General features: G+C 66.4%; 51 protein-coding genes and 1 tRNA gene (2 of these 52 only partly in view). 36 read left to right on the top strand and 16 right to left on the bottom strand.

Annotated elements, in window-relative coordinates; all coding sequences use genetic code 11:
* The 6 genes from cckA to Q9235_RS15505 form a co-directional block, all read left to right on the top strand.
* Positions 1–506, top strand: partial view of a cell cycle histidine kinase CckA gene (cckA, locus tag Q9235_RS15530; protein ID WP_306222663.1) — the 3' portion only. It extends 1,999 nt beyond the left edge of the window; only the last 506 of its 2,505 coding nucleotides appear in the window; its start codon lies off the left edge, out of view; its stop codon occupies positions 504–506.
* A 232-nt stretch (positions 507–738) separates the two neighbouring features.
* Positions 739–1,785, top strand: a complete 1,047-nt coding sequence (recA, locus tag Q9235_RS15525) for a recombinase RecA (RefSeq protein WP_257732354.1) — start codon at positions 739–741, stop codon at positions 1,783–1,785.
* A 187-nt stretch (positions 1,786–1,972) separates the two neighbouring features.
* Complete coding sequence (gene alaS / locus Q9235_RS15520; protein ID WP_306222661.1) at positions 1,973–4,615, top strand: alanine--tRNA ligase; 2,643 nt, start codon at positions 1,973–1,975, stop codon at positions 4,613–4,615.
* A gap of 7 nt (positions 4,616–4,622) precedes the next feature.
* Entirely contained in the window at positions 4,623–5,786 is a 1,164-nt protein-coding gene (locus tag Q9235_RS15515; protein WP_306222660.1) for a cyclic nucleotide-gated ion channel, read from the top strand.
* Between the two features lie 2 nt (positions 5,787–5,788).
* Positions 5,789–6,412: a hypothetical protein gene (locus Q9235_RS15510; RefSeq protein ID WP_306222659.1), complete on the top strand. Its 624-nt coding sequence runs from the start codon at positions 5,789–5,791 to the stop codon at positions 6,410–6,412.
* 82 nt (positions 6,413–6,494) lie between these two features.
* Complete coding sequence (locus tag Q9235_RS15505) at positions 6,495–7,130, top strand: class I SAM-dependent methyltransferase (RefSeq protein WP_306222658.1); 636 nt, start codon at positions 6,495–6,497, stop codon at positions 7,128–7,130.
* Positions 7,131–7,210: 80 nt separating this feature from the next.
* Here Q9235_RS15505 and Q9235_RS15500 read toward each other — a convergent pair whose 3' ends face one another.
* The gene (locus tag Q9235_RS15500) at positions 7,211–8,425 is read right to left on the bottom strand and encodes an NADP-dependent isocitrate dehydrogenase (RefSeq protein ID WP_306222657.1); all 1,215 of its coding nucleotides are present in this window, start codon (positions 8,423–8,425) and stop codon (positions 7,211–7,213) included.
* 214 nt (positions 8,426–8,639) lie between these two features.
* On the opposite strand from Q9235_RS15500, the gene Q9235_RS15495 reads away from it, so the two are divergent.
* The 3 genes from Q9235_RS15495 (at position 8,640) to Q9235_RS15485 (ending at position 10,906) form a co-directional block, all read left to right on the top strand.
* Positions 8,640–9,455: a hypothetical protein gene (locus Q9235_RS15495; protein ID WP_306222656.1), complete on the top strand. Its 816-nt coding sequence runs from the start codon at positions 8,640–8,642 to the stop codon at positions 9,453–9,455.
* Between the two features lie 78 nt (positions 9,456–9,533).
* A complete protein-coding gene (locus Q9235_RS15490; RefSeq protein ID WP_306222655.1) occupies positions 9,534–10,271 on the top strand; it encodes an SDR family NAD(P)-dependent oxidoreductase in 738 nt (245 codons plus the stop codon).
* An 89-nt stretch (positions 10,272–10,360) separates the two neighbouring features.
* Positions 10,361–10,906 carry a 2,4'-dihydroxyacetophenone dioxygenase family protein gene (locus tag Q9235_RS15485; RefSeq protein WP_306222654.1) on the top strand — a complete coding sequence of 182 codons (546 nt, stop codon included), beginning with the start codon at positions 10,361–10,363 and terminating at the stop codon, positions 10,904–10,906.
* 9 nt (positions 10,907–10,915) lie between these two features.
* Here Q9235_RS15485 and Q9235_RS15480 read toward each other — a convergent pair whose 3' ends face one another.
* Positions 10,916–11,323 carry a flagellar assembly protein FliX gene (locus Q9235_RS15480; RefSeq protein WP_306222653.1) on the bottom strand — a complete coding sequence of 136 codons (408 nt, stop codon included), beginning with the start codon at positions 11,321–11,323 and terminating at the stop codon, positions 10,916–10,918.
* A gap of 276 nt (positions 11,324–11,599) precedes the next feature.
* On the opposite strand from Q9235_RS15480, the gene Q9235_RS15475 reads away from it, so the two are divergent.
* From Q9235_RS15475 to Q9235_RS26855, 6 genes are all read left to right on the top strand, one after another.
* A complete protein-coding gene (locus tag Q9235_RS15475; protein ID WP_306228293.1) occupies positions 11,600–12,685 on the top strand; it encodes a flagellar basal body P-ring protein FlgI in 1,086 nt (361 codons plus the stop codon).
* Complete coding sequence (locus tag Q9235_RS15470; RefSeq protein WP_306222652.1) at positions 12,685–13,041, top strand: rod-binding protein; 357 nt, start codon at positions 12,685–12,687, stop codon at positions 13,039–13,041. Before Q9235_RS15475 ends, Q9235_RS15470 begins: the two co-directional genes overlap by 1 nt.
* Positions 13,028–13,516, top strand: a complete 489-nt coding sequence (locus tag Q9235_RS15465) for a hypothetical protein (protein WP_306222651.1) — start codon at positions 13,028–13,030, stop codon at positions 13,514–13,516. The genes Q9235_RS15470 and Q9235_RS15465 overlap by 14 nt, the downstream gene beginning before the upstream one ends.
* 234 nt (positions 13,517–13,750) lie before the next feature.
* Positions 13,751–14,203 carry a hypothetical protein gene (locus Q9235_RS15460; RefSeq protein WP_306222650.1) on the top strand — a complete coding sequence of 151 codons (453 nt, stop codon included), beginning with the start codon at positions 13,751–13,753 and terminating at the stop codon, positions 14,201–14,203.
* 268 nt (positions 14,204–14,471) lie between these two features.
* Entirely contained in the window at positions 14,472–15,857 is a 1,386-nt protein-coding gene (locus Q9235_RS15455; protein ID WP_306222649.1) for a flagellin N-terminal helical domain-containing protein, read from the top strand.
* Positions 15,858–16,056: 199 nt separating this feature from the next.
* Positions 16,057–16,401, top strand: coding sequence for a hypothetical protein (locus tag Q9235_RS26855; protein WP_422678198.1), 345 nt, complete (start codon positions 16,057–16,059; stop codon positions 16,399–16,401).
* Positions 16,402–17,697: 1,296 nt separating this feature from the next.
* Here Q9235_RS26855 and Q9235_RS15445 read toward each other — a convergent pair.
* Together Q9235_RS15445 and Q9235_RS15440 are read right to left on the bottom strand one after the other, a co-directional pair.
* A complete protein-coding gene (locus tag Q9235_RS15445; protein ID WP_306222648.1) occupies positions 17,698–18,732 on the bottom strand; it encodes a hypothetical protein in 1,035 nt (344 codons plus the stop codon).
* On the bottom strand, positions 18,729–20,189 hold the full coding sequence (locus Q9235_RS15440) for a hypothetical protein (protein ID WP_306222647.1): 1,461 nt from the start codon (positions 20,187–20,189) through the stop codon (positions 18,729–18,731). Before Q9235_RS15440 ends, Q9235_RS15445 begins: the two co-directional genes overlap by 4 nt.
* A gap of 182 nt (positions 20,190–20,371) precedes the next feature.
* Here Q9235_RS15440 and Q9235_RS15435 point away from each other — a divergent pair, with 182 nt between their 5' ends.
* Together Q9235_RS15435 and Q9235_RS15430 are read left to right on the top strand one after the other, a co-directional pair.
* On the top strand, positions 20,372–20,635 hold the full coding sequence (locus Q9235_RS15435; protein ID WP_306222646.1) for a helix-turn-helix domain-containing protein: 264 nt from the start codon (positions 20,372–20,374) through the stop codon (positions 20,633–20,635).
* Positions 20,632–20,931 (top strand): helix-turn-helix domain-containing protein, encoded by a 300-nt coding sequence (locus Q9235_RS15430; protein WP_306222645.1) that lies wholly within the window; start codon positions 20,632–20,634, stop codon positions 20,929–20,931. The genes Q9235_RS15435 and Q9235_RS15430 overlap by 4 nt, the downstream gene beginning before the upstream one ends.
* 132 nt (positions 20,932–21,063) lie before the next feature.
* Here the strand turns inward: Q9235_RS15430 and Q9235_RS15425 are convergent, their stop codons facing one another.
* Positions 21,064–22,080 carry a LysR family transcriptional regulator gene (locus Q9235_RS15425; protein ID WP_306222644.1) on the bottom strand — a complete coding sequence of 339 codons (1,017 nt, stop codon included), beginning with the start codon at positions 22,078–22,080 and terminating at the stop codon, positions 21,064–21,066.
* Positions 22,081–22,247: 167 nt separating this feature from the next.
* Here Q9235_RS15425 and Q9235_RS15420 point away from each other — a divergent pair, with 167 nt between their 5' ends.
* Positions 22,248–23,201: a hypothetical protein gene (locus Q9235_RS15420; RefSeq protein WP_306222643.1), complete on the top strand. Its 954-nt coding sequence runs from the start codon at positions 22,248–22,250 to the stop codon at positions 23,199–23,201.
* A gap of 83 nt (positions 23,202–23,284) precedes the next feature.
* Here Q9235_RS15420 and Q9235_RS15415 read toward each other — a convergent pair whose 3' ends face one another.
* Positions 23,285–23,749, bottom strand: a complete 465-nt coding sequence (locus Q9235_RS15415; protein WP_306222642.1) for a hypothetical protein — start codon at positions 23,747–23,749, stop codon at positions 23,285–23,287.
* Positions 23,750–23,819: 70 nt separating this feature from the next.
* Here Q9235_RS15415 and Q9235_RS15410 point away from each other — a divergent pair, with 70 nt between their 5' ends.
* Positions 23,820–24,632 carry a hypothetical protein gene (locus Q9235_RS15410; protein WP_306222641.1) on the top strand — a complete coding sequence of 271 codons (813 nt, stop codon included), beginning with the start codon at positions 23,820–23,822 and terminating at the stop codon, positions 24,630–24,632.
* Here Q9235_RS15410 and Q9235_RS15405 read toward each other — a convergent pair.
* Positions 24,614–25,153, bottom strand: coding sequence for a hypothetical protein (locus Q9235_RS15405; protein WP_306222640.1), 540 nt, complete (start codon positions 25,151–25,153; stop codon positions 24,614–24,616). The two genes, Q9235_RS15410 and Q9235_RS15405, sit on opposite strands and share 19 nt — an antisense overlap.
* A 267-nt stretch (positions 25,154–25,420) precedes the next feature.
* On the bottom strand, positions 25,421–25,549 hold the full coding sequence (locus Q9235_RS15400; RefSeq protein ID WP_306222639.1) for a hypothetical protein: 129 nt from the start codon (positions 25,547–25,549) through the stop codon (positions 25,421–25,423).
* 14 nt (positions 25,550–25,563) lie between these two features.
* Between Q9235_RS15400 and mobF the strand changes: the two genes are divergently transcribed.
* The 7 genes from mobF (at position 25,564) to Q9235_RS15365 (ending at position 37,172) form a co-directional block, all read left to right on the top strand.
* Positions 25,564–30,528 carry a MobF family relaxase gene (gene mobF, locus Q9235_RS15395; RefSeq protein ID WP_306222638.1) on the top strand — a complete coding sequence of 1,655 codons (4,965 nt, stop codon included), beginning with the start codon at positions 25,564–25,566 and terminating at the stop codon, positions 30,526–30,528.
* Positions 30,529–30,818: 290 nt separating this feature from the next.
* Complete coding sequence (locus Q9235_RS15390; protein WP_306222637.1) at positions 30,819–31,760, top strand: hypothetical protein; 942 nt, start codon at positions 30,819–30,821, stop codon at positions 31,758–31,760.
* A 185-nt stretch (positions 31,761–31,945) separates the two neighbouring features.
* The gene (locus Q9235_RS15385; RefSeq protein ID WP_306222636.1) at positions 31,946–32,863 is read left to right on the top strand and encodes a hypothetical protein; all 918 of its coding nucleotides are present in this window, start codon (positions 31,946–31,948) and stop codon (positions 32,861–32,863) included.
* A 156-nt stretch (positions 32,864–33,019) separates the two neighbouring features.
* Complete coding sequence (locus Q9235_RS15380; protein WP_306222635.1) at positions 33,020–33,913, top strand: hypothetical protein; 894 nt, start codon at positions 33,020–33,022, stop codon at positions 33,911–33,913.
* 128 nt (positions 33,914–34,041) lie between these two features.
* Complete coding sequence (locus tag Q9235_RS15375) at positions 34,042–34,983, top strand: hypothetical protein (protein ID WP_306222634.1); 942 nt, start codon at positions 34,042–34,044, stop codon at positions 34,981–34,983.
* 8 nt (positions 34,984–34,991) lie between these two features.
* Positions 34,992–36,215, top strand: coding sequence for an AAA family ATPase (locus Q9235_RS15370; protein WP_306222633.1), 1,224 nt, complete (start codon positions 34,992–34,994; stop codon positions 36,213–36,215).
* Positions 36,216–36,269: 54 nt separating this feature from the next.
* Positions 36,270–37,172, top strand: a complete 903-nt coding sequence (locus tag Q9235_RS15365) for a hypothetical protein (RefSeq protein ID WP_306222632.1) — start codon at positions 36,270–36,272, stop codon at positions 37,170–37,172.
* Here Q9235_RS15365 and Q9235_RS15360 read toward each other — a convergent pair.
* Together Q9235_RS15360 and Q9235_RS15355 are read right to left on the bottom strand one after the other, a co-directional pair.
* Complete coding sequence (locus Q9235_RS15360) at positions 37,169–39,082, bottom strand: site-specific integrase (protein ID WP_306222631.1); 1,914 nt, start codon at positions 39,080–39,082, stop codon at positions 37,169–37,171. The two genes, Q9235_RS15365 and Q9235_RS15360, sit on opposite strands and share 4 nt — an antisense overlap.
* 118 nt (positions 39,083–39,200) lie before the next feature.
* Positions 39,201–39,276, bottom strand: a tRNA-Glu gene (locus Q9235_RS15355).
* Between the two features lie 372 nt (positions 39,277–39,648).
* On the opposite strand from Q9235_RS15355, the gene Q9235_RS15350 reads away from it, so the two are divergent.
* From Q9235_RS15350 to Q9235_RS15330, 5 genes are all read left to right on the top strand, one after another.
* Entirely contained in the window at positions 39,649–40,530 is an 882-nt protein-coding gene (locus tag Q9235_RS15350; protein WP_306222630.1) for a ComF family protein, read from the top strand.
* Positions 40,531–40,558: 28 nt separating this feature from the next.
* Positions 40,559–40,816, top strand: a complete 258-nt coding sequence (grxC, locus tag Q9235_RS15345; protein WP_306222629.1) for a glutaredoxin 3 — start codon at positions 40,559–40,561, stop codon at positions 40,814–40,816.
* A gap of 55 nt (positions 40,817–40,871) precedes the next feature.
* Positions 40,872–41,348 carry a DUF1178 family protein gene (locus Q9235_RS15340; protein WP_306222628.1) on the top strand — a complete coding sequence of 159 codons (477 nt, stop codon included), beginning with the start codon at positions 40,872–40,874 and terminating at the stop codon, positions 41,346–41,348.
* Positions 41,349–41,661: 313 nt separating this feature from the next.
* Entirely contained in the window at positions 41,662–42,585 is a 924-nt protein-coding gene (locus tag Q9235_RS15335; RefSeq protein WP_306222627.1) for a cell wall hydrolase, read from the top strand.
* 240 nt (positions 42,586–42,825) lie between these two features.
* Positions 42,826–44,814, top strand: coding sequence for a protein meaA (locus tag Q9235_RS15330; RefSeq protein WP_306222626.1), 1,989 nt, complete (start codon positions 42,826–42,828; stop codon positions 44,812–44,814).
* A gap of 144 nt (positions 44,815–44,958) precedes the next feature.
* Here the strand turns inward: Q9235_RS15330 and Q9235_RS15325 are convergent, their stop codons facing one another.
* Positions 44,959–45,576 (bottom strand): J domain-containing protein, encoded by a 618-nt coding sequence (locus Q9235_RS15325; RefSeq protein WP_306222625.1) that lies wholly within the window; start codon positions 45,574–45,576, stop codon positions 44,959–44,961.
* A 95-nt stretch (positions 45,577–45,671) separates the two neighbouring features.
* On the opposite strand from Q9235_RS15325, the gene Q9235_RS15320 reads away from it, so the two are divergent.
* Positions 45,672–45,944 carry a BolA family protein gene (locus Q9235_RS15320; RefSeq protein WP_306222624.1) on the top strand — a complete coding sequence of 91 codons (273 nt, stop codon included), beginning with the start codon at positions 45,672–45,674 and terminating at the stop codon, positions 45,942–45,944.
* 104 nt (positions 45,945–46,048) lie between these two features.
* Here the strand turns inward: Q9235_RS15320 and Q9235_RS15315 are convergent, their stop codons facing one another.
* The 3 genes from Q9235_RS15315 to Q9235_RS15305 form a co-directional block, all read right to left on the bottom strand.
* Positions 46,049–47,257, bottom strand: a complete 1,209-nt coding sequence (locus Q9235_RS15315; RefSeq protein ID WP_306222623.1) for an MFS transporter — start codon at positions 47,255–47,257, stop codon at positions 46,049–46,051.
* Between the two features lie 91 nt (positions 47,258–47,348).
* Positions 47,349–48,518, bottom strand: a complete 1,170-nt coding sequence (locus Q9235_RS15310) for an acetyl-CoA acetyltransferase (RefSeq protein WP_306222622.1) — start codon at positions 48,516–48,518, stop codon at positions 47,349–47,351.
* A gap of 138 nt (positions 48,519–48,656) precedes the next feature.
* A complete protein-coding gene (locus tag Q9235_RS15305) occupies positions 48,657–49,562 on the bottom strand; it encodes a DMT family transporter (RefSeq protein WP_306222621.1) in 906 nt (301 codons plus the stop codon).
* Between the two features lie 214 nt (positions 49,563–49,776).
* Between Q9235_RS15305 and Q9235_RS15300 the strand changes: the two genes are divergently transcribed.
* The 4 genes from Q9235_RS15300 (at position 49,777) to Q9235_RS15285 (ending at position 54,725) form a co-directional block, all read left to right on the top strand.
* Positions 49,777–51,363, top strand: coding sequence for a serine hydrolase (locus tag Q9235_RS15300; protein WP_306222620.1), 1,587 nt, complete (start codon positions 49,777–49,779; stop codon positions 51,361–51,363).
* A gap of 7 nt (positions 51,364–51,370) precedes the next feature.
* Positions 51,371–52,282 (top strand): DMT family transporter, encoded by a 912-nt coding sequence (locus Q9235_RS15295; protein WP_306222619.1) that lies wholly within the window; start codon positions 51,371–51,373, stop codon positions 52,280–52,282.
* An 89-nt stretch (positions 52,283–52,371) separates the two neighbouring features.
* Positions 52,372–53,463 carry a CobW family GTP-binding protein gene (locus tag Q9235_RS15290; protein WP_306222618.1) on the top strand — a complete coding sequence of 364 codons (1,092 nt, stop codon included), beginning with the start codon at positions 52,372–52,374 and terminating at the stop codon, positions 53,461–53,463.
* A gap of 110 nt (positions 53,464–53,573) precedes the next feature.
* Positions 53,574–54,725: a GNAT family N-acetyltransferase gene (locus Q9235_RS15285; protein WP_306222617.1), complete on the top strand. Its 1,152-nt coding sequence runs from the start codon at positions 53,574–53,576 to the stop codon at positions 54,723–54,725.
* Here Q9235_RS15285 and Q9235_RS15280 read toward each other — a convergent pair.
* Together Q9235_RS15280 and Q9235_RS15275 are read right to left on the bottom strand one after the other, a co-directional pair.
* Positions 54,694–56,310, bottom strand: coding sequence for an AMP-binding protein (locus tag Q9235_RS15280; protein ID WP_306228290.1), 1,617 nt, complete (start codon positions 56,308–56,310; stop codon positions 54,694–54,696). The genes Q9235_RS15285 and Q9235_RS15280 overlap by 32 nt on opposite strands.
* A 96-nt stretch (positions 56,311–56,406) precedes the next feature.
* Positions 56,407–56,859, bottom strand: partial view of an ABC transporter substrate-binding protein gene (locus Q9235_RS15275; protein WP_306222616.1) — the final stretch only. The gene runs 609 nt beyond the window's last position; only the last 453 of its 1,062 coding nucleotides appear in the window; the start codon falls outside the window, past its right edge — the gene reads right to left on this strand; the stop codon is at positions 56,407–56,409.

The following is a 56,859-nucleotide window of genomic DNA, read 5'->3' as shown; positions in this document are numbered from 1 at the left end:
GCTACGTCTTCGTCGACTCGACCATCGGCAAGGGCACGGCCTTCCAGATCTTCCTGCCGCGCCATGTCCCGAGCCAGGAGGAGATCGCTGCCGAAGCCGCCGCCAAGGAGGCGCCGAAGAAACTCGCAGCAGACCATACCGGCGCCGGCGTCATCCTGCTGGTCGAGGACGAGGACGCGGTGCGCGCGCTGAACGCCCGCATGCTGGTCTCTCGCGGCTATACCGTCCACGAGGCGGCATCCGGCGTCGAGGCGCTCGATCTCTTCCTGCAGAACGACGGCAAGATCGACCTCGTCGTCTCCGACGTGGTGATGCCGGAGATGGACGGCCCGACGCTGCTCGGCGAATTGCGCAAGCGCAACCCGAACACCAAGGTCGTCTTCGTCTCCGGCTATGCCGAGGAGGCCTTCCGCAAGAACCTTCCGGAAGGCGAGGAATTCCACTTCCTGCCCAAGCCCTTCACGATGAAGCAGCTCGTTGAGACCGTGAAGGCGGCGATGGGCTGAAGGCCGGCGGCGCCCGCCCCGGGCACCATTTCCCGTCACGTGCCGCCATCTCGTGACAGCTGCTGACACCTCTCCTGACAAAAACTGACACCGAGAACAAAAAAAGAACTTGATAGCAGGAACAAAGCGTGACCATTCTCATGTCAAGACGCATTGAGATGTCCCCCTCGCCCTGCCATAAGGAGCCCGAAACGTGAATCAGGCGAATCTCAAACTCGTGGAAGGCTCCTCGATGGACAAGGCCAAGGCGCTCGATGCGGCGCTCTCCCAGATCGAACGCGCCTTCGGCAAGGGTTCGATCATGCGGCTCGGCAAGAATCCGCAGGCGATCGAGATCGAGACGATTTCGACCGGTTCGCTCGGCCTCGACATCGCGCTCGGCGTCGGCGGCCTGCCCAAGGGCCGCGTCATCGAGATCTACGGGCCGGAATCCTCGGGCAAGACCACGCTCGCGCTGCACACCATCGCCGAAGCCCAGAAGAAGGGCGGCGTCTGCGCCTTCGTCGATGCCGAGCACGCGCTCGACCCGGTCTATGCCCGCAAGCTCGGCGTCAATCTCGACGACCTGCTGATCTCGCAGCCCGATACCGGCGAGCAGGCGCTGGAGATCACCGACACCCTCGTCCGCTCCGGCGCGATCGACGTGCTCGTGGTGGACTCCGTCGCGGCGCTGACGCCCCGTGCCGAGATCGAGGGCGAGATGGGCGATGTCCAGCCGGGCCTCCAGGCCCGCCTGATGAGCCAGGCCCTGCGCAAGCTCACCGCCTCGATCTCGCGCTCGAACTGCATGGTCATCTTCATCAACCAGATCCGCATGAAGATCGGCGTGATGTACGGCTCGCCGGAGACCACCACCGGCGGCAACGCTCTGAAATTCTACGCATCGGTGCGCCTCGACATCCGCCGCGTCTCGACGCTGAAGGAGCGCGACGAGGCGACCGGCAACCAGGTCCGCGTCAAGGTCGTCAAGAACAAGGTCGCGCCACCCTTCAAGCAGGTCGAGTTCGACATCATGTTCGGCGAGGGCATCTCGAAGGTCGGCGAACTGATCGATCTCGGCGTCAAGGCCGGCATGGTCGAGAAGGCCGGCGCCTGGTTCTCCTTCGACAGCCAGCGCCTCGGCCAGGGCCGCGAGAACGCCAAGACCTTCCTCAAGACCAATCCCGACGTCGCAGCCAAGATCGAGGCCACGATCCGCCAGAATTCCGGCCTCGTCGCCGACCGCATCCTCGATCAGGCGGACCCGACCGCGGACGATCTCGACGAAGGCGAAGCCTGAGACGGCCTCCCGATCCGGGACGAATGCGCGGGCGGCCTTCGGGTCGCCCGTTTTCGTTTGCCGATAAGGCCTTGCGGGCTGTGCGCTGCAACGAGCTTTCTGGACAGCGGCGAGCGGCCTGACTAGAACCGGACCTTCCCGCCGGGCGCGCCCGGCCTCCTGCCCCAGATCAGAGCGCAAAAGAGCGATGAGCGGCGTCAACGATATCCGGTCGACCTTCCTCGACTACTTCAAGTCCCAGGGCCACGAGATCGTGCCGTCGAGCCCGCTCGTGCCGCGCAACGACCCGACGCTGATGTTCGCCAATTCGGGCATGGTGCAGTTCAAGAACGTCTTTACCGGCCAGGAGAAGCGCCCCTATTCGCGCGCCACCACCGCCCAGAAATGCGTCCGCGCCGGCGGCAAGCACAACGACCTCGACAATGTCGGCTACACCGCCCGCCACCACACCTTCTTCGAGATGCTGGGGAACTTCTCCTTCGGCGATTATTTCAAGGAACAGGCGATCAACCACGCCTGGACGCTGGTTACCCGCGAGTTCGGCCTGCCCAAGGACAAGCTGACGGTCACCGTCTATTCCGAGGACGACGAGGCGCACGCGCTCTGGAAGAAGATCGCCGGCCTGACCGACGACAAGATCATCCGCATCCCCACCTCGGACAATTTCTGGCGGATGGGCGATACCGGCCCCTGCGGCCCCTGCTCCGAGATCTTCTACGACCATGGCGACCATATCTGGGGCGGCCCGCCCGGCTCGGCCGAGCAGGACGGCGACCGCTTCATCGAGATCTGGAACCTCGTATTCATGCAATACGAGGAAGCTGCCGGCGGCATCCGCACTAGCCTGCCCCGCCCCTCGATCGATACCGGCATGGGGCTGGAGCGCATCGCGGCCGTGCTCCAGGGCACGCATGACAACTACAATATCGACCTCTTCCGCGCCCTGATCACAGCGATCGCCGACCTGACCTCGGTCGATCCGGACGGCCCGATGAAGGCGAGTCACCGCGTCATCGCCGACCATCTGCGCTGCTCCGCCTTCCTGATCGCCGATGGCGTGCTGCCCTCGAACGAAGGCCGCGGCTACGTGCTGCGCCGGATCATGCGCCGCGGCATGCGCCATGCGCAGCTCCTCGGCGCCAAGGAGCCGCTGCTCTACAAGCTCGTGCCGGCGCTGACCCGCGAGATGGGCCGCGCCTATCCCGAACTGCTGCGCGCCGAGGCTCTGATCACCGAGACGCTGAAGCTGGAGGAAACCCGTTTCCGCACCACGCTGGCGCGCGGCCTCACCCTGCTCGACGACGCCTCGAAGAACCTCACCGCCGGCCAGAGCCTCAAGGGCGACGTCGCCTTCACGCTCTACGACACCTATGGCTTCCCGCTCGACCTGACGCAGGACGCCTTGCGCGCCCGCGAGATCACGGTCGATGTCGAGGGCTTCGATGCCGCCATGCAGCAGCAGAAGGCCAAGGCGCGCGCCGCCTGGTCCGGCTCCGGCGAGGCCGCGACCGAGACGCTCTGGTTCCCGCTGCGCGACAAGGTCGGAGCGACCGAATTCCTCGGCTACGACACCAGGACGGCCGAGGGCGTCGTCACCGCGCTGATCCGCGACAATGCGGAGGTCCAGTCCCTGAAGGCCGGCGAGAGCGGCTTCATGCTGGTCAACCAGACGCCGTTCTATGGCGAATCCGGCGGCCAGGTCGGCGATTCCGGTGTGGTCAAGGCGCCGGGCACGCTGGTCGAGGTCTCCGACGTCCAGAAGAAGCTCGGCGATGTCTTCGCCCACAGCGTCACCGTCAAGGAGGGCGAATTGAAGCTTGGCGCCGCCGTCGAGCTCGTCGTCGATCACGAGCGTCGCTCCGCGATCCGCGCCAACCACTCGGCGACGCATCTGCTGCACGAGGCGTTGCGCCTCGTCCTCGGCGACCATGTCGCGCAGAAGGGCTCGCTGGTCTCGGCCGACCGGCTGCGCTTTGACTTCTCGCATCCCAAGCCCATCAGCGCCGAGGAGCTGCGCGAGGTCGAGGAGATCGCCAACGCGATCATCCTCCAGAACGAGCCGGTCACGACCCGCCTCATGAGCGTCGACGAGGCGATCGCCTCCGGCGCACGGGCCCTGTTCGGCGAGAAATACGGCGACGAGGTCCGCGTCGTCGCGATGGGCAAGAACCCGGCCGGCCGCGCCTATTCGGTCGAGCTCTGCGGCGGCACCCATGCCTCGCGCACCGGCGATATCGGCCTCGTCAGCATCGTCGGCGAAGGCGCCGTCGCGGCCGGCGTGCGCCGTCTCGAAGCGATGACCGGCACTGGCGCGCGCCTGCGCCTCAACGAGGAATCGCGCCTGCTCGACGGTCTCGCGAGCCTGCTCAAGGTTCCCGCCGCCGAGGCCGGAAACCGCCTGGCCGCGCTGATCGAGGAGCGCCGCAAGCTCGATCGCGAACTCACCGAAGCCCGAAAGAAGCTCGCCATGGGCGGCGCCGGCGCGGCCGAGGACCCGATCCAGGAGATCGCGGGCGCCAAGCTGCTGGCGCGTGCCGTCACCGGCATCGAGATGAAGGACCTGAAGAGCCTCGCCGACGAGGCCAAGGCCCGCGTCGGCTCTGGCGTCGTCGCCATCGTCGGCGTCGCCGATGACGGCAAGGCAGGCGTCGTCGTCGGCGTCACGCCGGACCTGACCGAACGCTTCGATGCGGTAGCCCTGGTGCGCGTCGCCTCCGAGCAGCTCGGCGGCAAGGGCGGCGGCGGACGCCGCGACATGGCGCAGGCCGGCGGGCCGGACGGCAGCAAGGCGCAAGCCGCGCTCGATGCCGTCGCGGCCGCGATGGGCTGACAGCGACATGGCCGCCGCCACGCCTCGACGGGGCTGGCGGTGGCAGGTTCACCTGTGGTTCGATCACGGTGCCGGCGACGATCTCGTCGCCACCGTGATCCACCGGGCGCTGGTCGCACTGATCTGTGCCAACGTGCTTGCGATCGTGCTGGAATCGGTCCCCACGCTCGCCGCCCGCTTCGGCCCCGGTTTCGACCTGCTGGAGCGCGTCTCGCTCGCGGTCTTCACGGTCGAATACGCCATCCGCATCTGGATCGCGCCCGAGCATGCCCGCTATCGGGGACTCCGCGCGACACGCGCGCGGCTCGCCTATCTCGGCTCTTTCCCGGCCATCATCGACCTGCTCGCGATCCTGCCGCTCGCCGCCGGCCTGTTCGGCTTCGGCGAGGTCCGGGTTCTGCTGCTGCTGCGTCTGCTGCGCTTCTTCAAGCTCGGCCGCTATTCGCCCGGCATGGCTTCGCTTGCTGCCGCGCTGGCTTCGGAGCGCAAGGCGCTGCTCGCCTGCTTCGTCATCCTGATGGGCGTGATGCTGGTGGCGGCTAGCGCCATGCATCTCGTCGAGCACGAGGCCCAGCCCGACAAGTTCGGCACCATCCCCGACGCGATGTGGTGGGCGATCATCACCCTGACCACGGTCGGCTATGGCGATGTCTTTCCGATCACCGCGGCGGGCAAGGCAGTCGCGGCCGTCACCGCCGTGCTTGGGCTCATCATGCTCGCCTTGCCGGTCGGCATCGTCGCGACAGCCTTCGCGCAGGAGATCCATCGGCGCGAATTCGTGGTCACCTGGAGCATGATCGCGCGGGTGCCGCTCTTCGGCGGGCTCGATGCCAGCGAGATCGCCGCCGTGATGCAGTTCCTGCGGGCCCAGACGGTGCGCAACGGCGCCATCATCATGCATCAGGGCGAGCCCGGCCGGGCCCTTTATTTCATCGCCAGCGGCGAGGTCGAGGTGGCGCTCGCCAATAGCCGCGACCGGCTCGACGAAGGCCATTTTTTCGGCGAACTCCAGCTCGATGATATCGCCATCGCAAGCCACTCGCCCTGCCCGCAAGCGGCGGTGGCGACGGCTCCGTCCAAGCTTCTGGTGCTCGACCCCGTCGATTTCCGGGCGCTCACCACACGCCACCCCCAGCTTGCCGAACGCATCCGGACGCTGGCGAGAGGATGAACGTGAAACGCCGTTCCCTGATCGGGCTCGCCGCCCTGCTCCTGCCGGCGCTGACAACCGCACAGACGAAACCCGTCCCGCGCCGCAGCGACGCCCCCACCCTCTCCGCCGCGCGGACCATCGTCGCCGGCGCGCCGCTCAGCGTCTTCCTGAGCAATCCGCCGCAGAGCGCCCGCCTCGCGATAGCCCGTCCGGACGACCCGGCTGACAAGGCGATCGTCGTCGTCGAGCCGAGGAACACGGTGCCGGCCCTGCCGACCCCGGGCGCCGTCGGCGCTTACGAACTACGCATGACCGTGGAGAAGAACGGCGCGCCCGTTATCCTGCTGCGCCAGCCCTTCACGACGACCGAGCCCAGCGCGACTCTGGCCGCGCCGGAGCGCGTCGGCCGCGGCCAGGGCCTGCCGGTGCGCGGCATCGGCCCCAATGGCGAGCAGGACCGCGTGATGCTGGTAAAGCCGGACGCGCCGGCCGACGCTGACGGCCCGCGCTTCTTCCCGGCGGAGAATGTCGAGGCGACGCTGGAGGCACCGGACCAGCCGGGCATCTACGAACTGCGCTACATCCTGCATGCGCCGCTGGCGGAGCATCGGATTCTGGCGCGACGAGCCGTGAAGGTGGAGTGAACTGCCTTCTGCAGGCCGCTCCACGTAAAACTCCCGCAATCTTCCCCGCCTATATCGGCCCTGCTTTGGGGAGTACCGAACGATGAGCAGCGTGAGCGATGCCCGCTTCTGGGATCGGACATCCGGCCGATATGCGCGCAGCGCCATCGCGGACGAGGCCGGCTACGAACGCACGCTGGAGCGGACGCGTGAGCTGCTGAAACCGCAAGACCGGGTGCTGGAACTCGGCTGCGGCACTGGGTCGACAGCGCTCAGGCTAGCCGGCCACGTACAAAGCTATCTCGCGACCGATATCTCGACCGGCATGATCGCGATCGCCGAGCAGAAACAGGCGACCGCTGCGATCCCGGGGTTGAGCTTCCGCGTCGCCACTGCGGAAGCGCTCGCACCCGAGGCGCGTTTCGATGCCGTTCTTGGCTTCAGCTACCTGCACCTGGTTCGTGATCTGCCCGGCACGCTGGAACGCATCCGCTGCCTGCTCGCCGAGGGTGGGCTGCTCATCTCGAAGACCCCCTGCATCGGGGACATGAATCCGCTCGTCGGATACGCCGCCCTGCCCGTCATGCGGGCGCTCCGGCTTGCGCCCTATGCTGCTGTCTTCCGCGCGGCGGAGCTGAAGGAGCTTGTGTCTGTGGCGGGCTTTCAGGTTCTGGACGTCGAGAACCATGCGACCAAGGGCCAGCACTGGCGCCCCTACATCGTAGCCCGGAAACCCTGATCGCCGCAGGAGAGCGCTGCGCACGAAAAAGCCCGGCCTTTCGGCCGGGCTTCTTGTTCCACGCTATGATGCGCCTGAGATCACGCGGCCATCGCCTTGCGCATGTTCTCGCTGACCTTCTCGAGGAAGCCGGTGGTCGAGAGCCACTTCTGCTCGGCGCCGACCAGCAGGGCGAGGTCCTTGGTCATGTCGCCGGCTTCGACGGTGTCGACCGTGACCTTCTCCAGCAGCGCCGCGAACTTGGCGAGCTCGGCATTGTTGTCGAGCTTGGCGCGGTGGCTGAGGCCACGGGTCCAGGCGAAGATCGAGGCGATCGAGTTCGTCGAGGTCTCCTTGCCCTTCTGGTGCTCGCGATAGTGGCGGGTCACCGTGCCGTGCGCGGCCTCGGCCTCGACGGTCTTGCCGTCCGGCGTCATCAGCACCGAGGTCATCAGGCCGAGCGAGCCGAAGCCCTGCGCCACGGTGTCGGACTGCACGTCGCCATCGTAGTTCTTGCAGGCCCAGACATAGCCGCCCGACCACTTCATCGCCGAAGCGACCATGTCGTCGATGAGGCGGTGCTCGTAGGTGATGCCCAGCTTGTCGAACTCGGCCTTGAACTCGGCCTGGTAGATCTCCTCGAAGATATCCTTGAAGCGGCCGTCATAGGTCTTGAGGATGGTGTTCTTGGTCGAGAGATAGACCGGATACTTGCGGATCAGGCCGTAGTTCAGCGACGCGCGGGCGAAGTCGCGGATCGAGTCGTCAAGATTGTACATCGCCATGGCGACGCCGGCCTCGGGAGCCTTGAAGACCTCCTTCTCGATGACCTTGCCGTCCTCGCCGACGAACTTGATCGAGAGCGTGCCCTTGCCCGGGAACTTGAAGTCGGTCGCGCGGTACTGGTCGCCGAAGGCGTGGCGGCCGATGACGATCGGCTGTGTCCAGCCCGGCACGAGGCGCGGCACGTTCTTGCAGATGATCGGCTCGCGGAAGATCACGCCGCCGAGGATGTTGCGGATCGTGCCGTTCGGCGACTTCCACATTTCCTTGAGGTTGAACTCCTTCACGCGGCCCTCGTCCGGCGTGATGGTCGCGCACTTGACCGCGACGCCATGCTTCTTGGTGGCATTGGCGGCGTCGATCGTGACCTGGTCGTTGGTCGCGTCGCGGTTCTCGACCGAGAGGTCGTAATAGTCGAGCTCGAGATCCAGATACGGGAAGATCAGGGTGTCCTTGATCTTCTGCCAGATGATCCGGGTCATCTCGTCGCCGTCCATGTCGACGACCGGGTTGGCGACCTTGATCTTGCTCATGCGATGACCCCTGTTCTCTCCAGATAGAACGATCCGAAACCGCGCCTTTCGGCCACCGTTTCCGGCTGGGTCGCTTCCTAGCGGGTTACGCGCGGCGGGGGAAGCGCGGCTTTCGGGCAATCTTATGCAACAATGATTATGCTGCGCTGCCGCAAAATCGGCACCTTCCGCGCCTAGCCTGTCCTGCCGCTCGTCAAGCGACAGGACGAACGACGTGTTTCGTTTCATTCTCGATTGCCGGCCCGGCCTCGCGCCGGCCATGCTCATTCTCGCCGCGGCATTGAGCCCCGCCCTCGCCTCCGCGCCGATCGCCGCCGAGGAGCAGCCCGCCACGCCGTTGCCGATCCCGCGCGGCGCGCTGATCGATCCCGATGCCGACGAGATGCCGGCGCTTGCCACGAGCGAGCCCGACGCCATCGTCTTCGATCCCGGCCTCGCCGCGCTCGGCCGGGTTGCCGCGACATCCGGTGCCCATCTGCGGGCGCGGGCGCCGATCCCGGTCGACATCATCCGCAAGGGCTTTGCCGCACGCCAGAGCACGATGAGTGCGGACCAGGATCGCTCCGTCGGCTTCAAGCTCGGGCGGGACGCCTTCTCGCTCTCGACCACGCTCTCCGATCCTGCAAGCGTCGGCGCAACCCGGAACGCCGAATTGCGCTGGCGTCTTGCCCAGCCGGCCGGCGCGGGCAACGGCTTCATCTGGGGCCTTGCCACCGGCGGCGGCAGCGCGCTCTACGGCAATCCCGAGCAGATCGGCGAGGCGCTGATCGGCTACCGGCAGGAGCTGTTCCCGCACCTGACCCTGACCTCGCAGCTCACCATGGGTGGGACTTACGTCTTCGCGCCGGGCGACGGTATCCACACCGCGATGACGCCGGAGATGAAGCTCTCGGTCGATCTCGCCAAGCTCGCTGACCTGCCCTGGCAGACCTCCTTCGACCTGACGCTGGCACGCAAGGTGCCGCTCGTCGCCAGCGATTTCGAGACGCGTGGCCGAGCCATGCTCTCCCTGAAGTACAAGTGGAACTGACCGGCACGGCTGCAATCGCATGGCGGCCTGCATCATCCTGACTTCCACGTGGGCGCGGGCCGCTCTAGCCTTCCGCCCATGACACACGCGACCTCGACCAAATTCGCTCTCGTCACCGGCGGCACGCGCGGCATCGGCGCCGGCGCCGCCCTCGCCCTGGCCCAGGCAGGCTACGACGTACTCGCCACCGGCCTGACCGAGGAGGAGGTCGCGGCGGCGCCCGCCCATCCCGCCATCCGCCATGCACGGCTCGACGTCACCCGCGATGCGGAGGTCGCGGCCATCGTCGCCACCTGCCCGCGTCTGGACGCGCTGGTGAACTGCGCCGGCATGATCCAGCGCGGCGGCAAGGAATTCGAGATCGACGCCTTCCGCCTGACCATCGAGGTCAATCTCAACGGCACGATGCGGATGTGCCTCGCGGCGAAGGACAAGCTCGCGGCCAAGGGCGCGGACAAGAGCGGCGGCGCCATCGTCAACATCGCCTCGATGCTGACCTTCCACGGCTCGCCCTTCGCGCCGGGCTATGCGGCCTCGAAGGGCGGCATCGGCCAGCTCACAAAATCGCTCGGCGCCGCCTGGGCGCAGGACGGCATCCGCGTCAACGCCGTGGCGCCAGGCTGGATCGAGACGGAGCTGACCCGGCCATTGGTGGAGGATGCCGAGCGCTCGGCGCCGATCCTCGCGCGCACGCCGATGGGTCGCTGGGGCAAGCCCGGCGATGTCGGCGGGGCCATCGCCTTCCTGCTTTCGGATGCCGCCCAGTTCGTCACCGGCGCGATCCTGCCGGTCGATGGCGGCTATCTCGCCGTCTAGGAAAGCGATTCCGGTCCAAAGACTTGGACCGGAAACCTGAATCAGTTTGCACGCGCATTGAATCAGAACATCAGCATGGGAGAGACGCCATGAACACGACGAGCCCGATGCCCGTCGCGGCCAGTCAGGAGGAGCGCTGGACGCCCTACCGCCATCCCCAGCCGAAGGAATCGCCGCCGGAATTGATCGTCCCCAACGTGATCCCGACCGACGAGCGCGTCTGGGTGCCGGTCGACGACAATGTCTGGTTCCGCCCCCTCCTCCTCTGCACCTCGCGCGGCTACTGGATGAACCTGCTCAAGGTCCGCCGCGCCGGCGTGCTCTCGCGTCACCGCCACCCGCTGCCGGTCCATGGCTATGTGCTGAAGGGCAAGTGGCGCTACCTGGAGCATGACTGGGTTGCGACCGAGGGCTCCTATGTCTACGAGGCGCCGGGCGAGACCCATACGCTGGTGGTCGACCCCGATGTCGAGGAGATGATCACCATGTTCCAGGTGAACGGCGCGATGATCTATGTCGACCCGGACGGCAAATGCCTCGGCTATGACGACGTCTTCACCCGCATAGACAAATGCCGCGCGCATTACGCCCAGAACGGGCTCGGCGCGGAATATGTCGATCAGTTCATCCGGTAGACGAGCGCCTCAGCGCTTCAGCTTCGCGAGCTCGACCGCAGCGCGCAGTTCGATATGGGCCAGAACCTCGTCGAGCCGCGGATCGTCCGTCGTCTCGCGGCGAAGCGACAGCGTCGTGCGCAGTCGCTCCAGCTCGGAGGGCAGCACCCGCCCTGCAAGTAGGGCCGCCTTCAGCCGGTCGAGCCCATCGAGCAGGTCATGCCCGCGCCGTGCCTGCCGGCGCTTGCGATCCTGCGTATCCTCCTGCGCCTGGACGGCGAGCAAGGTATCGAGCGGACCGGCAGCGCTGACGCCACTGCTGCGGGCCGCGGTCGCGGATTCCTGCGTCGGAAGCGTGAAGGCCGCGCCGCTCGAGCGCCTCGCGGAACTGGCCGGGCCGGCATTCGAGACGGGCGCGCGCTGGTCGATCCTGATCATCGGCGGCCTCTTCAAGGGTTAATGAAACCTTGTCGGAAGACGGTTAACAGCCGGTAAACTGCCCGGCAGAAACTGCCGCCCCGGCAGGAAACGCAGGCTCTGCGAGAGCCTCCCAACCATCGCACCGAACTGCAAAGGACTGACAAACAAGGCTTTTCAAATTCGAGCGGTTTGGCATGACCCTCGCAAGGTCCAAGACGAGTTCAACCGCCCGCTGGTGCCAGACGCATGTTCCGCAACCCCGCCCTGAAGACGCTGCTGAAGCCGCTGGCCGCGATGCTGGCCGTGGTCGTCGGCCTGTCGTCGCAGCCGGTGTTCGCGCTTTCGCGCATCAAGGACCTCGCCTCGGTCGAGGGCGTGCGCACCAACCAGTTGCTCGGCTACGGCATCGTCGTCGGCCTCAACGGCACCGGCGACACGCTCAACAACACGCCCTTCACCAAGCAGTCGCTGCAGGCCATGCTGGAGCGCCTCGGCGTCAACACCCGCGGCGCCAACATGCGCACCGCCAACGTCGCCGCCGTGATGGTGACCGCCAACCTGCCGCCCTTCTCGACGCAGGGCACCCGCGTCGACGTCACCGTCTCGGCGATGGGCGATGCCAAGTCGCTGCAAGGCGGCACGCTTCTGGTCACGCCGCTGCTCGGCGCCGATGGCGAGGTCTACGCGGTGTCGCAGGGTCCGGTCGCGATCTCCGGCTTCTCGGCCGAGGGCGACGCCAGCAAGATCACCCGCGGCGTGCCGACGGTCGGCCGCATCGCCAATGGCGGCGTGGTCGAGCGCGAGATCGACTTCGCGCTGAACAAGCTTCAGACGCTGCGCCTGTCGCTGCGCAATCCCGACCTGACCACCGCGCGCCGCATGGCCGCCGCGATCAACGAATTCGTTGGCGGCGATTCGGCCGAGCCGACCGACCCTTCGACCGTGGTCCTGCAGATTCCCGCCCGCTTCAAGGGCAACATGATCAAGCTGCTCACCGATATCGAGCAATTGCGCGTCGAGCCCGACCAGCTTGCCCGCATCGTCATCGACGAGCGCTCCGGCATCATCGTCATGGGCAAGGATGTCCGCGTCTCCACGGTCGCCGTGGCGCAGGGCAACCTCACCGTCACGATCAGCGAGCAGCCGCAGGTCTCGCAGCCCGAGCCCCTCTCCCGCGGCCAGACGGTCGTGACACCGCGCACCAACGTCAAGGTCGATACGGGCGGCGGCAACAAGCTCGCCCTCGTCCGCGAGAGCGTGACGCTGGCCGAACTGGTCGACGGCCTCAACGCGCTCGGGATCGGCCCGCGCGACCTGATCTCCATTCTCCAGGCCATCAAGTCGGCAGGCGCGCTGCAGGCCGAAATCGAGGTGATGTGATGACTGTTGCACTCGCGCTTCCCGCCGCGAACCTCGCCCTCGGCGTCGCCGGCAAGGTCGCCAGCGGCATTGCGGATGCGCTCGACCCCGCCAAGGCCAAGGCGAAGAAGCAGGCCGACGAGTTCGAGACCATGTTCCTCGAGCAGATGACGGAGAAGCTCTTCGCCGGGGAAACTGGCGAGGGCCCGCTCGGCGAGAACGGCACCGGCGGCGGCATCTGGCGCTCGCAGCTCACCCAGCAATACGCCCAGCAAATCCAGAAGGCCGGTGGCATCGGCCTCTCCAACCAGATCATGCGCGACCTGATCAATCTCCAGGAACAGGCCGCGGGCGGGGTTCAGAATGCTGGCCGCTAAGCCTATACTCGACGAGCGCCCGCGCATCGCCGATGCGCTGAGCGCCCGCGCCCTGGTCGAGGCCGTGCTGGAGGCCCTCGGTGCGCTCTCGCATCTCGTCGGCGAGGAGACCGAGCTCGTCCGCGCCGGTCGCTTGCCGGAGGCGATGACCCGCGAGCCGCGCAAGACCGAACTCGCCGGCATCTACATGCGCGGCGTCGAGCAGGTGAAGTTGAACGCCGTGGCGCTCGCCCGCTTCGTGCCGGATCAGGTCAAGCGGCTGAAGGACGCTCACAACGCCTTCCAGGGCCTGATCGAGACCAACCAGATCGTCCTGGCGACAGCCCGCGCCGTCTCGGAATCGGTCGTGCGCGATCTCGCCGCCGACGCCAACAAGCCGATGCGCGCCAATGGCTACGGCCCGTCGGCGACGGTCGGTGCCGGCGTCTTCGCCCGCCCCAATTCAGGGCCGCTGGTCGTCTCGCGCCGGCTGTGAGCGATCTGCCGATAGGGCAGCCGGTTCCGGCCTGATGATCGCCGCCGCCAGGCCTTTGGTATATAAAGGGTTTACGCCGCTGCTGCGTCGGAAACCCTAAAGATTTACCTAATTTCTTGACGTCGGATTCAATCTTTTCTGCCAATCTCCGCACTGTCGGGTAGCCGCGTCCTGTTCCCGACACCGGACGAGAGCGGCGCGACGGCGCCGTGAACGACTCCAGAAGGAGTGGACATGGATTTTGGCAACGCACCCAGGCTCGCGGCCGTGACGGCCGCCCCGCCCGTCACCCGCTCAGACGTTACGGCCCAGGCCGGCAGCGTCGCCGTGGACCTTCCCCCTGAAAAGACCGTGCAATCCGCCTCTGCCGGCTCGGCCGTCAATGTCGAGGTTCGCGCCGAGACGCGCGACGCCCAGAGCCGCGCCGATGGCGAGCGCCGCGCCCGCGCCAATGCTCAGAACAGCCGCGAGGCCGCCCGCGCGACCGACGAGACGGTCGAGCGCAAGCTGGTCATCGATCCGCAGACCCGCGCGATCGTGCTCCAGAAGAAGGACCTGCAGACCGGCGAGACCATATCGCAATTGCCGGACGAGACGCTCCTGAAACTGCGCGCCTACTCGCGCGAGCTCAGCGAGCGGGCGCGGGAAACCGAGGAGCTTCCTCACCAGATCGAGCGGACCGCCTGACAGGCGCTCCTGCTCTTCACCGGATCTGCAAACCGCCCGCCCTGCGCGGGCGGTTTGCGTTTCGGCCTGCTTTCAGGTCGCCATCACTGCGCATCCGCCCATGCCGCAAACGTTAGCGCCTGCTTAACCATGCGCGGACAAGCCACCGGTTCACTTCAATTCGCCGGCTGAAATTTACCTGTTGTTACGGGCTGGCGCAGCAGGGTCGCCCCGTCCTGGCCAGAACGGCCTGGGCGCCAGAAGGCTCCATACCAGAAGGTAAACACAAATGGCCGTCTCTCTCTCCTCCGGCGTGCGCAACAACCTGGCGTCGCTGCAGTCGACCCAGTCTCAGGCTCTGGCGATCCAGAACCGTCTCGCGACCGGCAAGCGGGTCAACTCCGCGATCGACAACCCCGTCAACTTCTTCACCGCCGCCTCGCTGAATGATCGTTCGAGCCAGCTCACCGGCCTGCTCGACGGCATCTCGAACGGCATTCAGACCATCCAGGCCGCCTCCAAGGGCATCGACGGCATCACCAAGCTCGTCGGCTCGCTCCAGTCGACCATCAAGCAGGCTCAGGCCGACGCGGCTCAGAACCGCCCGACCAAGGCCGGCGCGGCCCTCGCCACCCAGGCGGAAGTCGTCGCCACCAGCAAGAGCCTGAAGGACATCGCGCTCGACAAGAGCCTGCTCGACACCGATGCGATTGTTGCTCCTGCCACCGCCACGAACGGCACGGCCGACGCTGCGACCGCCACGAACTCCGGCGACCGCGGCATCGTGGCCGGCGCGAACGGCACCCGCTTCGCGATCTCGCTGAAGTCCGGCTCCACGACCTACACCGCCGCGTTCGACAGCACGAACGTGACGATCCGTGACGTCGTCAACGAGATCAACAAGTCCGGCGTCGGCACCGCCTTCGTCGACGAGAAGGGCCAGCTCAACGTCAAGGGCAACGGCTCGGAAGCTCTCGAATTCGGCTTCGGCAAGGCCGACCCGGCCTCGGCCTCCGCCGCGGACGTTGCGCTTGCCGATGCTGCGGCGATCACCGCAGCCGGAACCGGCACCAGCAACGCTGCGCTGGGCTTCGTCCCCGGCGACGCCGTCGCCGCCACCGCGATCAAGGGCCAGTCCGTCACCTCCTCGGTGCGTTCCAACCTGATCGACCAGTTCAACGATCTGCGTACCAAGATCGACGACCTGGCCAAGGACTCCGGCTTCAACGGCATCAACCTGCTCGGCGGTGACCGGCTCTCGATCACCTTCAACGAGAAGACCGGCAAGAACCAGACCAAGCTGGACGTCCAGGGCACGCAGCTGAACTCGGACAACCTTGGTATCGTCAAGGCCGGCAACGCCCAGGTCGCCGGGACCACCAACTTCCAGAACGATGCCGATCTGGATGCCGCTACCAAGTCGCTGACCGGCGCCCTGACCTCGCTCAAGTCGCTGGCTTCGACCTTCGGTGCCAACCTTTCGGTCGCCGAGACTCGCCAGGACTTCACAAAGGACATGGCGAGCGTTCTGACCACCGGCGCCGACAACCTGACCAATGCCGACGTCAACGCCGAGGCCGCCTCCCTGCTCGCGCTGCAGACTCGTCAGCAGCTCGCCCAGACGGCGCTCTCGCTGGCGAACCAGGCCGATCAGGGCGTCCTGCGTCTGTTCTGATCTTCGCTCCGCAGAACGCGGAACAGCCCGCAGAACGCGGGTCGAAGTCAAAGGGCGGCGGAGCTTCGGCTCCGCCGCTTTTCGTTTGGACGGTAACCCCGCCCTTTCCGCGATTAACTTTTTATTATCCTTAACGAGTGATGATCCCCCCTGAAATCAGGTTGCATCGCGCCGCAGTCGCGCGTTCAGGGGACCGAAGATGGCCAGCACGATCCTTTCCAACGGTGTCCGCAACAACCTGCTGACGCTGCAGCAGACGACGGCCCAGCAAGGCGTGATCCAGAACCGCCTCGCCACCGGCCGGAAGGTCAATTCCGCGATCGACAACCCCGTCAACTATTTCACCGCCGCCTCGCTGAGCGATCGCTCCAGTCAGCTCACCGGCCTGCTCGACGGCATCTCGAACGGCATTCAGCGGCGATCCGTCATGTCGTCTCGCAGGCGAACTGGATCGCGAAGGGGTTCAGGCTCGGCGCGACGCTCGAACTGGACGCGGACTGGATCCCGATCGTCTGAGCGACGGCACGACCCGCACAGCAGATGACGGAGGCGTCCTGATCGGACGCCTCTTTCGATTCCGGGAGCGGGGGGAAACGCGACCAGATGGTCGTAACCCCAATGAAAGGTCCCGACATGACCAAGAAACATCAGGATGGTGAGCGCTCACTCGCGCCGCGCACCGGCAGCCCGGTGGATGAGCCGAGCGACACCGCGCTCCACGATCCGATCGCGCTCGTAACGCGTGTGATCGCGAGCGACGATCCCAGCGTCGATGAGCTCGTCGCCTTCCGGCGCCAGCCGATCGACCTGAAGGCGGCGGCGCGCCATGCCAAGGCCCTCCAGAACGAGAAGTTCCGTCTCGGACGTAGCAAGGAGCTGGGCGACGACCAATACGAGTTCGCCTGCGCCGGCCTGCAGATCATGGCCCTCAGTCTCGTCGCGCTGGTTGCGACCTGGCCGGCCGACGACCTCGATCAGGCCGAGGCGAAGCTCGCGCTCGCCGAGCGGACCGGGGCCCTGCATCACCGGCACGAGAAGGACTACGTCTCGTCGATGGAGGCGCCCCATGCGCGTCGGCTGCGCTGGAAGCGCGCCGCCTTCGCAGTACCCGAGCTGATGCTGCCACTGGGCCCCACCGCGCCGCAGGGCGACAGCCGTGGGCTCGCAGCCTGGCCGGTGGCGCGCTGGGACCTCATCGCCGGCCTGCCGTTGCGCGGGNGCCCCACCGCGCCGCAGGGCGACAGCCGTGGGCTCGCAGCCTGGCCGGTGGCGCGCTGGGACCTCATCGCCGGCCTGCCGTTGCGCGGGGGACCGCCAGCCTTCGCCCACACGCAGATCGGCAACTGGGTCGGCTTTGCCAAGGCCGCGCCCGATCTCGAACATCTGCTGCAGCGAGCACGCAAGATGTTCGAGACCAGCGACCGCCTGGTCGCGCTGGCGCAACGCGGCCCCGAGAACGCCAGCGAGCTGATGGTTGCGGCGGAAGGGGCGCGGATCGCCGGCTACCTCGCCGCTGCGCAGGTCATGATCTGGCCGGTGCACAACCGGTCGGCGCTCGCGATCAAGAAGGAGGTCGTCACGCTGGTCAACCTGCGCGGCGAGATCGGTGATCCCATCCACATGCTGGCGGCGATCCGGCACGTCACAGCGGATGCCGCCTGGATCAAGTCGCTGCCGGTCGATGCCCGCGACGACCTGGTCTTCGACTGGAGCGAGCTCGTCTGAGAGACGGTCAACCGGCATGATCACCAGAGGGCAGCGTCTTCATTGGCGCTGCCTTTTGCCTGTTCCGCCGGCTTGCCTGTTGTCGCACCAATTGAAGCCGCCTGACATATCGCCTTCAGCGCACCCGTGCTGACCGGCATCGGGCGCTCGCTGCCGCGAGCGCGGCCCTGTATCCGGGCATGCCCTCGCTCACCAGATCGTCGATGCGCCAGCCTCCTGGCGTCGAGATCAGCACAATGCGCGTGCGCGAGACCACTTTCGGAGCCTCCGCTTGCGCGGCGGTGACCATGATCGCCCGCCGATCGACAGCATTCCGGCCCGCTTCGACGTCGTAGCGCATTCGGGTCGGACCGCCGGCGCCCTGCGCGCCACCGAGGCGCGGATCGCCATCATAAATCGGGCAGCGCCGCGACAGGGACGTCGCTTCACGGACGACCTTCGCGAGACCGGGGGAGAGCATGTTGCTCGCCGCAGCGTTCCCGCCGAAGATCGCCGCATAGTCTTCTCCCGCCCCGTAGAGCCGTTTGACGAGCTGAAGCGCCTCATCCGGTTGCGGCGGTGATTGAACTGATGTGGCAGCGCCAAAGCCCGTCCGCTGGATCTCCACAGGGCCGATCCCGTTCGCTCGCAGCGGGATCTCGTAGCGGCGTCGGCCGGTCGGATTGCTGCGAGAATCAACCGCCCGCAGATAGTTGGTGGCGTAGGTGATTCGCCCGGATTCGAAGACGACATCGCTTACGCTGTCGCCCACCAGATCGATCTGGCCGAACAGGCGAAATCCCGAACCATTCTTCGCGACGAACACCAGCCCCTTGGCCTCGACGGCATTGCCGGTCGGATCGGATTGCCAGCGCACGGAGACGAAGGCCCATCTGCGATCCCTATGCGTCGCGCCATAGTGGATATCGGCATTGAGCGCGTTGTCGGCGAGCGCGCAGCGGGTCGGCTTGAACTCCGTGCTGGTGCAGTCTTGCGTCCTGGCGGTCAGCGCCGCGCGAACCTCCGCTGCCGCAGGTCCCCGTGCAACGCCAAGCGCGCCCTGCGGATCAGCGAAGTGCTCGGTGGCCTCGGCCGCAGCTTGGCCGATGCCGGCCAGCATGCAAACCGACATCGCCAGAATACTGATGAAGAAGAGGGGAGAGCGCATCATGATGCGTTCTCCAGCCAGCGCAGCTTGGCGTCGCGGCAAGCAAAGGTGGTCAGGCTGCTGCCGCTCATCAGGTCGGCGAGCGTCACGACGGCGCCGGTCGCGAAGCCGAGCCCCCGGACGACCGGCGTCGGATCGTTGCGGTCGAGCGTCGTCGCCAGGCAGCCGAGCAGATCCAAGGTGGTGGTCAGCGGGATCCTGCCTTCGAGGTCACCGATCGCCCAGATCTCGACGCCCCCCTCGCGGGTCACCTTGCGCAGCTTCATGGTTGCTGAGGCGCCGCCCCGTGCCGGCCCGATCGTGATCGAGGGCGAGCCGAACCAGGAGGTCTTGGCCGTGACGGTAAAGCCGTCGATCGCGGCGGCGCAGACCACGGCGTTGTAGTCGACGGGGCCGAGACTGCCATTGGCGCGCGGCACTACCATCAGCTTCGGCCCACCGAACGTCTCGATGCCGGCCTTCTCGAGCGCGCTTTTGCAGGCGCGCTGCACAAAAGCGGCTTCCATGCTCTTGCAGGAGGCGTCGATGGCACGCATGCCGTCGTCCTGGCCGGAGAACAGGGTCTTCGACCAGACCTCGTTGCAAGCCTGGCGCGCCGTGCGGACCAGCTTGTCAGCAACGACCTTGCTGCCATAGGCCTCCTCGAGCTTGTCCACGATCTCGTCGGTGACCTGCCGGCGGATCGGCAGGACGGCGGCCTCGTAGCGTTCCTTCATGCTGCGGGCCAAGCCGGGATCGCCGATCCGCAGATCGGGCATCGGCAGCCATTTGGCCGCGACCATCGCCTCCAGCGTCCGGTCGGTGCGCTCGGCTGCGGCAATGGCAGCCAGGACCCGGGTCTCGGCTGCCTTGGCCAGCACCCTCTCGGCGCGGGCCGTGCAGCCGGCGATGACGGCGTTGATCAGGTCATCCGGATAGAAGCTGCGCAGCGGCCACCAGTTGTCCTGCGCGCCGTAGCCGGCGCACCAGCCCCTTGCCGTGCCGATCGGCTCCTTCGCCGTCCAGCCCGCGATCGCCTCGAGCATACCGGCCACGATCGCATCCTTGTTGGCCAGAAGATGCGTGTTGACCGCTTTCCAGCAGTCGATGGTCAGGCCGCGCGCCGCGCGCGCGCGGCCGTCGACCTGCGCTGCGTTGGTGTCCAGCAACGGCGGTCCGGCCGAGTACCAGGGCCCGAGCAACTCGGAACAGACATTCGCGGATTTGGGGATCGCCGGGTGCGACAGGTCGAGAAGCCCGATCACGCGCGCAACCTCACCAGATAGACGGGTGGCTTGGGCAGGTGTGTCGGCACCGCGCTCGCCGCCGAGCTCCTTGAGACGCTGCTGCAACGCCTTGGCCTGGGACGCGGAGCCGTCGTCTCGAAAGCGCAGGCCGGCGTCCGGGAAGGCTTGCGACGCTGTTGCGACCAGGCAAAGGCTCGCGGCGATCAGGAAGCGGGACAGGAGTTGCCGGGTCATGTGGATCTATCCTCAGGCGCCATCGTTCGGCCGATATAAATATAGGCTTATAGACATCAGATTTAACCGCCGCTGAATCCGGCGTCGCGCGATGCTCGTGCACCGACCGAAAGACGAGTCAGGTTTAATAATGGGTCTAATTACCGTGGATAAATCAACCTTGCTGCGGTCGACATCGGCGGGTGGACGCGCGCGAACTCCTTGCCTGGAACATGAGACGGCTGCGGGTCGAGCGCGGTCTGTCGCAGGAGAAGCTGGCGTTCGATAGCGGTATCGACCGGACCTATGTCGGCCGGCTGGAGCGGCGTATCGAGAACCCCTCGATCGGCATCGTCGAGAAGCTCGCACTGACGCTAGGCGTCCCGATCGCGCAGATGTTTGCAGAGCCAGGGCTGGACGACACCGCACCGCAGCCCTTGAAAGCAGGACGCAAGCCGAAGAGTTGAGCGACCGGCTTCGAGCCGGCGATAATGGAAAAAGGGCTCTCCCGATCCATCTGGAAAGGGAACCCCACATGAACCCATCTGAACCCTTGCCGGCGGCGCTGCTCCTCGCGCACAACTTGCGGCGCCTGCGCGACGAGCGCGGCCTGTCGATCGACGATCTCGCGGGCCGAACCGGCGTCGCAGCAAAGCGGCTTGCCACGATCGAGGCGGCAACCTCTCAGGCTCTTATCGACGAGGTGGGCATCATCGCGCTCGGGCTCGGGGTGCGTATCGCGGCCCTGTTTGCGACGGAATAGACAAGACTGTCCGGAGCGTCTGATGGTTGCCCTGTCATGCGACGAAACCTAGGGCAGCGTCTTCGTGGGCGCTGCTGTCACGTCTGGACCACAAGCTGGCAATCCTCAGCATCTTCTGCTCGAAACACGCAGCTACTCTGGCATCGGACCTGATAGCGGAGGTAGCACCGCCGCCGAGGCGAATGTGTCCTTGAACCACGGCCATGTCCGGCTGTCGAAAAGGGCTTTCAGCCACAAGATTGTCGCGGAGACAGCGGGGCTTTCACGTGCCTCGCGCCGATACGTCAGCCAGATATCGCGGTGGGCCGTGACGGGCAGCCCCAGGGGGACGACCTGATTGCCGAACGCGACGCTGTAGTTCGGCAGCGCTCCGATCCCAAGGCCCCGCTCGATCGCTGCGATGGCGCCGGCGGACCCCTGGACCTTGATCACGACCTGGATCGCGCGAACCGGGCCGAGCAGATTGACGAGGTGTCCATTGCTGACGTGACCATCCCACTGTTCGATGAAACGGTGGTTGCGCAGCGCCTCGACCGTGGTCGGTCGGCCGTGAGCCTCAAGATAATCGCGGCTTGCGAATAGCTCGAAATGCATGCGCCCGAGTTTGATCGCAACGACGTCGGCGGCCGTGGGCGGCGTCATCTGGATTGCCAGGTCGCTGTCGAACCGCAAAATGTCCGCGACGGTGTTCGAGATCCGAAAGTCGACACCGATCATCGGATGTTCGGCTTGGAAAGAGGCGGCGTTGGGGATCAGCCAATTGACGCCCAGGCCTTGCGTGACCGTGATCGAGACCCAGCGTCGTTCGCCGCGATGACCTGCGATCAGGCGCTCCAGATCGGCAACCGGACCTTGCATGGTCCGCGCGATGTCGAGGACCTGCTGTCCCAGCAGTGTCGGTCTGGCGCCTTCCGGATTGCGGTCGAGAAGCCGCCCTTTGCACATGGCCTCGAGCGCCGCGACCCGGCGCAGAACGGTGGTGCTGCTGACACCGGCCCGTGCCGCTGCGCGTCTTAAACTGCCTTCGTCGGCCAAGGCGACGAACAAGCGCAGATCGTCCCAAACCAAGCTGTCGAAAGGCGTGTTTGCGTCATCGACCGCGGTCACTGGCGTCTCCGGCTGTTTCATCGGCGTATCGCCGTCGCTCATTTTTGGATCGGAAACCTTAACGCGGCATCTGCACGGGCGATCTCAAGGTGGCGTTGTCCGACCGGTGTGACAGAGCATCTCCAAGGGTTGGAGCGCTTGCGCGACGACGTTCGGACATCTCATTGCGGGCTTGGCATTGCGAGCTCGCCGTTCAACGGAGCCAGAGCATGCGCGAGCAGCAACAGCATTTAGGAAGCGGCTATGCCGTAAGACCAATCGAGCCGGCACTTCGAAGGCGCGGTAAGGTTTCCAGCGCGGCGGCGATTGCCGCGACGGACATTGCCAGCGAACGTCGTGCTGCCCGTCGGTCCGCCGAGGCGCTGAAACCGTATGCTTACGCGATCGCGCATCGGCCCGGCGGCCGCCCGGTGGCGTCGGGGACGCTTTTCGCCCCATCCCGACGCCAAGGCCAGGCTTATGCGCGGGAACTGGCGCTCCATGCCGCCAAAGTCATCAGTTTCACCTTCGGGCATCGGGACCAGCCGTCATTCGGCTGTTCGGTTAGGATTGAGGACAGGCCGTTGCCATTGCCCGATCCTCCGGTTTTCGCCTTTCGCCGGGAGGATTGGATGACCTATGCGGCCGAGTTCATCGTGTCAGGTTTGCCGATCTTGCGAGAGGCGCCCTCGGTGACAGGGGAGAGGGCTATTGCGCGGCGTGCGCTCCGTGGCGATGTGGCCGACGCCTACGTTGCCGACATCCTCAAGACGGACCCGAACGTGCGCCTGAGCCGCGCGGCGAGGAAGGCGATCGGGTGGACGTTTTTGTCGGCGCATTTTCCCGGCCATAAGGCCGGCGCTCGGGTGGCGCTCCATGTCACGGCGGATGACGATGCGGTTGCGCTGTCGCCCACCACGATCATGGCGGTGCTCTGCGTGCTCCTGCGATGCAACAACTACAATCGCGAGACAGGAATGTCGGCGCACCGGGATGGCACATTCGCCGCATCGTCATCGGCAACTGGACGGGCTGCCGAGGCCCAAAGCCAGCTTTTGGCCGATCCGCGCCGTTCGGGCGAGGTCGCCCGTGTCATGCGATATCTTGATCGCCTGGGACTTAAGGATCTGTCGCGTGCCATCGAAGAGCAGGCCGCTATCGGCCTGCTCGTTCCGGGTCGCTAGAAGAACTCCGACCCAGTATCTCGGCAACAGGATGGCTGGAACGCGCGCAGGGTATGCGCCGGGCACCATGGGCCCGGCGTCCGTCAGGCCTCGCGCCCGTTACTCGCCCAAGCGTTCGCTTCATTCTGGTGATAGGTGCGATCCGCCGCCTCCATCTTTTGCTTCATGGCTTCTGCGGTCTTGTCGATCGTATCGACGAGCGTAGCGATCGTGTCAGCATTGCCCTCGAGTACATCATCGTAGATCCGCAAGGCTGGCTCCGAGGTCGCAAGCCCCATGATGACCGCCGCGATGACGGTCGATTCCGCGGGTGTCAGCATGGCGACATTGCGATGCCAGCCTCGCAGGTAGATCTGACCCGCCATATCGGAAAGCTTGAGGCGCAACTCGTGATCGGTGAGGTCGTCAGGCTCGTCCTCGCTGGCCTGCAGGCGCTCTCGGCGCGTTTTGCGGCCCGCTTCCCGTGTTTCGTCGGAGCCAACCAGGCCGTCGAGCGACGTCAAGCGTGGATCAGGTTGGCTGTCGCCGTTGTGCATACCGCTAGCCATGGTAGGTCTCCTCGAGATGATCAGGCCTGTCGACAAACGCGAGCCATTGAAGCCGCCGGGAAGCCGGATCGTGGCGACGGCCGAGACCTGGTTCGACTATGCCCAGGCGGCGATGCGCCATCTCGAAGCGTCCGGCGGGGCGAGCGAGGCGGCGTATCGGTCTTTCGCGGTCAAGGTCGGAGGCAAGATGCAGGTCGTGCAGCGCCTCGTGCGAGCCGCTCGGTTTGTCTGCGATGTCGAGATAGGCGATCGGGATCTTGGCCGCGACTTGCAGCGCGCCCCGATCGATTCGGTGCTGGTTCTCGCAAGCTGGGCCAGGCGCGACCGCGTCGGAGCCCTTGCGGCGGCACGTCGTGTCGCCGATGGCGACATTGGACTGTCTGGCTTGCGCGAGCTCGAACGACAAGGCCGGGCCAGCGGCCAACCTGTGCTCGGTGCTCCTATGAGCGACAGCGAATGGCAGATCGCCGTCGCTGGAGCCGTCGAAATCATGATCGTCGAGCGGCATCCCGGCGCTGTAGCGATCTGGTCGGCCAAGGGATGGCGCGCAGGCCCGCGCACGCGGCTGCGGATTCCAGGCCCATTGGCGGCCTTGCAGCGGACGCCGCTTCTGCATCTCGCCTTCGACGACAAAGGCGAGATCGTGCTGGTTTCGATCTCGGCTGCGCGGGGCGATGTCGCGCGGCGGACGACACTGACGACCCAGACCATGATCGCTCTGATGGGCTATTGCGCGCTCGGTTATCGCGCCGTCTATTGCACGACCAACACGGACGAGCGCGCGACGGCGCTGGAGATGCTCGACGAATTGCGCGCGGCCGGCCATGCGCAAGCGATCGGCGTCGAGCTGGTGCAGGTACCTCGTCACCTTGCGCCGTCCTGACCGGCGGATGGCAAAGCATCTGCACTGTCGTCGCGCTGCTGCGATCGGTGTCTCAACTGTGCCTCGATCGTTTCGAGATCGAGAGAGCCATCATCCGGCTCCTTGGTGTCACCAGACTTGGTGTCGCCTTCCGTGACGCGGGTTTGAGCCTCCGCTTCGGCTTCGCGGCGTGCTGCGTCGGCCTCGCCAGCCGGTCCCGGCTGTTTCTTGGTGTCTTTGGGTGCGGTCGAAACCGGCCGCCACACACCGTTGTCGAAGTCGTTGAACAAGCGCTCGAAGATCTGCACGATCTTCTTCTTCAGCCTGACCGATGCACCGTCGAGCCTCTCGATGTAACGTTGCGCGACATCGTGCGCGGAGTAGCCCTGCTCCCTCAGTTGATGCAGCTGCGCGCCGTACTCCTTCAGGATCTTGCCTTCCAGAAGCGCAGGCGAAGGCTCGGTCAGCAGCTCTGCGATCGCCTGCTCCAGCACCTTGCGGCGGATGATCGGAATCGCCGCCTCGTCGGTCTTCGTCGTCATCTTTGTCTCCTCGTTAATCTATGCCTGATATAGAATGACGTCAGACGATTAAGAAGTCATGACCGCGTGGCCGGCATTCGCCGCACTGCGCTTTGAGCCTCACACCCTACGCACCGAGGGTGCAGGCTGGCCGGCAAGACGAGGGGTAAGTCTTTGGGAAACCTCAAACCCGACTCGGCAGGCTCCCGATCGAGGCGGGAACTGCGGATCGCCGTGAGCTGCGAGGCCTATGATTTCGTCCAGCGACTGGCGAAGTTGCGGAGGTGCTCACCTGCCGAAGTCGTCGAGACGGCCTTGCGCGAGCAGCATCTGGTGCAAGCGGTCGAGACGCTGCTGGAACGCGCCGCGACAGTCGACGATCAAATCCAGTCGATCGCGAGCCATCTTCTCGATCACCGACGGAGCCGGCGATGATCACCATCAAGACGGTGACCTCGATCGACTACTATCGCGTGAAGGAGGCTAAGGTCGGTGAGGATCGCCAGGATCTTGGTCTCGGCTATTACGAACAGCGCGGGGGCTCGCTGGGAACCCTGCTGCGCCTCGTCGGGCCGACAGGGGTCGAACAAGATCGTGACGCTGGACCGTTCGGAACCTTCCGCGACGGCGCGCCGGCGAGCTTCGCCATCGTCGAGTGCCTGGGACAAGGACGCGATCTGCGGACAGGAGTAGTCTTCATCGAGCCGGTCGCAACCGGGCGCGTTCGCCGCGGCAAACGTCAAGCGGACCCAGACGCGCCGACGCATGTCGTGGCCTACGACCTGACCTTTTCTCCCGAAAAGGCGTATTCTGTGCTGGCGTTGCTTTCGAGCTCGCACCGCCGCGACCAGATGCTGGCCATCCATGACGAGGCGGTCGAGGCGACATTGCGGCTGATGGCCCGCGAGGGCTTCATCCTCAATCGACGTGGCGCTCAAGGACGCATTCGGAAGCCGGCCGCGGAGAGCTGTGTCGCCGTCTACCGCCATCTGACTAATCGCGACACGCATCCGCAGCTGCATAGTCACGCCGTCCTGTTCAATCTCTGCCTGCGGGACGACGGCGGGGTCGGCGCCATCGAGAACAGAGACCTGCTGATTTTCAAGAATGCCTGCTCGGCCCTCTATCGCGCCGAGCTCACGGGCAGGCTGCGGGAGCGGCTCGGCATCGAGACGGAGCTGTCCTCGTCCGGTCCCGGTATCGACATTCCGGGTGTACCTGAAACCGCCACGAAGTTGTTCAGCCAGCGGCGCGCCGCGGTCGTGGAGGACCTTGCCGCCAAGGGCCTGACAAGTACCGATCACCGGGAGGCGTCCGATTACGCAGCCCGTAACACCCGAAAGAACAAGGACGATACGACACCGCTCACTCAACTGCAGCAAGCTTGGCTCGCCGAACTCGCGGGCATTGGTTTCGACATCGACATGATCTGGTCGCAGGTCGAACGGGAATCGGCAGGTCGGCGCACGCGCCGGGTCGAACCCGGTCGCGGCAATCCGGTCGTGGACCATGTGCGGCTCAGCCACGAAGCATTTCGCGAGAAGCAACTGATCGCGACCCGCGCCGACATCCTTCGCATCGAAGCGCAGACGCGCCAGACACGGTTCAGCGCCGCCGAAATCGTCGAGCAGGCGCGAACCAAGGAAGCCGAGCTCATCGCGCTGCCGCGCGTCTCCTACGAGACCCAACGCTTCCTGGCGCCGGAATCCATTCGAGAGGAGTACGCGCTGCTCAAAGCCGCCATGTCGGCACGGGGACAGTGGACCCCTCCGCCCCAATCCGCCATCGCGTCGGTTCTGACGAGCAGTTCGGCCAGCGTCGAGCAACGTTCCGCCGTGCGCCATATGCTCAACCGGGATGGCGTCTGCATTGCCGAAGGCGCCGCGGGAACCGGCAAGACTTTTGTCCTGAAGCTGCTTCGACGGATCCTCGAAGCGGATCAACGCCGCGTCCTGATCGCGGCACCGGCCTGGAAAGCCGCGCGGTTGGCGGGCCAGGAGTCTCATGTTCCGGTCGCGGACGCTCAGGCGCTCGACCCCCTCATCCATGCGATCCAGGCTGGAACAGAGGTGATCGATCACCGAACGGTCATCGTGGTCGACGAGGCCGGCATGGCCGGATCTCAGGACCTTCAAATCCTGGTCGCCGCCGCGACGGTCGCCGGCGCCAAGCTGATTCTCACCGGCGACACACGCCAGCTCCAGCCGGTTCAGCGAGGCGCACCGATGCGGGCCCTGATCAAGCTGCTCGGGTCGCATCGTCTCGACGAGATCCGGCGACAAACAACATCATGGATGCGGGACGCCTCATTAGCATTTGCCTCAGGCAAAGGCGCCGCTGGATTGCAGTTCTATCACGATGCTGGTGAAATCGCTGTTCATCGGGATCGGAGCGCGACGTTGGAGGCATCCATCGCCGCCTATCTCGATGCAGCGATCCCCGTCGGCCCTTCGTGGACGACGAAGGAATTGGCCCAGCAACTGCTCATCACAATTCGCAACGAGGACGTGCATGAGCTCAACCGGCTTGTGCGCCTCGCCCTGATCGGAAGAGGGCATCTCGGCCCGGAGGCGATCACCATCGAGGCGAGAGGCCGTGGGTCGGAGAAGCATCCACGGGAGCTCGAGCTTCGTGTCGGAGATCGCGTCACGTTTGGGCGACGCATACGTCTGGCGCCGGCCGACATCTTCAATTCCGACGTGGCAACGATCCTTTCGGTGGATGACGGTAGCGATCCGCATCTGACCTTCGAACTCGACCGGCTCGATGACAACGGCAGGCCCATCGTGATGGCGACCCGAGCGAGCGCTCTCGCCGTCAAGGACGCCGAAGGCGGCAGCAGCACTATTCATATGCAGCATGCCTATGCCTGCACGAACTACGCCGCGCAGGGTCAGACGGTGGATCGCGCGGTTGTCGTCAATCTTTCGCCGATGCGGTCGTCAGACATTTACGTCGCCTGCACGCGGCATCGCACGAGCCTGTCGCTTCATGTCGACGGAAGCCGCATTCTCCCGCGCGGAGGATCGAACGCGGCAGGGATCTCGCGCCGCGGCGGCTTTCGCGGCGCGGATGAGCATGGCGAACAGACAGCGCGACCGCTTTCACATCAGGACATGGCTCGCGTGATCGCCAGGATCCGGCAGGAAGCCGACAGCCAGATTCTGAAGGTCAACCCCAGCGACTTCATCGTAGATGCGATGGCCTGGCTGCGGGCCGATGACCCGGTGGCCGCATTTAAGGAAAGCATGCAACAAGCGCGGGCCGACTCCCGGATTCTGCTTCGGAAGGCGTCGGATGACGATATCACCGGTCGGTTTGGCAAGACCGGGCCGAGTTTGGCCACCCCGATCGAACCGGCTCGACGCGGACTGCCAACACCGTTGTCCCTGTCGAATGCTGAACAGACGCGCCTCGATCAGCTGCCGCTGTTGGAGACCTGCCGCCAGTGGTTCGGCGGGCGCGTGGTGCGAGGCCATATCTTCGGACATCGCCGCAGCGGATTTGCACTCGAGCTGCTGCCGACCCGTTTGCCATGGTCGCGCTGGGCTGACTTAGCCCTCAGGCGCCGGGGCGCGGTATCCGAACACCGCCTCGTTCAGGCAGCGGTGCTATTCCTGACGAAATCGGTACGCCAGGCCCGCGCCTTCGTTCGCAATCAGGCGGGCCTTTGGGCCTATAATCCCATGGCGCGCGCGGCGTGGAGCCGGGCGCGTGACATGCGCCAACGCAAGGCTGCCGACCTGCTGAATTCGGCGCGGCTCGGTGTCGGCGCCTCCGAGGCGGCCGAGACGGATGTCTCCATGGGCGTGAAGCGCCGGAAGGCCTTCCTGATCGAACTGGCCCGGCGGAATGCCGCCGGGCTTGAGAAGGCAAACGACGCATTTCTCACCCGCGAAAGGGCCGCTAGCCACGACGTCGTTCGCGATCAACGGACCGCGGGAAGCGACACGCTGAACCGCAGCAGTCATGCACTCGCCATCACGGACAACTCCGCCAGGAGCGACCTGTGTGAACCGACAAAGGCGGCTGTCGCGCGACAGGTCTCCATGGCGCCGTTCGAAACGCGCCCCTTCATGCTCGACGACGACGAACCGGAATCGACCGGCGTCCGTCGCCGCAAGATCGCGATCCAGCGCGCGACGATCGAGGCCATTTCGCGCGCGGCGTGGAGCCAGGCGCGTGACATTCGCCAACGCAAGGCAGCCGACCTGCTGAATTCAGCGCGGCTCGGCGTCGGCGCCTTCGAGGCGGCCGAGACGGATGTCTCCATCGGCGTGAAGCGCCGGAAAGCCTTTCTGATAGAACTGGCCCGGCGGAATGCCGCCGGGTTTGGGAAGGCAAACGACGCATTTCTCACCCGCGAAAGCGCCGCTGGCCCCGACGTCGTCCGCGATCAACGAATCGCGGGGAGCGACACGCTGAATCGCGGCGGCCCCACACCGATCCTCCCGGAAAACTCCGAAACAATCGACCCGCGTGAATTGAAAAGGGCGGTTGTCTCGCGGCCGGCATCCGTCCCGTCGTTCGAAACGCTCCCCTTTGCGCTCGACGACGACGAGCCGGAATCGACCGGCGTCCGTCGCCACAAGATCGAGATCCGGCGCACGGCGGCAATCGAGGCCATTTCGCGCGCAACGGCGCAGGTGGCAAACCCATCCTTGCTGTCAGAACCACAAACGCATGATCGCCATGAGCCCGTGCAGGAACTGACGAATGGGGTAAGGCCCCCCGGCTTGAATGATATCCCGTTGATGCGAGAGCCGGCTCGGGCAGTGGATACGGATACGGACGGAGAAAACCCCTCGGTGGTAGACGCCCTGCGCGCACGCATCGCCGACCGCCTGGATCCATCGCTGATCACTCCAAGACACGTTTCCGACGTCGAGATTCTCGGGACAGCGTCTCGCAACACCGAGCGTCAGATCGCTGCGGGCGTAGCCGGTCAGCAACCGCGAACGGATGCTGGCAAACAAATTGCGAACAAAGGCAAGCCAGCCGCAGGGCGGATTGCTGCTCTTTTGTCGCTCTTCAAGCCCAAACCGATACCGTCCCGAGCCGGTGAGATAGGCGACGCCGTCGAACACAAGAAGCCTTCGCTCGATCGCGCGCCGATCGCGACCAAGCCGGGTCTCTCGTCGCCCCCACCCGATCCGCGCCGGAGCAGGTCGATCAGCATTCCGGGCATCGATGCTGATCGCTTGACCGTCAGAGAGCGGACAAGCACCGACATCCTGCGGGCGGATGCGGAGAAGGTGTTCGGTGGGCCGCCCAAAGCCGACGCCGGGCCTCCGCAAGCCACATCCTCGCCGCGCGACATCCAGCGACAGTCGAACGCTCGGTCCCGCCCTCCGGGCGGTCGACCACCAGATCAGGAAAACGAGCCCGATCGGTGACCGGCGAACCGCGCCGGCATTGCCCCCGGCTCCATTCGGCCGGATCGCCCCTGCCTATCCAAAGCCGAATGGTCTCGGCGCGGGAGTCCAACGAACAAATCAGCGCTGCTGTTTCATAAACGTATCGCAGTCGCTCATTTTTGGAGCGAAAAGCTTAAGGAGGAATCCGCCGTCAGGACAGCATGTGGAGATCGTGCGCAACCCCCTGAGGAAACTCCCTGCCGAGCCTGCAGGGATGGCCCGCAGTCCGGCTGCGCACCGAGAGCACCCAGCGATTGATGGAGGAAACGATGCAGCGACAGAATCAAGAATGCGGCAGCCCAGGCGTTGGCTCGGCCTCGATGCTGCCGGACCCAGTCTCCGGCCAGGCCCAGGCCGCCATGGATGCCGGCCCGAACCGTTCGGCGGGCGACACACATTCAAGCGTCGCAGCGCTGATCCCGTTCGAGTTCGTCATGCGGGAACCCGGGGATCGGCCGATTGCTGCCGGAGGACTGTTCGCTCCCGATGCCGCGCTCGTGCCCAGTTTCGCGAACGACCTCGTTCGAAGCGCGCAGACCGCGCTAGCGAAGGTGCTCGAACACGACCTGGGCCGGCCCTTTGCAGATTGTCGCGTCGAAACCCAGTTCAGGCCTCTCCCGCTTCTGAATCCCCGGCCGTTCGCGCTCGATCAGGAGCGGATGATCGATGCAGCCGAGCTGATCGTTGCGGGGCCGCGGTTCTTCCCCAGCTCCCGGCAGGCACGAGCCGAACGTGTCGCGGCCGGACGACAGCCGTTCCTTGACAAGGTGTCCACGTCCGAGATCGCCCAGATCTTGGCAACGGATCCAGGTGTCCGCCGCGAGCGTGCTGCCGGAGAGGAGATCTCCTGGTGCCTGTCGGCCGACTATACGCCCGAGGACCATGGGTCGGTTCGCGTGGCACTTCACGTGACGGCGGCTGGGAAGGCTGTTTCCATTTCGCCTGTAACAGTCGTCAGTGTCTTGTCCCTGACGCTTTGCATGGTCAGCCATGGCAGCCACGGCGAAGGTCGCGCGTGGGACGGCACCATTGATTTGGCGCCGTCCGCAAGTGTGCGTGCCGCGACGGCTGCGAGACAGTTAATGGCCGACAAGCAGCATCTCGCACGATGCGCCGATGCCATCGCGTTGCTCGACGCGCTGGACCTTCCTGACGTGGCGCGAAGCCTCGCCGGGCAGGCGGTCGCGGCCGTGTCTCCGCGGGAAACTTGAGCCAAACGGTTTTGATCGGGTTCAGGCCGGCTTGCGGTCGGGCCAGCTTCGCGCTGGCCCCGGAAGAGCGGATCGAATGCATTCGAGGAACGGGGCGCCCGCCGGCGGACGCCTTAAGTCTCGGGGGATGGAGGAACAGGCGCAGCCACGTGGCTGTCACCCCTGATGAATTGGAACGTCGGACTATGAAGACCACCTCCGCTCTCTCGCTCGCCGACATCGAGCTCGAACTGCCGCTCCGGCCCGTGATCGACGACCTTGCCGGCCTTGCCGGTCGGCTGTCGCTCGCAGCCGGCCCGGAAAAGGGCTACGCGGCCCTGGCTGCCGAACCCGTCTCGGTCTGCGAAATCGCCGCGCGCGCCATCGGCTATGCCGATGAGATTGGCCGCTTCCTGGAACTCGCCGGCACCTCCGACCGGATGCAGGTCGCGGCCTTCCTCGACATGCTGATCGGCCTGTCGCTGCTGAATGCCGCCTCGACGCTCGCCGTCGCGCTGCTCCCGCCGCGCACGCCAGCCGACATCGCAATCCGCCAGCGGGTTCTCAACGACATCATAACCGCTGGCGGCGGCGATGTGGGCCTTGCCGAGGCCGCACGGCAGGCCTTCGCTCATGACGGGACGATCCTTCCCGATGCGATCGCGACCGAACTGGCGGCTCCCGCCGTTCCCGCGACGGGTGAAGGGCTTGATCAGCGCCCGGCCATGCTCGGCCTCGAACAGGGCTTGAGCCTTGCCGCCTTCGTCCGGTCGCTGGCCCCGTCGCGCTCGCTCATCGCGCGCGCCGCGCTGCAACTGGACGATGCCGATCGGTTCGCAGCCGCGATCGCGCAGGGAGATCTCGACATGGAGGCGCTCGACCGGCTCCGGCGCGCGGATGCGGGAGCGACCCTGCTGGCGACGGCCGACCTGGCGCGCGCTTGCCTGATCGCGGCGCTCGCGCCCGATGACCAGACGGTCCGGCCGCTCGTCGCAGAGCAGATGGCGCGGCTGAGTGAACCGCGCCTGCGCGACATCGTCATGCTCGCCGGACTGATGGCCGAGCGGCTGAAAGAGCTTCGGCGGATGCAGCGTGAAACAGCAGGTGGGATCCGCGTGATCTGACGACTCTTAGTTGCCCGACTGGGAGCCAGTTCGAGGTGGAAGGGGCGGCGCCGAAAGGCGCCGCCCCTTTTGCGTTAAACGGCGAGCCGGTTGGAGGTGAAGCGGAGGGAGGCGCTGCGGAAAGCAGTTCACCCCTAAGGAAAAGAGGCTTCGGCCATGATCTCCATCCCTGAAAACGACGCCGGCGCGCGCGATAGCGCAGCCGCTCCCGCCATGCCGCTGGTCCCCGTGGTCGATGAGCTCGAGGCGCTCGAGCTTCTTGCCGACGTCGACGGATCGGTCGTGCGGCGGGCCGCTAGCGTCTGGCGAGACCGTCCGTCGCTGTTGCCGATCCGGGCTCGGGCGCAGTTCCACACGGCTGAACTCGGTCGTCTTCTCAGCCAGGTTCATGAGGGCCTACTCGGCGCGAGCGATGAGGTCCGCGACAGCGCCAGGGCGCTCGCACTCCTGATCAACACGGCCAATGTCGCCACCGTCCTGATCGCACATCGGACCGATGCGGACTATCGGGCGCTCGTTGGATTGCGCCGCGCGATCCGCGCGCAGGCCAAGCGATCGGGGAACGCTGCCGTCCACAACCGGGCGATGCGGATGTGCGGTGGCGAATTTGTCGCCCTGAGCGAAGCGGGGATGAGCCCCGCCAAGCTGCCGCCGGCCGCGCCAAGCGGTCTCGATGCCCGCCCGCGAGAAGCCGCGGTCTATCCGCTCGCGCTGTCGAGCTCTCTGGCGCTCTGGCAAGCGACCGGCGCCGATCCCCGCGACCTGCTCGACGGTGCGCGCGAGTGGCTCGGCCAGATCGACGTCTGGCGCCGGATGCAGACCAAGATCTCCAATCCCGCTCTCTTGGTCGATCCGATCCGCGGTGCCGAACTGCTCGCCTATGCGCGCCTCGCCCGGATCGGACTCTGGCCGGCCCGCGATGCGGAGGAGGTTGCGATCAAGGCCGCCGCGCTCGATCTCATCGGGCCGCGCGACCACGATCCCGATCCCATGCGCGCGGCCGTCTCCTGGGCGAGCGAGCTCGGAGAGATCGTGCCGCCGCGCGACTGACCGGCGCCGGGCAGGGGCTCGACATGTTCGGGGCAGCAGAAGGCGCGACGTTCTCGTCGCGCCTTTCGTCATGGCGAGGAGGGAGGGGAAAGGGCGGACAGGCCGACCCCTCGGGACTCAATCAGACCATGACCGATAACACCGCACCGTCTCTGCGTGATCTCGTCTTCGAGACGGACAGCAAGCCCGTTCTCGACGAACTCGCCGCGCTCGATTGGCTCCTGCCGGAGATGCCGGACGCGTTGGAGCGCCATGCCGCGCTGCTCGAGCGGCTGCCGCCGCTCCTCGACCTGCGCGGAAGGGCGCTTGTGCATGCCCGGGAGTATCAGAGGTTCCTGGCGCTCGCCGAAGCCGATCCCTCGGTCTTGGAGCATCTGGTCGATATCGGCAATGCGCTCGCGCTCCTTGCCCATGCCGGCGAGATCGCGATGCTGCTGGTGCCTCCGGCTTCGCCCGAGGACCATTTCGCCAGGACCATGCTCGCCAAGGAGCGGGGCGAGCAGTATCGCTTCGGCGACGGCGTCCACGATCCTGCACTGATGAAGGGGGCACTGCTGCGGCCCTTCGCCGACCACCATCCGCGTCCCGTCATCGGCGCGCGCATCCCGCCCGGCATGCAGGAGGCTGCTCTGCGCTTCAGCGGCGCCGTGCTGCCGCGGCCCGGCGACAGCGATGCCGGCGGAACCGAGGTCTATCACCTCGAGCATGGACCGGCGCTCGAAGCCTGGTTCGACGATCCCCCCGATCTCGCTCTCCTGCTCGACGAGGCAAGGACCCTGTTCGCGACCATCGAGACCTGGTCGCAGGCCGAACCGCCCGCCCCCTTCTGGTACGGTGCCCGCCGCGGGGCGCTGATCCTTGCCTATGCCCGCCTCTGCCGGATCGGGCTGTGGCCGGCGCGCAGCTCCGACGACCTGATCGTGAAGATGGAGGTGGAGCGGCTCGTCTCGGAGCGCGCCGCCGATCCCGATGCGATGCGGGCGCTGGTCGAGATCGCACTCGGCGTCGGCCGCAGGATCGCCCGGCAGGGACCGCCCTTCGTGACCGTCCTCGGCGGCGTCGAGCTGTGAGGCGGGTCATGAGCAGCAAAATGCCTGACCCGTCCGAGGACGTCGAGGCCGCCTTCGGGCAGAGCTGGCGCGACCATGAGAACCGCGCCCTGCTCGGCCACCTGCGCCGGCAGCGCCCCGACGGCAGGGCAGCCCTCCCGCAGGCGCAGGAGCCGGCCCCGGTCGGCGAGGCCGCGGCGGCGACCTTGGGCCCCACGATCGAGATCTACGATGCCGAGCGCCTCGCCCGCCGTCTCGGCCAGGGCGATGGCTTCGTCGGCGATCCCGCCGAGAGCGGCAAGGGCGAGGATGCCGGCGACGCCCGCCAGATCAGGCTCTGGACCCGGATGCAAGGAGATGAGCGGGGTCCCTGGCGCAAGCTCGTCATCCCGGACGCGGTCATGATCGCGCGCATCGCGGGCCTGGACGCGATCTGTCCGCACTTCAGCGAGGTCACGGCCTGGATCGTCCGGGCGGCGGGGTTGAGCGCTGCGACCGGCACGCCGCTGCGGCTCGATCCAGCCGTCGTGGTCGGACCGCCGGGAACGGGCAAGACCTTCTATGCCCGCAAGCTCGCCGAGGCGCTGGGCGTCCCTTCCGAGGTCATCGCGATGAACCTGATGACCGACCGCGGCTCGGCCTTCTCCGGGCTGACCCCGGTCTGGCGGTCGTCGGGGCCGGGCAAGGTCGCCAAACTCCTCATCGAGGGCAGCCATGCCTCCCCGCTGATCGTCATCGACGAGATCGAAAAAGCCTCGCCGATCAACCCGAGCGAGACACCGGAGAACGTCCTGCACTCGCTCCTCGAGCGCGAGAACGCCGCCCGCTTCGTCGACGAGTTTCTCGATCTGCCGATCCGCGCCGACCACATCTTCTGGTTCGCCACCGCCAACAGCCTCTCGCCGCTCTCGCCCAGCATCGTCGACCGTCTAATCGTGTTCCAGGTCGCGCTGAAGCCCGATGAGATGCTGGCGATCCAGAAAAGCCTCTTCCACGAGGCCAACCTGCGCGTCGGACAAAGCTTCGCCGAACCCGGGGCGGCGCTGTTCAAGGCCATCGCCGGCCACAACCCGCGCACGCTCTCGCGCCTCTGGCCCATCGCCATGGGCTTCGCCTGCGAGGCCGGGCGGCGCGATCTCGACATCGCCGACATCCGTCAGGCCGAGCAGGTTCTCATCGGCGGGAAAGAGGGCGCGAGGAGGCCGATCGGGTTCATCACGCCAAAGCGCAAGGACGAAGGGGAGCGGGGGTGAGGGTGAGAACGGGAATGCCCCCGGGAAGCCCGAGACGACAGAAAGATCAGGATCATGAAGACCAGGACCACGCCCGCCATCCGTTCGAAGCGCCCGATCGGCAGCCGGCTCTTGCCGGATGGCTCGGCCGGCGCCATCACCCAATGGTTCCCGACGCAATGGCCGCGGATCGGCGGGAAGACGCTGCTGCCTCTCGCCAACGATGCCTTCAACGGAACGCGTTTCCTCGCGGCCTATCAGCCGGGCAAGCTCGTCTTCATGTATGTCGCCGGCTGCGGCGAGGACCACAGCATGCCGACGGTCGGGACCGGCCTGCTTGGCCTCGCCCGCCGCCTCAGGATGCCGCTCCACAAGGTCTCGGTCACCGCGCAGGTCCATCTGCGAGACCGCTTCCGCGAGCTCAACGCCGATCGCTATGGCGCACTCACCACCAGCGCCGACGGCTACCCCTGCAGCGATCTCGGGTACGACAACTGGATGGGGCAGCACATCCTGCCGAACAGCAAGCCTCTCGATGGATCGCCCGTCGTGCTCGCCGAGCGCTGCCTCGCGGTCCGGCTTCCGGCCGACCTCTCGATCCGCGAGTTCGACAAGCGCCTTCACGCTCGCATGCGCAACGCCGCGCTCAATCCCTGGCTTGGGAGCCAGGCCGGCCAGGCGCACTGCCGGCTGATCGGCATCGCGCCGGAAGAGGCGATGCGCGCCACGGCCTACGGCTTCGGCGCGATCATGCGCGCGAGCCAGGCGCAGGAGTTCTACGTCTTTCGCCCGAAGGGCTTCGATGCCGACCGCCTCATCCGCATCGCCGAGCGCATCATCCATGACCATGTCGTCGCGCCGGGGCGGCAGGCGACCGCGGGGTGGAAGTCCAGGGCGCAGGGGTTCGGGCAGGCGTTCAAGGGTTCAGCCGGCACCTCAAACAAGATGCCGCGCTCGACCCAAGTTGGTAACAGCTAGGTCACAATTCGCATGGGGCTGATCGCTTTCAACAATGCGTCGATCTTTGGTCCATAATTCAACGCCTGAACCGCGGAATCAAGCGTCGGCAGATCGAAGCCCGCCCCATAGCCGCTTGTTGTATCAGACACATCGTGGCCGAGCACCTCTTGCATGACTGCATAGAGCGGCTTGGCCTGGTTGCGGAACTGATCGGTGACGCGATGACGAAAGCTGTGAAAGGTCTTGTTTTCTTCCACAGGTACAAACTTTCGCGCGTAGCGTCCCCACCACTTGCTGAACCCGTGCGTGATCTTCCCGCGATAGGGAGTCAGCAAGGGAAAGAGCCGAACCGCCCCGGCCTTCCGTTGCGCAGCAACGTAAGTCAACAACCCGAGCTCGATCAGACGCTGGTGGACGGGGACCTTGCGCCGGGATGACTTGGTCTTCCGATGCGTCTCCTGGCCAGGCGTGTCGTCGATCGTCTCCATGTCGAAGTAGTGGATTCCGTCTTGGCTGCGGATATCGGCTGTCCTCAGCTGGCCGATCTCTTCCAATCGGGCTCCGCTGTACATCGAGATCAATGGCAGCCACTTCTGTGCCTCACCTCCGCCCGCTGAATATCGCTTCCCTTTCGCAAAGACGGCCGAAAGCAAGAGCTTCTCTAAATCTCGATCGGCATAGGGCTGACGCTCAATGATCTCGCCTTCCTTGAGCTTGAATTTTGTCCCAGCGCAGGGGTTAGATGGGATTTCATCGTGATTCAGCGCGACAGCGAGGATCGCGGAAATCGCACCAATTGCTTTGTCGTTGATCGTGCTCCGCGACAAGAGCTTCGCCCGTTTCTTCGCCGCCCATTCCTGGATGGCTTCGACATTGGCCTCCCGGAGATCGGCCGGCACATTCCGCGGGAAGAGGCTCAACCCGTCGCGATAGGCAAGAACGTGCTTCTTCGTGATCGAGCGGATCGACAGATTTCCGTTGATGGCGATGAAACGCTCGACATAGACGCCATATTCCTCTGCCGTCTTGTCGGCGGGCTTCTGCTGAACTTTCCAAGCCTTGTAGGCATCCCGCAACTTCGAACCTTCGTCTGGGTCTGGAAGCTTCAGAGGCGCGATCGGAACCGGTGTCTGGACGGGCTTGCCATCCAGTCGCGCGAGCACGTCCTGATGGGCTTCCATGCCTGACCTTAAGAGGGCAAGGACAAGCCGTCGGCGATCCGGATGCACGCGCGGGATGGTGACGCCGTTTTCGGCGAGAACGGCGTCGATCTCGTTCTCTCCGACAGCATCGTCGAGCATCTGCTTGATCGCGCGTGCGCTGGCCTCCGAATGCCCGTCGGCGGTCAGCGAGGCGAGCCTCGGAACGAGAGACGAGCCGTCGTAGTCCACGGTTTTCATGTCCTCCAGACCGCGCGCCAGCACTCCGAGTTCACGCTCATGCGCTTCTCGCCGGGCCGCCCGGACGGCACCAGGATCGTCCTTCGACCAGCCAGCCTCCTCCAAGACGATCTCCGTCTGGTCGGCGAGCGTGTCGTCCCTCAACACCTCGTCATCATCGCGGCTCAGAATCTGCTGGTAGTACCGCTTCGCCATCGTCTCGATATCCGACGGGGACAGGCCAGTCACCGCGCGGGGCGTTTCGGGACGCTTCGATCGGACCTGCCGAAGGCGCGCGACCTCGATAATGTCCTCGACTTGCGGATGAATGTCGAACCAGCGCTTGCGCGCGAGGGCGATGTCACGCGTGCCCAGCGCGATCTTGATCGTGGCGCGTCCGCCAACCGCACGTCGCTCGCCCGTCCATGGCAACGCGACCTCTCCCGCTGCAGCAGCCCGAAGCGCAGGCGGGATGTTGCGGAAATAGGTGAAACCGCCTTCGGCGCGTTCGACGAGAAACGGATTTCCGTTGGCGTTGATGCGGCCCATCCGGCACCTCCAGAGCGCCGGATTCTAACCAGGATTCTTACCAGAATTCCTACCAGCCGTCGCAGCGAGGCCAAATCTCGCATAAAAACGCTGAAAATTCAAGGATTTCCGGCAAAAATGGCGCTCCCTAGGGGACTCGAACCCCTGTTTTCGCCGTGAGAGGGCGACGTCCTAGACCGCTAGACGAAGGGAGCAGCGCTGGCCGAGGGCGCCTATGTAGTCGGACAACCGCGCCGCCGCAACAGCTTTTTGCACGGCGCCTGCATAAAGATGTCCGGACGGCGCCAAGCCTCGCGGAAAGCCGTGCAGATCTTCGATAAATCCATGGAGACACCTGTTGTGAGCAATGCTGGCAAGGACCCTGCTGACCCGCGCGATGCGGCCAAAAGCGCCTAGGCACTGTCTCAAACGGATGCGGCAGATGCTGCTCGAAGACGAGCCACGCCCTCGGATGGCCTGGATCTGGCGGCTGATCCCAGGTTGCCCTTCGCTGCAGGAAGCCCGATGCTGGCGCGGTCTTGGCCGACACGCGCTCGGCTGCTTGCGGCGATCGGATAACGACCACCATGCCCGAATGGCGGATCGACGGGCCGGATGATGAGGCCGGGCCCGGCTCCGGGCGCGCCCTGCCCGCGGTCGGCGCAGCCGGGATCTCGCGATCGGCCACGGCCCTTCTGCATGAAACCGCGGCACGCCTTCGCCTGTCGCTGCGCACCAGCCTGCGCGGACTTGTCGGCATCGTCTACCCGCCAACCTGCATAGCCTGCCAGGCAGCCACCGGCGAGGCGCAGGCGCTGTGCCCGGCCTGCTGGCGCGGCATCGGGTTCATCGAGCGCCCCTATTGCGAGCGCTTGGGCACGCCGTTTCCCGTCGACCTTGGCACGGGCCTGCTCTCGCCGGCCGCGATCGCCGACCCACCGGTCTTTGCACGGGCCCGGGCCGTCTGCCGCTTCGACGGCACGGCGCGCGAACTGGTCCATCGCCTGAAATATGGTGACCGCGTAGAGCTGTCGCTGACCCTCGGCCGAATGATGGTGCAGGCGGGACGCGAACTCATCGCCGATGCCGGACTCGTCCTGCCCGTGCCACTCCATCGCACCCGTCTCTGGCGCCGGCGTTTCAATCAGGCCGCAGCCCTGGCCCGGGCCGTCTCCCGCGAAACCGGCCTGCCGCTTGCCACCACGGCCCTGACGCGAATCAGGCGGACACGGCAGCAGGTCGGGCTGACGCGCGCCCAGCGCGCCGAGAACCTGCAGGGCGCTTTCCACGTGTCGGCAGCGATGCGCAGCCTCGTCGAAGGCCGGCGCATCCTGCTGGTCGACGACGTGCTGACCACGGGTGCGACGGTCAATGCCGCGGCGCGCGCCCTGCTGAGAGCCCATGCGAGCGCCGTCGACGTGCTGACCTTCGCACGGGTCGTGACGGATGGCCGGGAAATCACTACATGAGGGGCATCGCAACGAGAGACGCTTCCTGATGCCGCCGGTCACGATCTACACCACTGCCTGGTGCCCCTATTGCAAGGCGGCCAAGGCGCTGCTGACGCGCAAGGGGGTGGCCTTCACCGAGATCGATGTCGATGGCAACCCGGAGCTGCGCCAGGCAATGACGGCGCGAGCCGGCGGGCGCACCTCGGTTCCGCAGATCTTCATCGGCGAACAGCATGTCGGCGGCTCCGACGACATCCATGCCCTCGATGCCCGTGGCGAGCTCGACAAGCTCCTGGCGGCCTGACACCCCTTGGCGGATCCATTTGCCTTGATGGCCCCGCGCCACCATCTATGACGCCATGATCCGTTACGCCCTCATCTGCGACAGCGCCCATGAATTCGAAAGCTGGTTCGCCTCCTCGGCCGGCTTCGAGGATCAGGTGAAGCGCGACTTCGTCACCTGTCCGATCTGCAACAGCGCGAAGGTCGAGCGCGCGATCATGGCACCCAATGTCGCCCGCAGCGATCTCGGCCCGAAGGCGCCGCAGCCGGCGCCGGAAGCTTCCGCCCCCGCGGCAGCGGCGCCTGCGCCGGTCGCTCTGATGAGCGAGAAGGAAAAGGCCTTCCGCGAGGTGGTGGCTGCGCTGCACCGCCATGTCAGCGAGAATGCCGAGCATGTCGGCAGGCGCTTCGCGGACGAGGCCCTGAAGATCCATCACGGCGAGGCGGAAGAGCGCGCGATCTATGGCGAGGCAACGCCGGACGATGCCCAGATGCTCCATGAGGAAGGCATCGACTTCCTGCCGCTGCCACGCCTGCCGGGTTCGGGGAACTGATACCCGCCTTCGCCGGTTCTGATCACGAAACCGCGCTCGCAGCGACTTTCGCCGGTGCCGACATGACGGTTTTGACAGCTTGTGCGAGGCCGCCCGGAGGAAAATTTTCGGTGCGGCACCACAGCCTTTTCCGTTTTGGAACAAGGCGCTGTCAGCCAGGCATCTCCCTCGGGGAGACGCGGAGGGGTCGCCTATGCGCCCTTCCCCCTTCCGTCTCGGATTAACTTTCTGTTAAGGAATTCGCGGTTCCTTGCCGGCAATCCCGGTTCGCCGCCCTCGGCGACCATGGGTCCGGAACTCTGGAGATTGCCACATGAAGCGGATCGCGATCGCTGCGCATGGTCTTTTCTCCGGTGAGAAATCCCGGCATGGCAGCAAGGCGATCCCGCTTCTGATTGCGCTGGCGGCCCCTGCTCTCGGCGCCTGCAGCATGTCCACCGTCGAGACGGCCTCGACCTCCGCAGCGGCAGCTCCTGCCGTGAAGGAACCCGCCAAGGCCCGCAAGCTCGCGGTCGCGCTGGCCAAGTCCGATCCGCGCGAGAAGGAATGCCTCGTCCGCGCGATGTATTTCGAATCGAACCGGTCGAGCGAGTCGGGCCTGCTCGGCGTCGGCACGGTCGTGATGAACCGGGTCGAATCCGCCAAATATCCGGAGACGATCTGCGGCGTGGTCGGCGCTCCCCGCCAGTTCGCCGCCGGCGTGCTGACCCGCCCGATGACGGATAAAGTCCTGCCGAAGATCGAAGCCATCGCGGAAGACATTCTCAACGGCCGTCGCAATGACGCGGTCGGCGCGGCCAAGTACTTCCACATGGCCGGCCTGCGCTTCGGCTACAAGAACATGCGCTACGTAACGGTAGCCGGCGGCAATGCCTTCTACGTCAAGGGCGAACGTCCCGAGCGCCGCCGCATCGAGGAGCCGACGATCCAGCTCGCCTCGGCCTCCACCACCGCCATTCCGCTCACGACAGCGTCTTCGTCGGCCACCACGGCGAGCTCCTTCGCCTCGGCCCCGCTCGCCTTCGCACCCGAGGCGCCCGCGCCGAAGCTGCCCACGCTCGAAAGCCCGATCGTGACGCTGATCAAGAACGCGCCGCTGCCGCCCGGCCGGCCGCTCGATCTCGACCTGCCCAAGGCGCCCCTGCGCGCCTTCGTCGCGCCGCCCAGGGACGACCGCCGCGTGGCGCTGCTGTCGACGGCGGATATCCGCGGCAGCCTCTCGTCGCGCTCACGCTGAGCGCGCGCACCTCGCCAGACATTCCATGGCCCTCATCCTGAGGTACCGCGTCAGCGGCGTCTCGGGATGATCCAGATGGCTCATGAAGCATCCTTCGAGACGAAGGCCTTGCGGCACCTCGAGATGAGGGCTGAACGAAAAATCGCGTCAGCCTATCGTCGCACGGGACATCGCCGAAGCTCTGGCGTTATCTTCGCCGCAGTGCAACATTCAGATTGCTCTGCAATACGGGGAGACGCCATGACCGCGACGGAACGAGGCGGCCGGGAAACGGCTCAGCGCGACAAGCCGTGGATCTTCCGGACCTATGCGGGCCATTCCGACGCGGCGGAATCCAACAAGCTCTACCGGACCAATCTCGCCAAGGGCCAGACCGGCCTCTCCGTCGCCTTCGATCTGCCGACGCAGACAGGCTACGACCCCGACCATGTTCTGGCGCGCGGCGAAGTCGGCAAGGTCGGCGTGCCGATCTCCCATCTCGGCGACATGCGGGCGCTGTTCGACCAGATTCCGCTAGCGCAGATGAACACCTCGATGACGATCAACGCGACGGCGGCCTGGCTGCTCTCGCTTTACATCGCCGTCGCCGACGAACAGGGCGCCGACCGCAGGCTGCTACAGGGCACGACCCAGAACGACCTCGTGAAAGAGTACCTGTCGCGTGGGACCTATGTCTTCCCGCCGCGCCCCTCGATGCAGCTCACCACCGACATCGTCGTGTTCACGGCCAGCGAATTGCCGAAATGGAACCCGACCAATGTCTGCTCCTATCACCTGCAGGAGGCCGGCGCCTCGCCGGTGCAGGAACTCTCCTTCGCGCTGGCGACAGCCATCGCCCTGCTCGATTCCATCCGCGCCCGGCCCGAGGTCTCGGCGGAGGAATTCCCCGGCACGGTCGGCCGCATCTCCTTCTTCGTGAATGCAGGGATGCGCTTCGTCACCGAGCTCTGCAAGATGCGGGCTTTCGTCGAGCTCTGGGACGAGATCACGCTCGGCCGCTATGGCATTGCCGACGAGGCGATGCGGCGCTTCCGCTATGGCGTGCAGGTCAATTCACTGGGGCTGACCGAGCCGCAGCCCGAGAACAACGTCTACCGCATCCTGATCGAAATGCTGGCGGTGACGCTCTCGAAGAAGGCTCGCGCGCGGGCCGTGCAACTTCCGGCCTGGAACGAGGCGCTCGGCCTGCCGCGCCCCTTCGACCAACAATGGTCGCTGCGCATGCAGCAGGTGCTGGCCTATGAGACCGACCTTCTCGAATTCGGCGACATCTTCGACGGATCGACCGTGGTCGATGCAAAGGTCGCGGCGCTGAAAGCAGCCGCGCTGGAGGAACTCGCCAAGATCGACGACATGGGCGGCGCGCTCGCCGCCGTCGAGAGCGGTTACATGAAGCAGGCGCTGGTCGAGAATGGCGCCCGTCGCATCGAGGCGATCGAGCGCGGCGAGCAGGTCGTCGTCGGCGTCAACAAGTTCACCAACAGCGAGCCCTCCCCGCTCTCGGCCGGCGACGGCGCCGTCGTCACCGTGCCGGATTCGGTCGAGACCGAGGCGATCGCGCGGCTCAAGGCCTGGCGCTCGGCTCGCGACGCGAAGGCGGCCGAGACCGCGCTCGCCGAGCTCGCCAGCAGCGCCCGCGAAAACCGTAACGTCATGCCGGCCTCGATCGCCTGCGCCAAGGCCGGCGTCACCACCGGCGAATGGGCACAAACCCTGCGCGAAATCTTCGGCGAGTATCGTGCTCCGACCGGCGTCGACACGACGAAGCTCGGCGACGCGACCGGCCTCGCCACGGCCAAGGCAGCCGTCGAGAAGGCGACCGAGCGCCTCGGCCGGGCGCCGCGCTTCCTCGTCGGCAAGCCTGGACTCGACGGCCACTCGAACGGCGCCGAGCAGATCGCCGTGCGCGCCCGCGATGCCGGGATGAGCGTCAGCTATGGCGGCATCCGCCAGACGCCGGAGGAGATCGTCAGCGAGGCCCGCGATCAGCAGGCGGACATCATCGGGCTCTCGATCCTGTCGGGCTCGCATCTGCCGCTGGTACGCGACGTCACGGCTCGCCTGCGCGTCGCCGGCATGGACGTGCCCGTGGTGGTCGGCGGCATCATCCCGCCCGATGACGAGAACGCCCTGCGCAACATGGGCGTGGCCCGGGTCTATACGCCCAAGGATTTCGCGCTGGACGGCATCATCGCCGATGTCGCGGGATTGGCGGCAAAAGACAACTGAATCGCGGTCATCCCGTGCGCGCTGCGGCGTGAAACGCCGCTGCGCAGACACGGGATCGTCGCCCGGAAAAGGCGCCTTCTCGCCACGCGGTCCCGTGTCTGCGTCGCAGCACTGCGTGCCCCAATGCGCACGGGATGACGCGCTTCAGACCATCCCCACGCTTTTGAGCTGCTGATACGCCTTCAGAATCTCCTGAAGCGTGCCCTCGCGCGAGCGGTCGCCGCCATTGGCGTCGGGATGAAAGCGCTTCACCAGCTCCTTGTAGCGCGCCTTGATCGCAGCGGAATCCGCCGTGTCGTCGAGGCCGAGCGTGTCCAGCGCCTTGCGCGCGACGATGCCGACGCGCGATTCAGGCTGGGCTGCCTGCTGCTTGTTGCGCGCGCCGAACAGGTTGAAGGCGTCGTGCATGTCGGCGCTGGCCTCGCCATTCGCCTTCCGCCCGCGCTGCGACATCCGCGCCGCCTTGGAGTTGACGCCGAGCTTCCAGGTCGGCCGGTGACCTATCTCCTCCTGCTTGGCGTAGGCGGCCAGCGCCTCGTCATCCATCCCGGCGAAATAGTTATAGGTCGCGTTATAGGCCTTCACATGATCCATGCAGAACAGGAAGAACTGGCCCTCGCGGCCACGGCCCTTCGGCGCGCGGAATTCTCCCCCGCGCGTGCAGCCGGGATGGTCGCAACGCGGCGCGTCGCTCTCCACCGGCGCCTCCGCCTCGGAAGCGCCGATCCTGATGCTGTCGAAGAGGCGTGAGTTGATGTTCATCGTCGACGGGTTATGAGACGCAGGGAGTGGGCCGGCAAGTGCGATGCAACGCACCGCCGAACCGACAGAACAATCATGGCAACGGTGGCGCGATCATGACCTCAATCAGTGAAAGAATCACGCAAAAGCTGACCGAGGCCTTTGCGCCACAGGCGCTCAGGGTCATCGATGAATCGCACCAGCATCAGGGCCATGGCGGCTGGCGCGAAGGCGGCGAGACTCACTTCAGGGTCGATATCGTGTCGGAGGCCTTCGCTGGCAAGAGCCGGCTCGAACGCCATCGCCTCGTCAATGCCGCTCTGGCGCAGGAACTGGCCGATCGCGTCCACGCCCTGGCGATCGCCGCGAAGGCGCCGGGCGAAGGCTGAGCGAGAGCAATTCCAGCAAAGGTGCGAAGCGGTTTCGCGTCCAGGATTGCGTGAAAACAGAAGATCAGAGCTTTCGAGGCGAACCCGTGTTCGCCGAAAATGCTCTAGGCCGGCGCGGAAGCGGCAGCCTTCGGCTCCGCTGGCGCAGCGATATAGATCGCCAGCGCCACAGCGAGCATGGCGCCCATGAAGACGAACAGCCAGCCGAACGTGGCCTGTGCCCCATAGCCATGCCCGTCGAGAGCATTCACCAGCCGGCCAGACAGCCATTGCATCACCCCCGCGCCGCCCATGAAGACGAAATTCATGAAGGTGACGCCGCGGCCGATCTCCTGAGCCGACATGAAAGCGCGTGCATGCGCCATAACCACGGCATAGGTGACGCCGAACAGGCCGATGGCGAGGAGAAGGCCGACCGCAAGACGGGACGATGCCTCGCCCCACAAAGCCAGCGCGAAACAGGCCAGGATCACGGCCACGGCACAGGCGATCACCGTGGGCTTGGCGCCGATCCGCCGATAGAGCGGCAGCACCAGCAGCGCTCCGGCCGCGATGACGCCTCCCATGGCCATGGCCACATAGCTCGTCGCCGCGAGATCGAAACCATATACCGTCTGAAGATAGGGCGCGATCCACAGGCCGCGGATCGAGATCGTGACGCCATAGCTCACGAAGGTGATGGGGAAGATCAGCCAGAGCGGCCGCTTCGCCACGATCTGCCTGATCCCGCCCAGCAGCGAGACATGCCGCTCCGGCGCGTCGGGCAGCGGCGGCGGGTCCTTCAGCAGCAGCATCACGAGCAAGGCTATGAACGCCACGATCCCGGACAGGCCGAACACGGTCGCACGCCAGCCATAGGCCGACAGGAAATAGGCGAGCGGCGCGCCGCTCAGGGGATCGCCGATGGAGCCGAAACCGATCAGGAAGGACGACATCGTCGCGAAATGCCGGGGCGAATAGAGCCGCGCGGCCAGATAGAAGCCGGACATCAGGATCGGCGCGCAGCCGATGCCGATCAGCGCCAGCGCCGTCAGCGCAGTGAGATAGTTGCGCGACAGGCCGAAGATCACCGTCCCGGCGAAGGCGACCAGAAGGAAACCGGCCAGCGTCCGCCGCGGGCCGATCCGGTCGAGCGCATAGCCGACCGGGAATTGCGTAAGCGCGAAGGCAATCAGCCAGGCGGCCTGCAGGCTGCCGAGCTGGCCCTGATCGAGGCCAAGATCCCGTGTCAGATCGCCTGAAATGACGGCCAGGAACGCACGGAAGAACTGGCTCAGGATATAGGCCAGCAGCAGGACGACGAAGCTCGTCACGAAGCGTCGCTTTCGCTTGGCGGCCTGCACTTCGGCAAAGCCCCCGTTCGCAAGACCGGAGCCCGGGCGTTATCCGCCCGGGCAGCCCGCCTCACTTGATCCGTTCGAGCACGGAGACGTAGTTGGCGACCGCCGCTCCGCCCATGTTGAAGATGCCGCCCAGGCGCGGGCTGTCGAGCTGCATGCCTTCCGGCGCTTCGCCGGCGAGCTGCATGGCCGAGAGCACATGCATCGAGACGCCGGTCGCACCGATCGGGTGGCCCTTTGCCTTGAGGCCGCCGGAGACGTTGACCGGCAGCTTGCCGTCCTTCTGCGTCCAGCCTTCCTTGATGGCCCGCGCCCCGTCGCCTTCCTTGGTCAGGCCCATCGCCTCGTATTCGATCAGCTCGGCGACGGTGAAGCAGTCATGCGTCTCGACGAAGGAGAGGTCGTCGAGCGTCACGTTCGCCTTGGCCAGCGCCTTCTTCCAGGCGAGCACGCCGCCCTCGAATTTCAGGATGTCGCGCTTCGACATCGGCAGGAAATCCTGGACATGGGCCATGCCGCGGAAGCCGACGGCCCGGCGCATCCTGAGGGCGGTTTCCTCGTCGGCCAGCACCAGCGCCGCGGCGCCATCCGAGACCAGCGAGCAGTCGGTGCGCTTCAGCGGGCCGGCGACATAGGGGTTCTTCTCGCTCTCCTCGCGGCAGAAGGCGTAGCCGAGATCCTTGCGCATCTGCGCGTAGGGGTTGGCGACTCCGTTCTTGTGGTTCTTCGCCGCGATCATCGCGAGCGCGTCGGACTGGTCGCCATGGCGCTGAAAATAGGCAGCCGCGATCTTGCCGAAGACGCCGGCGAAACCGCCCTGCACCTCGCTGTCCTCCGGGAGATAGGAAGCCTTGAGCAGGTTCTTGCCGATCTCGGGGCCGGGTGTCTTGGTCATCTGCTCGACGCCGACGACGAGCACGACCTTGGCATCACCCGCCCGGATCGCGCGGACGCCCTGATGTACGGCGGCCGTACCGGTGGCGCAGGCGTTCTCGACCCGGGTCGTCGGCTTGAAGCGCAGCGCCGGATCGGCCTGCAGTACCAGCGACGCGGTGAAGTCCTGGGCCGAGAAGCCGGCGTTGTAATGGCCGAGCACGATCTCGTCGACATCGTCAGCAGTAATGCCGGCATCGACGAGGGCTTCGGTCGCCACCCGCACGATCAGGCTTTCGACGGTCTCGGCATCCTGCTTGCCGAACGGTGTATGGGCCCAGCCGACGATCGCAGCGCTCATGGCGAAATCTCCCTTACTGTGCAGCTACACGTTATTTTGGCAGCCTTGTGCCACCCGGCAAGCCGGCATCCGCGCATGGTGGCCGTGCGCCGATCGGCTGTCAGGGCTTCTGCCTCCAGCACTAGCCGCCCCACACGCTCATCGCAACGCCAGCGAGAGCAGCAGCCCGACCCCGCCGACGATCATCGCCATGCCCAGCATCTCGCGCCGGCTCGTCCCCTCCGCGAACAACTTGCGCGAGGCGATCTGCGCCAATGGCACCTCGATCAGCGCCAGCGTGCGGACATTGGCGGCGGTGGTGAGCGAAAAGCCGATGAACCAGAACTGCGAGGCGGCGGCGCCGAGGAAGCCCGCCGAGAGCGAGCGGCGCCAGCTCTTCAGGCTGAGGATCAGCGCCTGCCGGTCGGCAATGAGCATATAGATCACCAGCAGCAGGGTCTGGAGCCCGAGACCGAGCACGAGGATGGTCGAGGCGCGGATCAGGAACTCGCCCTCCGGCAGCGCCTGGATGCCGCCACGGAAGCCGATCGCCGAGAGCGCGAAGAAGGCGCCGGAAACGATGCCGAGCACGGCTGGGCGCAGGCCGGCGCGGGTCAGTTTCTCGCCGGGCTTCCAAGAGACGACGATCACGCCCGCCGTCGCGATGGCGATCGCCAGGAACTTCATCGGCGTCAGCGCATCGCCGAGCAGCAGGGCGCCGAACAGCGCGACCTGCACCGGCTCGGTCTTGGTATAGGCGGTGGTCACCGCGAAGGAACGCTCGCGCATCGCCGCCAGCATCAGGGCGGTGGCTGCGATCTGCGTCAATGCGCCCCAGAGCGTGTAGCCGAGCGAAGCCATGCCGATCGCCGGCGGCAGGCGTTGCAGCCCGAGGCAGGCCAGCGCCAGGAACAGCATGGCGAAGGGCAGGCCGAACAGAAAGCGTACCTGCGTGGCGCCGACCACACCGATAGTCTCGGTGAGCGATCGCTGCGCCAGGTTGCGTGCGGTCTGCAGGAGCGAGGCGGCGATGGTCGCCGGTATCCAGAGAAGGCCGAAAGCCACGCGACAAGCCCTAGAAAAGCGAAGGAACCCGTCGCTTGTGGACCGGCCGCCGCAGCTAGGCAAATCGCTCCGCAAGGGGTAGGTATGCATTCACGGGCGGGCGATTGTGGCGGCCGTCTCGAAATTGCCGCATGCGTCGCGTTGAACCCTGCGCCGTCGCTATCCGCAAGATACCACCCGCCCGCTTCGAGCAAGACAGGTTCAGACCCGCCCGATGATCGCTTCCCGCCTCGCAGCCGCCCTTGTTCTCGGTGCCGTCCTGTCGGGGCCGGCCTATGCCGGCACCAGCCTCGTCGTCGATGCCTCCAGCGGCGCCGTGCTGTCGAGCGAGAACGCGAACCAGGCCTGGCGCCCGGCCTCGACCACCAAGATGATGACGATCTATCTCGCGCTGAAGGCGGTGCGGGAGGGGCGTCTCGGCCTGGAGACGGCGATCCCGGTCTCGAAGCTCGCCGCCAGCCAGCCGCGCGTGAAGGTTTATGCCAAGCCGGGGTCGGAGATCACGCTCGACAACGCGCTGCGCATCATGATGGTGAAATCGGCCAACGACATCGCCTATGTCGTGGCCGAAGGCGTCGGCGGCGACGTCCCGAGCTTCGTCGCCATGATGAACGCGGAGGCGCAGCGCCTCGGCATGCGCGACACCCGCTTCGTCAATCCCAATGGCTGGGACCATCCCGACCAGCAGACCAGTGCCCGCGACCTCGCCGTGCTCGCCATGGCGCTGATGCGTGATTTCTCGCAGTATTCCGATTACTGGGGCACCTCGGCCGTGCAGCTCGGCAAGCAGATCATGCCCAACACCAACGGGCTGGTCGGGCGCTATTCCGGCATCGGTGGCATGAAGACCGGCTTCACCTGCGCCTCCGGCTTCAATGTCGTCGCGACGGCGAGCCGCGGCGGACGCACGCTGATCGCCGTCGTGCTTGGCTCGACCTCGGGCACCGACCGCACCGTGAAGGCGGCCCAGCTCCTCGACGAAGGCTTCGCCGCCTGGGGCGGCACCGGCTACAACGTCGCCTCGATGCCGCCCAGCGGCACCCGCGCGCCCAATATCTGCGACGAAGTCCGCAATCGCGGCGGCGGCGTCGCTCTCGCCGATGATGCCGACATCTCGGGCCCGATCGCGGCCGGCATGTCCACCGGCGACGCCAATTCCCCCGATGGCGGGCGCTTCGCCATCTTCAACGCCCAGTCGGCCCCGCAGGCGTCCGGCTCGGTCGCGACCCGCTCACCGCGTGGACGCATCGTGCTCGGCCCCCGTGCCGAGACCGTCCCGGTACAGGTCTCCTTTGGCCGCAGCCCCGGCTCGGCCTCCGCCCCGCTCGCGGCCAACGCGACGACTCAGCCGAGCTCGCGCGTCGCGCGCGGCACGCCGACCATCGAGCCGGAGGCCCCCGTCGCTGCCGGCCTCGTCGTGCCGCCGGCCCGCCGCACCGCCTCGAGCAATGGCGCGATCCCGCGCGGCACCACTGCCTTCGCCCCTGCGAGCGCGCCAGTGCAACCTTCGACCGATGCCTTCGAGGGCGGCCCGCTGCGTCTGCAAGGCTCCGTGCAGCCCGGCGCCGCCAATGCAGCTAGCCTGCGCCCCGGCGCAGCCGCGGGCATCAAGCCGGCTGCGCGCAATGCCCAGCCCGACAAGGCACAGGCCGCCAAGACCCAGCCGGCAAAGACACAGCCGCTCAAGACCCCGCCGGCCCGGACCGTTCCGGCTAAGCCGAAGCCCTCCCAGGCCGCCGTGAAGCCGCCGGCCGGAAAGCCCGCGGCCGGAGCCAAGGCCAAGCCCGCCAACGACGCCTGAGGCCTGATTGGATCTGGGGCGCTCTGACCGCGACCGAACCGACGCACGCCAGGGCCTGTTCCTGGCGCTGGCTTCGGCCGCCGCTTTCGGCACCAATATCGTCAGCGCCCAGATCGCCGGACAGGCAGGCCTCAGCGGGCCACTCCTCGTCTTCTACCGCGTCCTTCTGATGCTCGTCCTCGTCGGCGGCGCCGCGTTCTTCTGGCGCGCCTCGATTGCGCTGAAGCGCAGCGAGCGACAGCCGGTCCTGCTCTTCGGCCTGGCGACAGCGCTGGTCGGCATCGGCTATCTCTCCTCGGTTGCCTTCGTTCCGGTCTCTGTCGCGGCGGTGGTGTTCTATACCTTCCCGGTCCTGATCGTGCTGGCCGAGCCCTTGCTGACCCCGGCCCCCTTCCGGATCGACCGGCTGGCGGTCGCGCTCGCTGCTTTCCTCGGCATCGCCCTCGTCGTCGGGCCTGACCTGCACGGGCTTGATCCGCGCGGCCTCGCCCTCGCCATGCTCGCGAGCGTCAGTGCGGCCGCGCAGTTCTTCGCAGCCGCCCGCTGCGCCGAGACGCCGACCTTGCCCAAGCTGTTCTGGTCGCATGTCGTCATCCTGCCTGTGACGGCGCTGGTGCTGCTCGTCACCGGCGGCTTCCTCCCGCCGCAGACCTTCATGCTGGCCCCCATCGCGGTCGCCATCACCTATGGCGGCTATGTCGTCGGCTTCCTCTTCCAGATCCTGGCGCTGGCCCGCATCGCGCCCGGCCCCGCCGGCCTCGCCTTCTGCGCCGAGCCGGTCTTCGCCGTCATCATCGCCGCCTTCGTTCTCGCCGAGCGTCTCGGCCCTCTGCAATATGCCGGCTGCGCTCTTGTCATCGCCGCCATCGCCACTAATGTAATATTAGAACAAACGAGGCGGGGCACCGTGCCTGCCTAGATCATCCCGCGCCCTTCGTTGGCGGAGAAGATGATCGATCCGATTGATAGGACATCGGATAAGTCCGATGTTCTCGAGGCTCCGCGACCATGTCTGGCGACCCTGCCCGCCCCCTCCCCGTGCCACTCACGCTGCTGACCGGCTTCCTCGGCGCCGGCAAGACCACCTTGCTGAACCGCCTGCTGAAGGACCCCGCGCTGGCCGGCACGCTCGTCCTCGTCAACGAGTTCGGCGAGATCGGCCTCGACCACCTGATGATCGAAGGGGTCGAGGAGAACATGATCCTCCTCGAATCCGGCTGCCTCTGCTGCACCATCCGCGACGACCTCATCGTCACGCTGGAGGACCTGCTGCGCGGCCGCGACAATGGCCGCATTGCTCCCTTCTCGCGCCTCGTCATCGAGACGACCGGCCTTGCCGACCCCGCGCCGATCCTGAACGTCCTGATCAACCACCCCTATCTCGCGATGCGCTTCCCGCTCGATGGCGTCGTCACGCTGGTCGACGCCGTCAACGGCATGGCGACGCTCGATGCCCATGAGGAAGCGCGCCGGCAGGTTGTCGCCGCCGACCGGCTGGTGCTGACGAAAACCGACCTCGCCGCCCCGGAAGCCATCGCCGCCCTGCACGAACGGCTCGGCAATCTCAATCCCGGCATCGCCATCCTCGCGCCAAACGCACCCGCCAACGACCTGATCGGCGCCGGCCTCTACGATCTCGCGAAGCAGCCACAGGCGCTACGCCACTGGCTGGCCGAGGACGCGCTGCCCGGGCACCACCACCATGATCACGACCACCACCACGGACACGACCATACCCATGGCCAGGACCCGCATGACGTCAACCGCCACGACGCCTCGATACGCGCCTTCGTCCTGACCGCGGAGCAGCCGGTCGCCCGCACCACCTTCGACCTGTTCTGGTCCCTGCTGCGCTCGATCCATGGTCCACGCCTGCTGCGGCTCAAGGGGCTGGTGGACATCGCCGGCGAGCCCGGCCGGCCGCTGCTGGTCCATGCCGTCCAGCAGATCCTGCACCCGCCGATCCAGCTCGACGCCTGGCCGGATGCGGACCACCGCTCCCGCCTCGTCCTGATCGTGAGGGATATCGAGCAGGACACGGTGCGCAAGCTCTGGTCCGCCTTCCTTGGTCAGATGTCTGAGCAGCCGCAGCCCGCCTGACCTGTCGGCCCGTTTCTTGAACCCAGCCCTGCGAGTGGCAAGGCGCGCCGGCGCGCCTTGCCATTCCGACACAGCCATGCGTCGGAACGATCCAGGAAGGGTGCGGGCAGATGAGCACGATCACGGCTCTTGCGGCGACCGACGGCATCGCGGCGGCGAACCGGCCACCGATCCCGCTTCCCCCTCCGAACTCGACCATCCATAGCGAGCTGCGCTCGCTCGGCGCCTGCGACACCATCCGTCCGGAATGGAGCGATCTCGCCGACCGCGCGCTGGAAGCCAATCCTTGCCTCGAGCCGGGCTTCGCGCTCGCCGCCGCGCAGCATCTCGTCTCCTTCCGCGATACCCAGCTCATGCTGCTCTGGCAGGGCGACCCGGCCTCGGAGCGACGCCGCCTCGTAGGGCTCGTTCCCTGCCGGACGCGCCGCCATCTCCTCGCCCCCGACACGCTGGAGGGCTTTGCCGATCCGCGCCTGCTGAACGGCACGCCGCTGCTCGACCGCACCTTCGCCGTCCCCGCGCTCGCCGCCTTCCTGCGTGGCTGGCGCGCGCGCAGCCATGGCGCCGAAGCGTTCTCCCTGTCAGGGATCGACCTGACCGGCGCTTTTGCCACCACGCTCGCCCGCGTCGCCGACGGCCATGGCGTGGCCCTGGGCTGGCAGCCCCTCGTCGGGCGCCGGCTCGAACTGCCTCCGACCGCGCGGATCGCCGCCTCGGAGGAGACCTTGCGGGACAAGGGCCGCCTGATCCTCGCCGAGGCCATGAACCGGGCGGACCGGCGCGATGCCGTCGAGATCCTGCTCGCGCTCGAAGCTACCGGCTCGCGCGGCCGGGCCGGCAAGGCGACCTTGCAGAACACGCGCGAGGTCGGCTTCCTGCGCAGCATGAGCCGCGATCTCGGCCGGCAGAAGCTCTGCCGCATCGCCGTGCTGGTGCTCGACGACCGGCCGATCGCAGCCGCGCTCACCCTTGGAAAAGGTAGCTCCTGCTGGCTCTATCACGGTGTCGGCGACGAGGCCTATGCGGCGCTGGAGCCTCTGCCGATGCTGCTTGCGATGATGCGCAAGGCACAGCCCTCCCGGCAGATCCTGTTGCCCGGCGGCCTGCCGCTGTTCGGCGCCCGCGACCAAGCCTTCGGCACGATCAGCCTGACCCGGCGCCCGCAGCAGCGCATGCACCGGCCGGCCGACCTGGCGATACGCATGCGCGAACGTCTCGCGCGCGCGCTGTTCAGGCCTCGGCCCGCAGCAATCGACGGATGATCTTGCCGGTCGTCGTCAGAGGCAGCTCGTCCCGGAAGGCGATCTCGCGCGGATACTCATGGGCGGACAGCCGCGCCCGCACGAAGCCCTGAAGCTCCGCAACCAGGTTATGCGAACCGTCATACCCGGGCTTCAGCACGACGAAGGCCTTAACGATCTCGGTGCGCAGCGGATCGGGCTTGCCGACGGCAGCGGCCAGCGCCACCGCCGGATGGCGCAGCAGGCAATCCTCGATCTCGCCGGGCCCGATGCGATAGCCCGATGAGGTGATCACGTCGTCGTCGCGGCCGATGAAGCGGACATAGCCGTCCTCATCCTCGACGCCCTCGTCGCCGGTCGTCATCCAGTCGCCGACGAATTTCGCCGCCGTCGCTTCCGGGTTGCGCCAATATTCCAGGAACATCACCGGATCGGGCCGGCGCACGGCGATCTGTCCCTCCTCGCCGGGCGCGCAGGTCGTGCCGTTCGGTCGGATGATCGCGACCTCATGGCCCGGCACCGCCTTGCCGATCGCGCCGGGACGGCTGACGCCGAGCGCCGCGCTCGACGCCAGCACGAGATTGCACTCCGTCTGGCCGTAGGCCTCGTTAATGGTCAGCCCGAGAGCCTCGCGCCCCCATTCCAGCGTCTCGGCGCCGAGCGCCTCGCCAGCCGCAGCGACCGTACGCAAATTCAGCTTCCAGCGCCCTTGCGGGCTGCCGGCGCCGCGCATCATCCGGAGTGCGGTCGGCGGCACGAAGGCATTGCGGATGCCAAGATCCTGGATCAGCCGGTAGGCCTCCTCCGGCTCGAACCGCGTCACCGGCCGCGCCACCACTGCGACGCCGAAATGCAGCGCCGGCAACAGCATGTTGAGCAGCCCGCCAGCCCAGGCCCAGTCGGCAGGCGTCCAGGCGAGATCGCCCGGCCGCGGCATGAACTCATGCGGCATCTGCACGCCCGGCAGATGACCGGGCAGCACGCGATGGCCGTGCAGAGCGCCCTTCGGATTGCCCGTGGTGCCCGAGGTGTAGATCATCAATGCCGGATCGTCCGGCGTGGTATCGACCGGGGTGAAATCCGGGTTGCCACCCGCCAGCAGTGTGTCCCAACACTCTGCCGCGCCATCGGCGCCGTCGGTGGAAATGCGCAGGGCCAGCTCCGGCAGCGGCTGCGTGATCTCACCAAGCTTCGCGAGACCGGCGGCATTGGTCACCACGACCTTCGCAGCGGAGTCGGTCAATCGATAAGCCAGGGCATCGACGCCGAACAGGGCAGCCAGCGGCACCGCGATGGCGCCAAGCTTGTAGGCGGCGAGATGCGCCGTCAGCACCGCCCGCCCCTGCGGCAGCAGGATGGCGATGCGGTCGCCCCGGCCGACGCCGCGCGCCCGCAGCGCATTGGCAAGCCGGTTCGAATGCTCGCGCAACCAGCCGAAGCTGACGGGCGTCACCTGCCAGTCCTGCGAGACCTCGATGATCGCCGGACGGCCAGGCTCGATCGTGGCCCAGCGATCGCAGACGTCGACGGCGATGTTGTAGCGATTAGGAATGCGCCAGCGAAAGCCCTCGCGCAACGCGGCGTAATCGGTCAGGTCTGGCAGGATCAAGATGGGTGTCCGGTGGGAGGCGCGGCACGATAGGCAGGCCGTTCCCCCCTGTCACCCGCGTCTTGCGTATCATCTCCCAGCGTAACGATGCGCTCAGAACATGCGTTCGCTTGCCGGCGGCAGATAGGCATCCGTGAAGGCGTCGCCTGCCCTTGCCTTGTCGCGGAACGCGCCGGCCAAAGCGAGTTGGTCCAGTGCCTTCGCCCAGCGCTCCCGATCGATCCCGCCAAGACCATGCGCGCGCACATAAGACGTCAGCACGTTGCGCTCGATCACTGCGGCGAGCCTGTCGCGCTCGACTTCGGCCTGTGCGCTCTCGTTGCGGCGCAGGACGAATTGCGCGCCGACGCCCGGATTGACCGCGACATCGCGGATGCCGCGCATCACGGCGCGCACGAGCCCACGCACGGCATCCGGCTTGCTTGCGATCAGCTTGCCAGACACGATCACCGCGCTGCCATAGAGCAGGAGGCCATGCTCTGCCATTTCCATCAGCACGATATCGTCGCCGGGCACGCCACGCGCCCGAAGCGAGACGGCGGTGGA

Origin of the sequence: Bosea beijingensis (assembly GCF_030758975.1) — a bacterium.
Classification (GTDB): Bacteria; Pseudomonadota; Alphaproteobacteria; order Rhizobiales; family Beijerinckiaceae; genus Allobosea; species Allobosea beijingensis.
This window is presented reverse-complemented; position numbering and strand designations above follow the sequence as displayed.

What these genes read in the sequence shown, in the direction of transcription:
- Q9235_RS15440 (WP_306222647.1), bottom strand. Translation starts at nt 20,189, where the DNA reads ATGACCCGGCAACTCCTGTCCCGCTTCCTGATCGCCGCGAGCCTTTGC.
- Q9235_RS15300 (WP_306222620.1), top strand. Translation starts at nt 49,777, where the DNA reads ATGATCGCTTCCCGCCTCGCAGCCGCCCTTGTTCTCGGTGCCGTCCTG.
- Q9235_RS15405 (WP_306222640.1), bottom strand. Translation starts at nt 25,153, where the DNA reads ATGACGACGAAGACCGACGAGGCGGCGATTCCGATCATCCGCCGCAAG.
- Q9235_RS15370 (WP_306222633.1), top strand. Translation starts at nt 34,992, where the DNA reads ATGAGCAGCAAAATGCCTGACCCGTCCGAGGACGTCGAGGCCGCCTTC.
- Q9235_RS15500 (WP_306222657.1), bottom strand. Translation starts at nt 8,425, where the DNA reads ATGAGCAAGATCAAGGTCGCCAACCCGGTCGTCGACATGGACGGCGAC.
- Q9235_RS15330 (WP_306222626.1), top strand. Translation starts at nt 42,826, where the DNA reads ATGACCGCGACGGAACGAGGCGGCCGGGAAACGGCTCAGCGCGACAAG.
- Q9235_RS15290 (WP_306222618.1), top strand. Translation starts at nt 52,372, where the DNA reads ATGTCTGGCGACCCTGCCCGCCCCCTCCCCGTGCCACTCACGCTGCTG.
- mobF (WP_306222638.1), top strand. Translation starts at nt 25,564, where the DNA reads ATGATCACCATCAAGACGGTGACCTCGATCGACTACTATCGCGTGAAG.
- Q9235_RS15485 (WP_306222654.1), top strand. Translation starts at nt 10,361, where the DNA reads ATGAACACGACGAGCCCGATGCCCGTCGCGGCCAGTCAGGAGGAGCGC.
- Q9235_RS15480 (WP_306222653.1), bottom strand. Translation starts at nt 11,323, where the DNA reads ATGATCAGGATCGACCAGCGCGCGCCCGTCTCGAATGCCGGCCCGGCC.
- grxC (WP_306222629.1), top strand. Translation starts at nt 40,559, where the DNA reads ATGCCGCCGGTCACGATCTACACCACTGCCTGGTGCCCCTATTGCAAG.
- Q9235_RS26855 (WP_422678198.1), top strand. Translation starts at nt 16,057, where the DNA reads ATGGCCAGCACGATCCTTTCCAACGGTGTCCGCAACAACCTGCTGACG.
- Q9235_RS15380 (WP_306222635.1), top strand. Translation starts at nt 33,020, where the DNA reads ATGATCTCCATCCCTGAAAACGACGCCGGCGCGCGCGATAGCGCAGCC.
- Q9235_RS15360 (WP_306222631.1), bottom strand. Translation starts at nt 39,082, where the DNA reads ATGGGCCGCATCAACGCCAACGGAAATCCGTTTCTCGTCGAACGCGCC.
- Q9235_RS15375 (WP_306222634.1), top strand. Translation starts at nt 34,042, where the DNA reads ATGACCGATAACACCGCACCGTCTCTGCGTGATCTCGTCTTCGAGACG.
- Q9235_RS15415 (WP_306222642.1), bottom strand. Translation starts at nt 23,749, where the DNA reads ATGGCTAGCGGTATGCACAACGGCGACAGCCAACCTGATCCACGCTTG.
- Q9235_RS15465 (WP_306222651.1), top strand. Translation starts at nt 13,028, where the DNA reads ATGCTGGCCGCTAAGCCTATACTCGACGAGCGCCCGCGCATCGCCGAT.
- Q9235_RS15365 (WP_306222632.1), top strand. Translation starts at nt 36,270, where the DNA reads ATGAAGACCAGGACCACGCCCGCCATCCGTTCGAAGCGCCCGATCGGC.
- Q9235_RS15505 (WP_306222658.1), top strand. Translation starts at nt 6,495, where the DNA reads ATGAGCAGCGTGAGCGATGCCCGCTTCTGGGATCGGACATCCGGCCGA.
- Q9235_RS15475 (WP_306228293.1), top strand. Translation starts at nt 11,600, where the DNA reads ATGCTGGCCGTGGTCGTCGGCCTGTCGTCGCAGCCGGTGTTCGCGCTT.
- Q9235_RS15420 (WP_306222643.1), top strand. Translation starts at nt 22,248, where the DNA reads ATGCGCGAGCAGCAACAGCATTTAGGAAGCGGCTATGCCGTAAGACCA.
- Q9235_RS15515 (WP_306222660.1), top strand. Translation starts at nt 4,623, where the DNA reads ATGGCCGCCGCCACGCCTCGACGGGGCTGGCGGTGGCAGGTTCACCTG.
- Q9235_RS15390 (WP_306222637.1), top strand. Translation starts at nt 30,819, where the DNA reads ATGCAGCGACAGAATCAAGAATGCGGCAGCCCAGGCGTTGGCTCGGCC.
- Q9235_RS15320 (WP_306222624.1), top strand. Translation starts at nt 45,672, where the DNA reads ATGACCTCAATCAGTGAAAGAATCACGCAAAAGCTGACCGAGGCCTTT.
- Q9235_RS15340 (WP_306222628.1), top strand. Translation starts at nt 40,872, where the DNA reads ATGATCCGTTACGCCCTCATCTGCGACAGCGCCCATGAATTCGAAAGC.
- Q9235_RS15310 (WP_306222622.1), bottom strand. Translation starts at nt 48,518, where the DNA reads ATGAGCGCTGCGATCGTCGGCTGGGCCCATACACCGTTCGGCAAGCAG.
- alaS (WP_306222661.1), top strand. Translation starts at nt 1,973, where the DNA reads ATGAGCGGCGTCAACGATATCCGGTCGACCTTCCTCGACTACTTCAAG.
- Q9235_RS15490 (WP_306222655.1), top strand. Translation starts at nt 9,534, where the DNA reads ATGACACACGCGACCTCGACCAAATTCGCTCTCGTCACCGGCGGCACG.
- Q9235_RS15455 (WP_306222649.1), top strand. Translation starts at nt 14,472, where the DNA reads ATGGCCGTCTCTCTCTCCTCCGGCGTGCGCAACAACCTGGCGTCGCTG.
- Q9235_RS15335 (WP_306222627.1), top strand. Translation starts at nt 41,662, where the DNA reads ATGAAGCGGATCGCGATCGCTGCGCATGGTCTTTTCTCCGGTGAGAAA.
- Q9235_RS15385 (WP_306222636.1), top strand. Translation starts at nt 31,946, where the DNA reads ATGAAGACCACCTCCGCTCTCTCGCTCGCCGACATCGAGCTCGAACTG.
- recA (WP_257732354.1), top strand. Translation starts at nt 739, where the DNA reads ATGGACAAGGCCAAGGCGCTCGATGCGGCGCTCTCCCAGATCGAACGC.
- Q9235_RS15470 (WP_306222652.1), top strand. Translation starts at nt 12,685, where the DNA reads ATGACTGTTGCACTCGCGCTTCCCGCCGCGAACCTCGCCCTCGGCGTC.
- Q9235_RS15460 (WP_306222650.1), top strand. Translation starts at nt 13,751, where the DNA reads ATGGATTTTGGCAACGCACCCAGGCTCGCGGCCGTGACGGCCGCCCCG.
- Q9235_RS15285 (WP_306222617.1), top strand. Translation starts at nt 53,574, where the DNA reads ATGAGCACGATCACGGCTCTTGCGGCGACCGACGGCATCGCGGCGGCG.
- Q9235_RS15325 (WP_306222625.1), bottom strand. Translation starts at nt 45,576, where the DNA reads ATGAACATCAACTCACGCCTCTTCGACAGCATCAGGATCGGCGCTTCC.
- Q9235_RS15350 (WP_306222630.1), top strand. Translation starts at nt 39,649, where the DNA reads ATGCCCGAATGGCGGATCGACGGGCCGGATGATGAGGCCGGGCCCGGC.
- Q9235_RS15425 (WP_306222644.1), bottom strand. Translation starts at nt 22,080, where the DNA reads ATGAGCGACGGCGATACGCCGATGAAACAGCCGGAGACGCCAGTGACC.
- Q9235_RS15445 (WP_306222648.1), bottom strand. Translation starts at nt 18,732, where the DNA reads ATGATGCGCTCTCCCCTCTTCTTCATCAGTATTCTGGCGATGTCGGTT.